General features: G+C 67.4%; 58 protein-coding genes (1 of these 58 cut by a window edge). 24 read left to right on the top strand and 34 right to left on the bottom strand.

Annotation, left to right across the window (positions count from 1 at the left end; translation table 11 throughout):
- The 13 genes from gspF to Q0P60_RS16695 form a co-directional block, all read right to left on the bottom strand.
- Positions 1-71 carry the 5' portion of a type II secretion system inner membrane protein GspF gene (gspF, locus tag Q0P60_RS16755; protein ID WP_294996074.1) on the bottom strand. 1,129 nt of this gene lie to the left of the window's left edge, so 71 of the gene's 1,200 nt are visible here — the first part of the coding sequence; its start codon is at positions 69-71; the stop codon falls past the left edge of the window.
- A gap of 7 nt (positions 72-78) precedes the next feature.
- Positions 79-1,512, bottom strand: coding sequence for a type II secretion system ATPase GspE (gene gspE, locus Q0P60_RS16750; protein WP_294996071.1), 1,434 nt, complete (start codon positions 1,510-1,512; stop codon positions 79-81).
- A complete protein-coding gene (gene gspD / locus Q0P60_RS16745) occupies positions 1,509-3,890 on the bottom strand; it encodes a type II secretion system secretin GspD (protein WP_294996068.1) in 2,382 nt (793 codons plus the stop codon). The genes gspE and gspD overlap by 4 nt, the downstream gene beginning before the upstream one ends.
- A complete protein-coding gene (gspM, locus tag Q0P60_RS16740; RefSeq protein WP_294996063.1) occupies positions 3,887-4,414 on the bottom strand; it encodes a type II secretion system protein GspM in 528 nt (175 codons plus the stop codon). Before gspM ends, gspD begins: the two co-directional genes overlap by 4 nt.
- Positions 4,411-5,574, bottom strand: a complete 1,164-nt coding sequence (gene gspL / locus Q0P60_RS16735; RefSeq protein WP_294996061.1) for a type II secretion system protein GspL — start codon at positions 5,572-5,574, stop codon at positions 4,411-4,413. Before gspL ends, gspM begins: the two co-directional genes overlap by 4 nt.
- Positions 5,571-6,476: a type II secretion system minor pseudopilin GspK gene (gene gspK / locus Q0P60_RS16730; RefSeq protein WP_294996058.1), complete on the bottom strand. Its 906-nt coding sequence runs from the start codon at positions 6,474-6,476 to the stop codon at positions 5,571-5,573. The genes gspL and gspK overlap by 4 nt, the downstream gene beginning before the upstream one ends.
- Before the next feature lie 9 nt (positions 6,477-6,485).
- Positions 6,486-6,923 (bottom strand): type II secretion system major pseudopilin GspG, encoded by a 438-nt coding sequence (gspG, locus tag Q0P60_RS16725; protein ID WP_294996055.1) that lies wholly within the window; start codon positions 6,921-6,923, stop codon positions 6,486-6,488.
- A gap of 57 nt (positions 6,924-6,980) precedes the next feature.
- Positions 6,981-7,541 (bottom strand): hypothetical protein, encoded by a 561-nt coding sequence (locus tag Q0P60_RS16720; protein WP_294996052.1) that lies wholly within the window; start codon positions 7,539-7,541, stop codon positions 6,981-6,983.
- 144 nt (positions 7,542-7,685) lie between these two features.
- On the bottom strand, positions 7,686-8,237 hold the full coding sequence (locus Q0P60_RS16715) for a transposase (protein ID WP_294996049.1): 552 nt from the start codon (positions 8,235-8,237) through the stop codon (positions 7,686-7,688).
- Between the two features lie 58 nt (positions 8,238-8,295).
- Positions 8,296-9,276, bottom strand: a complete 981-nt coding sequence (locus tag Q0P60_RS16710) for a DUF4880 domain-containing protein (protein ID WP_294996046.1) — start codon at positions 9,274-9,276, stop codon at positions 8,296-8,298.
- 69 nt (positions 9,277-9,345) lie between these two features.
- The gene (locus tag Q0P60_RS16705; protein ID WP_019337777.1) at positions 9,346-9,876 is read right to left on the bottom strand and encodes a sigma-70 family RNA polymerase sigma factor; all 531 of its coding nucleotides are present in this window, start codon (positions 9,874-9,876) and stop codon (positions 9,346-9,348) included.
- 16 nt (positions 9,877-9,892) lie between these two features.
- Positions 9,893-10,573, bottom strand: a complete 681-nt coding sequence (locus tag Q0P60_RS16700) for an STN domain-containing protein (protein ID WP_345780342.1) — start codon at positions 10,571-10,573, stop codon at positions 9,893-9,895.
- Between the two features lie 180 nt (positions 10,574-10,753).
- Positions 10,754-11,218 (bottom strand): Lrp/AsnC family transcriptional regulator, encoded by a 465-nt coding sequence (locus Q0P60_RS16695; protein ID WP_294996037.1) that lies wholly within the window; start codon positions 11,216-11,218, stop codon positions 10,754-10,756.
- A 125-nt stretch (positions 11,219-11,343) separates the two neighbouring features.
- On the opposite strand from Q0P60_RS16695, the gene Q0P60_RS16690 reads away from it, so the two are divergent.
- The 4 genes from Q0P60_RS16690 (at position 11,344) to Q0P60_RS16675 (ending at position 14,553) form a co-directional block, all read left to right on the top strand.
- Positions 11,344-12,078, top strand: coding sequence for an AzlC family ABC transporter permease (locus Q0P60_RS16690; protein WP_294996034.1), 735 nt, complete (start codon positions 11,344-11,346; stop codon positions 12,076-12,078).
- Complete coding sequence (locus tag Q0P60_RS16685) at positions 12,075-12,389, top strand: AzlD family protein (RefSeq protein WP_294996031.1); 315 nt, start codon at positions 12,075-12,077, stop codon at positions 12,387-12,389. The genes Q0P60_RS16690 and Q0P60_RS16685 overlap by 4 nt, the downstream gene beginning before the upstream one ends.
- A gap of 209 nt (positions 12,390-12,598) precedes the next feature.
- Positions 12,599-13,027 (top strand): PAS sensor domain-containing protein, encoded by a 429-nt coding sequence (locus Q0P60_RS16680; protein ID WP_032128130.1) that lies wholly within the window; start codon positions 12,599-12,601, stop codon positions 13,025-13,027.
- Positions 13,024-14,553 (top strand): sulfite reductase flavoprotein subunit alpha, encoded by a 1,530-nt coding sequence (locus Q0P60_RS16675; RefSeq protein ID WP_294996026.1) that lies wholly within the window; start codon positions 13,024-13,026, stop codon positions 14,551-14,553. The genes Q0P60_RS16680 and Q0P60_RS16675 overlap by 4 nt, the downstream gene beginning before the upstream one ends.
- 137 nt (positions 14,554-14,690) lie before the next feature.
- On the opposite strand, the gene Q0P60_RS16670 is transcribed toward Q0P60_RS16675, so the two are convergent.
- The 19 genes from Q0P60_RS16670 to moaA form a co-directional block, all read right to left on the bottom strand.
- Positions 14,691-15,359 (bottom strand): ATP-binding cassette domain-containing protein, encoded by a 669-nt coding sequence (locus Q0P60_RS16670; RefSeq protein ID WP_294996023.1) that lies wholly within the window; start codon positions 15,357-15,359, stop codon positions 14,691-14,693.
- Positions 15,349-16,032: a molybdate ABC transporter permease subunit gene (gene modB, locus Q0P60_RS16665; protein WP_006371078.1), complete on the bottom strand. Its 684-nt coding sequence runs from the start codon at positions 16,030-16,032 to the stop codon at positions 15,349-15,351. The genes Q0P60_RS16670 and modB overlap by 11 nt, the downstream gene beginning before the upstream one ends.
- Positions 16,033-16,035: 3 nt before the next feature.
- Entirely contained in the window at positions 16,036-16,779 is a 744-nt protein-coding gene (gene modA / locus Q0P60_RS16660; RefSeq protein WP_294996016.1) for a molybdate ABC transporter substrate-binding protein, read from the bottom strand.
- Between the two features lie 19 nt (positions 16,780-16,798).
- A complete protein-coding gene (locus tag Q0P60_RS16655; protein WP_294996013.1) occupies positions 16,799-17,575 on the bottom strand; it encodes a helix-turn-helix domain-containing protein in 777 nt (258 codons plus the stop codon).
- A gap of 11 nt (positions 17,576-17,586) precedes the next feature.
- Entirely contained in the window at positions 17,587-18,801 is a 1,215-nt protein-coding gene (locus Q0P60_RS16650; protein WP_294996010.1) for a coproporphyrinogen III oxidase, read from the bottom strand.
- A gap of 194 nt (positions 18,802-18,995) precedes the next feature.
- Positions 18,996-20,327: a nitrate/nitrite transporter gene (locus Q0P60_RS16645; protein WP_294996007.1), complete on the bottom strand. Its 1,332-nt coding sequence runs from the start codon at positions 20,325-20,327 to the stop codon at positions 18,996-18,998.
- A 23-nt stretch (positions 20,328-20,350) separates the two neighbouring features.
- On the bottom strand, positions 20,351-21,250 hold the full coding sequence (locus Q0P60_RS16640; RefSeq protein ID WP_294996005.1) for a peptidylprolyl isomerase: 900 nt from the start codon (positions 21,248-21,250) through the stop codon (positions 20,351-20,353).
- A gap of 3 nt (positions 21,251-21,253) precedes the next feature.
- Positions 21,254-21,961: a respiratory nitrate reductase subunit gamma gene (narI, locus tag Q0P60_RS16635; protein WP_294996003.1), complete on the bottom strand. Its 708-nt coding sequence runs from the start codon at positions 21,959-21,961 to the stop codon at positions 21,254-21,256.
- Positions 21,958-22,638: a nitrate reductase molybdenum cofactor assembly chaperone gene (narJ, locus tag Q0P60_RS16630; protein WP_294996000.1), complete on the bottom strand. Its 681-nt coding sequence runs from the start codon at positions 22,636-22,638 to the stop codon at positions 21,958-21,960. Before narJ ends, narI begins: the two co-directional genes overlap by 4 nt.
- Positions 22,638-24,182 carry a nitrate reductase subunit beta gene (narH, locus tag Q0P60_RS16625; protein ID WP_065723460.1) on the bottom strand — a complete coding sequence of 515 codons (1,545 nt, stop codon included), beginning with the start codon at positions 24,180-24,182 and terminating at the stop codon, positions 22,638-22,640. The genes narJ and narH overlap by 1 nt, the downstream gene beginning before the upstream one ends.
- Entirely contained in the window at positions 24,182-28,027 is a 3,846-nt protein-coding gene (locus Q0P60_RS16620; protein ID WP_294995996.1) for a nitrate reductase subunit alpha, read from the bottom strand. The genes narH and Q0P60_RS16620 overlap by 1 nt, the downstream gene beginning before the upstream one ends.
- Before the next feature lie 72 nt (positions 28,028-28,099).
- Positions 28,100-29,518 carry a NarK family nitrate/nitrite MFS transporter gene (locus Q0P60_RS16615; RefSeq protein WP_294995994.1) on the bottom strand — a complete coding sequence of 473 codons (1,419 nt, stop codon included), beginning with the start codon at positions 29,516-29,518 and terminating at the stop codon, positions 28,100-28,102.
- Positions 29,519-29,663: 145 nt separating this feature from the next.
- Positions 29,664-30,026, bottom strand: coding sequence for a hypothetical protein (locus Q0P60_RS16610; protein WP_294995991.1), 363 nt, complete (start codon positions 30,024-30,026; stop codon positions 29,664-29,666).
- Entirely contained in the window at positions 30,023-30,565 is a 543-nt protein-coding gene (locus Q0P60_RS16605; protein ID WP_294995988.1) for a molybdenum cofactor guanylyltransferase, read from the bottom strand. The genes Q0P60_RS16610 and Q0P60_RS16605 overlap by 4 nt, the downstream gene beginning before the upstream one ends.
- Positions 30,566-30,601: 36 nt before the next feature.
- Positions 30,602-31,102, bottom strand: coding sequence for a molybdenum cofactor biosynthesis protein MoaE (locus tag Q0P60_RS16600; protein ID WP_294995986.1), 501 nt, complete (start codon positions 31,100-31,102; stop codon positions 30,602-30,604).
- A 3-nt stretch (positions 31,103-31,105) separates the two neighbouring features.
- On the bottom strand, positions 31,106-31,366 hold the full coding sequence (locus Q0P60_RS16595) for a MoaD/ThiS family protein (protein WP_294995983.1): 261 nt from the start codon (positions 31,364-31,366) through the stop codon (positions 31,106-31,108).
- Positions 31,366-32,619, bottom strand: coding sequence for a gephyrin-like molybdotransferase Glp (glp, locus tag Q0P60_RS16590; protein ID WP_294995980.1), 1,254 nt, complete (start codon positions 32,617-32,619; stop codon positions 31,366-31,368). The genes Q0P60_RS16595 and glp overlap by 1 nt, the downstream gene beginning before the upstream one ends.
- Positions 32,616-33,614, bottom strand: a complete 999-nt coding sequence (moaCB, locus tag Q0P60_RS16585) for a bifunctional molybdenum cofactor biosynthesis protein MoaC/MoaB (RefSeq protein ID WP_294996117.1) — start codon at positions 33,612-33,614, stop codon at positions 32,616-32,618. The genes glp and moaCB overlap by 4 nt, the downstream gene beginning before the upstream one ends.
- Positions 33,615-33,622: 8 nt before the next feature.
- The gene (moaA, locus tag Q0P60_RS16580) at positions 33,623-34,603 is read right to left on the bottom strand and encodes a GTP 3',8-cyclase MoaA (protein ID WP_294995977.1); all 981 of its coding nucleotides are present in this window, start codon (positions 34,601-34,603) and stop codon (positions 33,623-33,625) included.
- A gap of 194 nt (positions 34,604-34,797) precedes the next feature.
- Here moaA and Q0P60_RS16575 point away from each other — a divergent pair, with 194 nt between their 5' ends.
- On the top strand, positions 34,798-35,202 hold the full coding sequence (locus Q0P60_RS16575) for a ribonucleotide reductase subunit alpha (RefSeq protein WP_345780341.1): 405 nt from the start codon (positions 34,798-34,800) through the stop codon (positions 35,200-35,202).
- On the opposite strand, the gene Q0P60_RS16570 is transcribed toward Q0P60_RS16575, so the two are convergent.
- Positions 35,196-35,525 carry a hypothetical protein gene (locus Q0P60_RS16570; protein WP_294995972.1) on the bottom strand — a complete coding sequence of 110 codons (330 nt, stop codon included), beginning with the start codon at positions 35,523-35,525 and terminating at the stop codon, positions 35,196-35,198. The genes Q0P60_RS16575 and Q0P60_RS16570 overlap by 7 nt on opposite strands.
- Before the next feature lie 153 nt (positions 35,526-35,678).
- Between Q0P60_RS16570 and Q0P60_RS16565 the strand changes: the two genes are divergently transcribed.
- The 13 genes from Q0P60_RS16565 to Q0P60_RS16505 all read left to right on the top strand — a co-directional run bounded on the left by Q0P60_RS16565 (position 35,679) and on the right by Q0P60_RS16505 (position 46,431).
- Positions 35,679-36,608: an aspartyl protease family protein gene (locus tag Q0P60_RS16565; RefSeq protein ID WP_294995971.1), complete on the top strand. Its 930-nt coding sequence runs from the start codon at positions 35,679-35,681 to the stop codon at positions 36,606-36,608.
- Between the two features lie 189 nt (positions 36,609-36,797).
- The gene (locus Q0P60_RS16560) at positions 36,798-37,127 is read left to right on the top strand and encodes a metalloregulator ArsR/SmtB family transcription factor (protein WP_294995968.1); all 330 of its coding nucleotides are present in this window, start codon (positions 36,798-36,800) and stop codon (positions 37,125-37,127) included.
- 15 nt (positions 37,128-37,142) lie between these two features.
- Positions 37,143-37,646: an arsenate reductase ArsC gene (locus tag Q0P60_RS16555; protein ID WP_294995965.1), complete on the top strand. Its 504-nt coding sequence runs from the start codon at positions 37,143-37,145 to the stop codon at positions 37,644-37,646.
- A 14-nt stretch (positions 37,647-37,660) separates the two neighbouring features.
- Complete coding sequence (arsB, locus tag Q0P60_RS16550) at positions 37,661-38,692, top strand: ACR3 family arsenite efflux transporter (protein WP_294995962.1); 1,032 nt, start codon at positions 37,661-37,663, stop codon at positions 38,690-38,692.
- Positions 38,693-38,867: 175 nt separating this feature from the next.
- The gene (locus Q0P60_RS16545; protein WP_294995959.1) at positions 38,868-39,686 is read left to right on the top strand and encodes an alpha/beta hydrolase; all 819 of its coding nucleotides are present in this window, start codon (positions 38,868-38,870) and stop codon (positions 39,684-39,686) included.
- 113 nt (positions 39,687-39,799) lie between these two features.
- Positions 39,800-40,147, top strand: a complete 348-nt coding sequence (locus Q0P60_RS16540; protein ID WP_294995956.1) for an RcnB family protein — start codon at positions 39,800-39,802, stop codon at positions 40,145-40,147.
- Between the two features lie 178 nt (positions 40,148-40,325).
- Entirely contained in the window at positions 40,326-40,826 is a 501-nt protein-coding gene (locus Q0P60_RS16535; protein WP_294995953.1) for a hypothetical protein, read from the top strand.
- Between the two features lie 37 nt (positions 40,827-40,863).
- Entirely contained in the window at positions 40,864-41,391 is a 528-nt protein-coding gene (locus Q0P60_RS16530) for a nuclear transport factor 2 family protein (protein WP_294995950.1), read from the top strand.
- A 73-nt stretch (positions 41,392-41,464) separates the two neighbouring features.
- Complete coding sequence (locus Q0P60_RS16525) at positions 41,465-42,091, top strand: hypothetical protein (RefSeq protein WP_294995948.1); 627 nt, start codon at positions 41,465-41,467, stop codon at positions 42,089-42,091.
- 77 nt (positions 42,092-42,168) lie between these two features.
- The gene (locus Q0P60_RS16520; RefSeq protein WP_294995945.1) at positions 42,169-42,843 is read left to right on the top strand and encodes a response regulator transcription factor; all 675 of its coding nucleotides are present in this window, start codon (positions 42,169-42,171) and stop codon (positions 42,841-42,843) included.
- A 65-nt stretch (positions 42,844-42,908) separates the two neighbouring features.
- Positions 42,909-44,096, top strand: coding sequence for a HAMP domain-containing sensor histidine kinase (locus Q0P60_RS16515; RefSeq protein ID WP_294996114.1), 1,188 nt, complete (start codon positions 42,909-42,911; stop codon positions 44,094-44,096).
- A gap of 48 nt (positions 44,097-44,144) precedes the next feature.
- Positions 44,145-44,531 (top strand): diacylglycerol kinase, encoded by a 387-nt coding sequence (locus Q0P60_RS16510; protein WP_294995942.1) that lies wholly within the window; start codon positions 44,145-44,147, stop codon positions 44,529-44,531.
- A gap of 73 nt (positions 44,532-44,604) precedes the next feature.
- Positions 44,605-46,431, top strand: a complete 1,827-nt coding sequence (locus Q0P60_RS16505) for a phosphoethanolamine--lipid A transferase (protein WP_294995939.1) — start codon at positions 44,605-44,607, stop codon at positions 46,429-46,431.
- A gap of 84 nt (positions 46,432-46,515) precedes the next feature.
- Here Q0P60_RS16505 and Q0P60_RS16500 read toward each other — a convergent pair whose 3' ends face one another.
- Entirely contained in the window at positions 46,516-47,433 is a 918-nt protein-coding gene (locus tag Q0P60_RS16500; protein ID WP_294995937.1) for a M14 family metallocarboxypeptidase, read from the bottom strand.
- A gap of 145 nt (positions 47,434-47,578) precedes the next feature.
- On the opposite strand from Q0P60_RS16500, the gene Q0P60_RS16495 reads away from it, so the two are divergent.
- From Q0P60_RS16495 to Q0P60_RS16470, 6 genes are all read left to right on the top strand, one after another.
- Entirely contained in the window at positions 47,579-48,232 is a 654-nt protein-coding gene (locus Q0P60_RS16495) for a DUF3348 family protein (RefSeq protein ID WP_294995934.1), read from the top strand.
- A gap of 10 nt (positions 48,233-48,242) precedes the next feature.
- The gene (locus Q0P60_RS16490) at positions 48,243-50,507 is read left to right on the top strand and encodes a DUF802 domain-containing protein (RefSeq protein ID WP_294995931.1); all 2,265 of its coding nucleotides are present in this window, start codon (positions 48,243-48,245) and stop codon (positions 50,505-50,507) included.
- Complete coding sequence (locus tag Q0P60_RS16485) at positions 50,504-51,142, top strand: OmpA family protein (protein ID WP_294995929.1); 639 nt, start codon at positions 50,504-50,506, stop codon at positions 51,140-51,142. Before Q0P60_RS16490 ends, Q0P60_RS16485 begins: the two co-directional genes overlap by 4 nt.
- The gene (locus Q0P60_RS16480) at positions 51,132-51,509 is read left to right on the top strand and encodes a DUF2894 domain-containing protein (protein ID WP_294995927.1); all 378 of its coding nucleotides are present in this window, start codon (positions 51,132-51,134) and stop codon (positions 51,507-51,509) included. Before Q0P60_RS16485 ends, Q0P60_RS16480 begins: the two co-directional genes overlap by 11 nt.
- Before the next feature lie 255 nt (positions 51,510-51,764).
- Positions 51,765-54,083: a TonB-dependent receptor gene (locus Q0P60_RS16475; RefSeq protein WP_294995924.1), complete on the top strand. Its 2,319-nt coding sequence runs from the start codon at positions 51,765-51,767 to the stop codon at positions 54,081-54,083.
- 21 nt (positions 54,084-54,104) lie between these two features.
- Positions 54,105-55,565 (top strand): esterase-like activity of phytase family protein, encoded by a 1,461-nt coding sequence (locus Q0P60_RS16470; protein ID WP_294995921.1) that lies wholly within the window; start codon positions 54,105-54,107, stop codon positions 55,563-55,565.
- Positions 55,566-55,831 lie beyond the last annotated feature (266 nt).

The raw sequence follows: 55,831 nt of genomic DNA, 5'->3' as shown, positions 1-55,831 counted from the left end.
CTGTCGGCATCCAGCTGGCCCTTCTCGATACGGCCCTGCGCGTTGGCGGCCTGGTAGTCGAACAATGCCATCGTCGCCTCACGCGTCGCCGGTGACGCGCAGGATCTCTTCCAGCGTGGTCACCCCGCTGTCGACCCAACGCTGGCCGTCCTCGCGCAGGTTGCGCATGCCCGCTCGCCGCGCGGCCTCGCGCAGCGCTGGCTCACCCTGCCCCTCGTGGATCAGCGCACGCACACGGTCATCGACCACGAACAGCTCGTGGATGCCGGTGCGCCCCCGATAGCCGCTGTTCGCACACGCGGCACAGCCGACGGCACGCCACACGGTACGGCCGTCCTCGCCTACCTCCGCGCGCCGGCACTGGGTGCACAACCGCCGCACCAGCCGCTGCGCCAACACCCCCCGCAACGAAGACGCCAGCAGGAACGGCTCCACGCCCATGTCGGCGAGGCGGGTTACCGCCGAGATCGCATCATTGGTATGCAGGGACGCCAGCACCCCGTGCCCGGTCAGCGACGACTGCACCGCGATCTGCGCGGTTTCCAGATCGCGGATTTCGCCGATCATGATGGTGTCCGGATCCTGGCGCAGGATCGCGCGAAGCGCGGTGCCGAAGCTCATGCCGATGCGCGCGTTGACCTGGATCTGGCCGATGCCGGCGAAATCGTACTCGACCGGATCTTCCACGGTCAGGATGTTGCTGGTGCTGCTGTCGAGCTGGCCCAGTGCGGCGTACAGCGAGGTGGTCTTGCCACTGCCGGTCGGGCCGGTCACCAGCACGATGCCATGCGGCTGCCGGATCAATCCGGTGAAGGTCGCCAGGGTGTCATCGGCCATGCCCAGGCGTTGCAGCTGCAGGCGCCCGGCGTCCTTTTCCAGCAGTCGCAGCACGGCCCGTTCGCCATGCCCGGTCGGCACGGTGGAGACACGGATGTCCAGTGGACGGCCACCGACCCGGATCGCGATGCGTCCATCCTGTGGCAGGCGCTTCTCGGCGATGTCCAGGTGCGCCATGATCTTGATGCGCGACACCAGCGCCGCGTGCAGGGCACGCCGCGGCTGCACCATGTCACGCAGCGTGCCGTCGACCCGGTAGCGCACCACCGAGTGGGTTTCGAACGGCTCGATGTGCAGGTCGCTGGCACCATCACGCGCGGCCTGTGCCAGCAGGGCATTGATCATGCGGATCACCGGCGCGTCATCCTGCGCATCGAGCAGATCGGTGACCTCCGGCATGTCCTGCATCAGCCGGTCCAGGTCCACCTCGCTTTCAGCGGCGCCGACCACGGCGGCGGCGTCACCACCGTCACGATACTGCTCGCCCAGGCGCTGCTGCCAGGCCGCGGCATCCAGCGCGTGGAACGGCAACGGGCCGTGCCGGCGGCGCAGCTCGGCCACCGCCCAGGCCGCGGTATCCGCCGTGCCCAGCAGCACGGGCTGGCCACCGGCCTCGGCCAGCATCACGCCGTGGCTGCGCACCCAGGCATACGGCAGGAGCGCGTTCGCGCTCACGGCCCGATCACCAGTTCCGGCGTGTAGCCGAGCCCACGCAGCTGCTGCAGCGCCGGATCGAGTTTCGCCGGATCGCGTGGCAGGCGCACGCGCAGGCGCTGGCCGTTCCCGCCCGGCGTGGCCTCGGCATAGGCCTGCAGGCCCAGTGCCCGCACCTGCGCCACGCCCTGGCCGGCGCGCGCCGGATCCAGGCCCTGCGCGAACTGCACCAGCTGCGCGTCTTCGTCAGCGGCCGGGTACAGCGCCGCCAGGCTGCTGTTCTGCAGCGGCTGGCCCTGGCCATCGCGGGCGTTGCCCTGGCCCAGCACGGACAGGTCCTGGGGGGGCAGCTGCGGCGCCGACAGGGCCGGCAACGCCCAGCTCTGTACCGGCTGCGCACCGGCCTGCGCGTTGCGCATGTAGTCGTAGCGATCACGGGTCAGGCGCTGGCCAGCGGCCGGATCGCGCACCACGTGCGGGCGCAGGAACACCATCAGGTTGGTCTTGGCGCGCTTGCGCGTATCGCTGCGGAACAGTGCACCCAGCACCGGCAGCTTGCCCAGCCCCGGCACTGCGTCGCGCCCATGGCTGACGCTGTCCTCCAGCAGCCCGCCGAGCACCATGATCTGGCCATCGTCGAGCAGCACGCTGGTATCCAGCGCACGCTTGTTGGTGATGATGCCGGCCGTGCTGTTCGCGCTCTGCGCGTCGATGCTGCTGACCTCCTGGTAGATATCCAGCTTGACCGTGCCGCCTTCGGAGATCTGTGGCCGCACGCGCAGCTTCAGGCCCACGTCCTCGCGCACGATGGTCTGGAACGGGTTGTTGCTGCCGCCGCCGCCGTCGGTCACGTAGCGGCCGCTGACGAAGGGCACGGTCTGCCCGACCATGATGCTGGCCGCCTCGTTGTCCAGCGTCATCAGGTTCGGCGTGGACAGGATGTTGGCGCCACCCTTGCTCTGCAGCGCATTGGCCAGCGCCTTCATGTTGAGGATCTGGCCGACCCCCGGCAGGTTGATGGTGCCGTCGATCACGCCGATCTTCAGGCCATCCTTGGGCAGCACGTCGAGCGTGGTGCGCGCGGCGGTGTTCAAGCCGCTGCCACCGCTGGTGCCACCAAAATGGGTGCCACCGAAGGTGCGGCCATTGCCCAGCATCCACTGCACGCCCAGTTCCGCCGCGTCGGTCTGGTTGACCTCCACGATCAGGCTTTCCACCAGCACCTGTGCACGGCGCTGGTCGAGCTGGTCGATCACCCGCCGCAGGTTGCGGTAGACCGGCTCGGGCGCCGAGATCAGCAGCGTGTTGGTGGCAACATCGGCCTGCACCGAAATACCGTTCTGGCTGAAGCCGGTGCTGCCGGCATCGATCGGGTCGCGGCGGTTCGGATCGAGCCGCTGTGATTCAAGCGCATTGCCGCCGGCCTTGGCCTGTTGCGGCTGCGACGGCTGCGGCGTCGTCGGGTGGTTGCTGGCACCGGGCAGCGGCGTGATGCCTTCGTTGCTGCCCATTGCCTGCGCATCGCTCTGCCCGGCGACCACGCCGCGCAGCACCCCGGCCAGCTGGTTGGCCTGGGCGTTGCGAAGATAGACCACGTGCAGATTGCCGGACTCGTCCTGGGCACGGTCCAGCTTCTCCACCAGCTGCCGCGCCAACCGGGTACGGCCGGGGCTACTGGAGCGCAGCAGCACGCTGTTGCTGCGCGGGTCCGCCATCACCACCACCTTCTGGCTGGGCTCGGCGCCCTGTGCATCGAGCAACGGCGCGACCATCGCCGCCACATCCACGGCGATGCCCTGCTGCAGCTTGACCACATCGGTATCCATGCCGGCCGGCGTGTCCACGCTGGCAATCACCCGCGCGATGCGCTCCAGGTTGTCGGCGTAGTCGGTGATCACCAGGGTGTTGTTGCCCGGATTGGCGGTGATCGGGTTGTCGGGGCTGATCATCGGCCGCAGCACCGCCACCAGTGCGGCGGCGTTCTCGTAGCGCAGCGCGAAGGTGCGCGTCGCCACCTCACCACCGGCGCCACCGGTGCCGACCCGCCCGCCCAGCAGCTTGGCATCGGCCTGCGGCACCACACGGCTGACACCGCCGTTCTCCACCACTGCGAAGCCACGCATGCGCAGCGCCCCCAACAGCAGCTGGTAAGCCTGGGTGCGACTGACCGGGCCATCGGAGACCACCGTCATTTTGCCGGTCACCCGCGGGTCAACCAGGAACTGTCGGCCAGTGAAGCGCGCGGCCATGCGCAGCACGCCACCGATATCGGTATCCACCAGATTCAACTGCACCGGCTCATCGCGGGTCTCCTGCGCCAGCGCCGGCGCCGGAACATGGGCGATGCCGACGAGCAGGGCCAGCGCGCTGCTGCAGGCGAGGCTGCGCATCGCCTTCATGGATGGCCACCCGCAGAGAGTGCCACTTCGATGTTTCCGGAAATCCGTGCCGCCGGCATGTTCGCATCCCCTGTGCGTGTCAGTTGCAGCTGCTGTAGCTCGATGGCCGGATCAGCCAGCAACGGCAGCAGCCAGTTCCACAACGCGTCGGCGGGCACCGCCTGTACCTGCAGGTGCCAGTGTCCGTCGCGCGCTTCGATATGCAGCCCCTTGGCAAGGCCGGCGGAGCGGATCTGCTCGCGCAGGCCGGCCAGCGTGGGGCGTTGCCCCTGCGCCTGCTGCCGGCGCTCGCGCGCACGCAGCAGTGGCGCCAATGCCTGCGCCTGCGCCTGCAGCCGCGGCAGTTCGGCCTGCCAGTAGGTGCGCTGCTTCAACAGCGGCTCCAGCCAGAACGACCACAGGCTGGCGACCAGCAGCGCTGCGACCATCGCCCGCAGCATCAGCCGGTCGCGCGGCGGCAGGCGCTGCCATCGCCGCTGCAGGCCCGCTGCGCCCGCGCCCAGGCGCAGCGCGGCGGCGGTCACTGCCCACCTCCGCTCACGCGCAGGCGACCACCCGCTTCGCGCACCAGCAGCAGGCCCTGCGCCTGCGCCGCCTGCTGCCACTGCTCCAACCGCTGCGCGTCATCGACCACGGCCTGCGCTTCGGCATCCAGCTCCAGCTCCAGCTGGCCGGATTGATAGCGCAGGCCGCGCACCTGTCCGCCCAGCTCCGGGACCGCCTGCAGCGTGCTGGCGACTTGTCGCTGCAGGGGTGGCAACGGCGGTGCCGATGGCGGAACGGACAGCGCGCGCCGCGCCTGCAGCACCGGGTCGACCACGTCGGTGATCTCCGGAAAGTGCGCGCTGAACTGGCGTGCCATGTCCTGCTGCAACGCCTCGCCCTCGCTGCGCCAGCGCGAGACCTGCAGCTGCAGCCCGAGCGCGGCCAGCAGCACGGCCGCCAGCGCCAGCCCGATCGCCAGCCGCGGCGCCTGCCGTCCGCCGCCAGGCAGCGGCAGCGACCAGCCGGGGAGCGGGCCACTGGCCTGCAGTTCGTGTGCCAACACAGATGCTGGCATGCTTTGCGGCCATGCCGATGGCACGCTGCCGACCCATTGCACGGCCTCAACGCCTGCCTGCTGCAGCCGCGCCGCCAGCGCCTGCATCACCGCGCCTGAGTCACGACCGCCGCACCACTGCACCAGGCCGCGGTCACGCCCGCTGCGCACCAGCAGGTGCTCACCACTGGCCTGCAGCGTCGCCTGCCCGCTCTGCCAGGGCAGCAGCAATGGCGTCGGGTACAGCGCCTGCAGTCGCAGACCACATGACGCAAGCAGCTGCTGCGCCTGCACGATCACCTGCAGGCCGAGCCACGCCACCGGCACGCTGCCGTCGGCCGCCTGGCTGCCATGCGCCAGTGCCACCTCCTGCAGGTCGTCCAGCAGCATCGCTTCCACTTCCCCCTGCAATGCCGCCTGCAGCCGACGACCCGACAGCGGTGGCAGCTGCAGTTCCAGCAGGATCAGGTCATGCGGATCGAGGCTGGCCAGCACCTCGGCCTGGGCATAGCGCTGCCCGAGCAGGGCCAGCGGCGCGCGCCCCTGGGCCTGGGCAATCCCTTTCTGCAGCTGGGCCCATTCGACCTCGCTGTCCGCACCCAGGCGCTCCAGCGCCGGCAGGCGCACCCTCAGCTGCACGCTCATGCACCGATCCTCGTCCACACACGTTGCACACGCACGCCGTCGTCGCGGTACTCGCGCCAGATCAGCGCGCGGAAGTCGACCACACTCTCATCGGCCTGCACCTGGCCGACGGCGAGGAACCACTCGCTATGGATGCCAAGGGGTACCAGTTCCATCTGCGCGTCGCTCAGTTGAAGGCGATTGGCGATGTCACCGCGATTGAGCAACCAGTGGCCCCCATCGCGCTCACTGAGCAGCGCCTGCATGCGCCCAGGCTCGACACTGGGCATGACCGCCTGCAGCACGCTGGAATCACTGGTGTTGGCGTTGACCAGGGTCTGCGCCGGCAGCACCACGGTGCGCCGTGCCAGCGCCTGCACGGCGACGGGGTCGGCACCGGCGAACGCCTGCTCGATCAGGGACTCGCGTGGCAGCGGCGCCTGCGCCTGGATGTCGCCATCGCGCAGGCGTGCCTGGATATGATCCGCTGCGGATGCGCAAGCGCCCTGCCCCAGCCCCTGCCCGGCACACAACGCGATGAACGCGCGCCGCGCTTCCGGATCGGGCCTGCCATGCGCCAGCAGGTTGCGTAGATTGAACATTGACTGTGCATCAACCAGCTGCAACTGCACCGGCAGCGGCACCTGCGAGCGCAACGGCCGCGCCCAGCGCCCGCTGCGAACAGTGGTCAGCTGCTCCTGCACATCCTCGCGCAGCTGCTGGGCCGCGCGCTCCAGCGTGGCGTCCACCGCCATCCGCACCTGGGCGCGCAGCTGCTCGCCCCGCAGCGCGCGCAACTGCGCAGACTGGCGGGTCAGCAGGGCGGTGGCGATCACCGCTACCAGCGCCACCACCAGCATCGCCACGATCACTGCCATGCCGCGCTGGCGGGCCAACGCCACCGAACGCATCCGGGTTGCCATCGGCTCGCCTCACAGTTGCCAGGAACCGATGTCCGCGTTCCCGGCGTCGCCACCGGGCTTGCTGTCCGCGCCCAGCGAGAACACATCGATGTCGCCGTGGGTGCCGGGAACCTGGTACTGGTACGGATGGCCCCACGGATCGTTCGGAAGGCGGTCCAGATAGGGCGAGACCGGCATCGCGCCACTACCCTGTGGCGGCTTCACCAGTGCCTGCAGGCCCTGCTCGGCGCTCGGGTAGCGCCCGTTGTCCAGCTTGAACAGCTTCAACGCCTGCATCAGCGCCGCGATGTCCTGCCGCGCCGCGACCACGCGCGCCTGGTCGGGACGGTCCATCAACCGCGGTACGATCAGCGCGGCGAGAATGCCGATGATCACCACCACCACCATGATCTCGATCAGGCTGAAACCCTGCTGCCGAGTCCTGCGACCACCCACCTGCCTTGCCATTGTTCCGCCCTCGTCATCCTGGAAGAGACCGCTGCGCCATGGTCAGCGGTGCATGTGTCAGTACGATAAACATCCGCCTGCTATTCGCTGTGCCTGCGCCTGCAGCGGTGCCACACGCGTGGCCGCAACGCACGCTGCATCCAGCAGGTGCGCAGGAATACCCCGCAACGTTGCTTCGATGCAGCCTTGCAGCAGTGGATGCGAGCAGGCCTGGAGCAGGCGCACGCACTGCATCGGTGACCAGGCCTTGCCGTGGTCGAGGCCAATGAACTGCCGATAGGCCTGGTGGTAGCGCAGGTCGTCGTGCACGCGCTGCGCACTGCGCAGGTCACGCAGCACCACCAGCAGCGCCGCACGTTGCAGCTGGCGCGGGTCGCCGGCGTCGAACGGCAACAGGGTCATGGCGGCCTCAGGCCAGGGCCGCAGCTGCGGGTCAAGCGCCCTGCGCACTGCCAGCAGCGGATGCGATGAGCTGTCCAGTGCTGCCCAGCGCCCTGCATCCGCCCAGGCATCGCTGGACAGTACCCACACCCATGAATGCCCATAGCGCTGCACGTTCAGGGGCGCGTGCCGGGCCTGCTCCAGTGACTGGCTCAGGTGGCGATCGAGCTCCAGCATGCTGATCCTGCGACTGTCTGCCATCGGCGCCGCCTGTGCTCCGTGACGCGCGGTGCGTCGTACTCTGGAGAAGACGTCGGCAAGGCTGGCGAAACGACAATGCGAATGCATCTCTGTGCACTGCGTGGCGCTTCATCCCTACTGTCACTGCAGCGTCATGCACCTGCAGGCTTCACGTTCCAGCCGCGGCACGTCTCCGCCGCAGCGCCGCGCCAGCACCGCCACGTCACTGCGCTGGGCGAACGCCGCGAGTGCGTCGGTCATGCCTGCGTCATCCAGCCACGACGCCATCGCCACGCGCAGTGCCGGCAGCTGCCAGCCGTCCATCAGGCCATGCGTGCCGGCCACGAACCAGTGCCACAGTCGATGATGCTGCACCTGCTCGTGCAGCTGAACGAGGCTGTCGATGCCATGCATGCCCATCAGCAGCAGCGCGCGTGCCAGTGCCGCAGGTGGCAGTGCCCCGGCCTCGGCCAGGGGCAGTACCTGCTGCTGCAGGCGCAGCAGCATCGCCAGTGGATGCGACTGCGGGTCGAATTCCAGCAGCACGGCCTGCTGCTGCCACTGTGCGTCGGAGACCACGCACACCCAGGGCGACCCATAACGATGCACCATCAACGGCCGTCGCTGCGTGGTTTCCAGCAGCGCCGACAGATTGCGGCGCAGATCCAGCACACCGATGGTCTCGTTGCGCATCCTTGGCTTCTCCTTGCTTGCAACAGCCCTGCGCGGCGCGCACGGCCAGCGTCTTCATCTAACCAAGGACGGCAATGCCACCCGGAAAGCGACGCAGATCCAGCGACAGGGTCAGCCGCAGCTGCTCCAGCGCTGCGTCCGGATCATCGATGCGGAAGCGACCGCTGACCGGGGCGCGCGCCAATGCCGATTCGCCCAGCAGCACTTTGCCGCGGCGATAGCGGTTGATCTCCTCCACCACCTCGTGCAAGGGAGCACGGCGGAACACCAGCATGCCCTCGGTCCAGGCACTCACTTCCGAGGCGACCGCTTCGGCCACCACGCCGCTGAGACGTTCGTCGTAGCCGGTCTGCTGGCCGGCCTGCAGCTGCAGCCGCCCCTGCGGGTGCTCGATGCGGGCACTGCCGTGCAGGCAGGTCACCCGCACCTGGCCGTTGGTATTGCGGACGTCCAGGCGCACCGCACCTTCATCGGCGACCACGCAGCCCGGCCCGGCAAACAACGCCAGGCGCAGGCCGGCCAGGGTTTCGATCGCCGCCTGGCCCTGCACCAGTTCGAACCCTTCGCCCTGCGCATCAGCGCGACGGCGCAGGCTGCTCTGCGTATCCAGTTCGATCTTCAACTGCGGCACCGGTGCAATCTGCAACCGCTCGCCGGTGCCGGTGTGGAAATCGGCCGCCATCGCCGTCACCGACGGCCACAGCCCCAGCGGGGGGCGCAGTGCCGCCACCACCGCCAGGCTGGCGGGCGCGGCAATCGCAGCCCCCAGGAAGGCGCGGCGGCTCCAGCGCTGCACCGGTGATGGCGCGATGGGCTGGCGCGCGTCGCGCGGCAGCTGTTCGCCGGCCACGCGCACCTGCTCCCATTGCCGACGCGCACGGCCGAACGCTTCACGATGGCGCGGATCAGCCTCGCACCACGCGCGGAACCTGCGTCCATCGGCGGCGGTGGCTTCGCCCGAGGTCAGCCGCACCACCCACGCGTGGGCCTGACGCTCGACGGCATCCAGCGGGCGTTGCGGGCGATCGTCAGGATCCATGGGAGCTCATGCCGGACCCGCACGCTGCGGGGTTCTGCTCGGCGTCAAAGTGTAGACGGATGCCGCCGCTCAGAACCGCACCTGGCGCCCCTGGCCGCTGCGTTCGGCCAGGTAGTCCTGGGCCGCCTTCAGTTCACGCTGTACCAGCCGCAGCGACACCCCCAGGTGATCGGCGACATCCCGCTGCTGCAGGCCGTCGACGCGGATCGCCAGCAGGATGCGACGGCGGCGCTCCGGCATGCGCTGCAGCAGCCCGACCATGTCTTCCAGTGCGAAATCCAGTTCCGCAGCCTGCGCCGGGCCCGGTGCCGGGTCGGCCATGTCCATCAGCGTGTCCACCTCTTCCAGGCTCAGCAGGCGGTGGTCGGCACGCTGGCGGTCGATCACGGTGTTCATCGCCATGCGCAGCAGATAGGCCGCGGGGTTCTGCACCGCGTCCAGGCGGTCGCGGCGCGCGCTCAGCCGCATCCAGGTGTCCTGCAGCGCATCGCCCGCCAGCTCCTCCGAGCCCAGCTTGCGGACCAGGCGACGCTTCAGCTCGTCGTAGGCGCCCAGCAGATGGTCCATCAGGTCAACTGCCCCAGCCGTACCGTTGCTCATGTTCGAATCCTTGAAGTCATGGAAGGGGCGGGCGCCGGCCACAGTCGTGGTCGTTGCCGGAAGGACGGATCTGCAGGGTGACCGGCTGCGGAAGCGCTGCCGCAGCGGCCTCCAGCTGCAGTGCCTGCAGGGCCTGCAGCAGGCGCGCATCGCGGCCGGCACTGCCACTGCCGGACACCAGTTCGGGAGCCTGTACCTGGCCGTCGCCGCCGACGCGGAAACGCAACGTCGCGGCATAGCGGCCGGGTGCAATCGCAGGGTCGTCACAGAACGCTTCGCGCAGCCGCTGCTGCAGGCCGCCATAGCGACGCCGGCGCTCGGCCTCGGGTAGGTCGGCGCCGCCACCGGTTTCGGCCAGAGCATGCGTGCTCCGGCGCAGCACCACCCGCTGCGCACCGGTCAGCTCGGCCTCGATGCCGGTGTCCTGCAGCAGCATCTGCAGTGCAGGCAGCGGCGGCAGGCTGGCCTGCAGCGCATGGCTGCTGCGGCCGGCGGCAAGATCGCCCGGGTACATCACCGACCACCCGCTGATGACGCTGAAGCGCTCGACCGCCTGTTCCAGCGGTTGCGCCGGAATGTCGTAGGCATGAATGCCGTCCTGCGCGGCAGCGGCAAAGGACAGCAGCAGCCATGCGGCGATGGCCACTTTCCAAGTTCTGACTGCATGGTGTCCATTCAGCCCCCTGACGTAGAACACATGACCCTCGGCAGCGACAGCAGCTGCACTGGACACGCGGTACGACCGGAGGTCCGGTCCGCACGCACCCAGCAAGCGGGCTCAAACCGTACCGGTGCGACATGTCATTGCGATGACCGCCGGTGGCCTCGGCTGTTGCCTCTGCGGGAGCCGGGTGCAACCCGGCCGCCCCCCCCTCCCTCAAAGCGGCAACTGGGTGGTCTGCTTGATCCGCTGCATCGGGATCTCGGTCTTGGTGTTCTGCACCCCGGCAATCCGGTTCAGGTGCTGCATCTGGAACTGCCGGTAGGCATCCAGGTCCGCAACGGCGACCCGCAGCAGGAAATCACAGTCGCCCGCCATCAGATGGCATTCAAGGACTTCCGGGAAAGACTTGATGCTGTTGATGAAGTGATTGGTGGTGTCCTCGTCCTGGCCACGCAACCAGACCCGCACGAACACGGTGAAGCCACGGCCGACTTTCGCCTCATTCAGCAGCGCCACGTAGCGATCGATGTAGCCGCCGTCCTCCAGCAACCGCACCCGGCGCAGGCAGGCCGACGGCGATAGCCCCACCTGGCGGGCCAGCTCGAGATTCTGCAGGCGGCCGTCACGCTGCAGGGCGTCGAGGATACGGCGATCGAGGTTGTCGAGCTGGTACTGCATGGAATTCCATCCCTTTCGCTTATTGCCGCAGGAAATATCAATCTTCCCGAACTGAATGGCATCAACGCAACCCGATTTCGTGTTCGGCCCGCTAGCATGGGCCACCCCCACCTCGTCACCGCTCGATGGACGCCCGCACCACCCTCCCCCTGCCTGACGCCGCCTGCGATACCGCGCCGCGCGCCGAGTTCCTGCGCGGCCTGCGTGCCGCCGTGCCGGTCATGATCGGCTTCATCCCGTTCGCCCTGGTCCTTGGCGCCCAGGCCGCCCAGAAGGGCCTGAGCGCGTTGGAAGTGCCGTTGATGACCGGCCTCAACTTTGCCGGCGGCTCGGAGTTCGCCGCCGTCGAACTGTGGACCTCGCCGCCCCATATCGCGCTGATCGTGGCGATTACCGCACTGGTCAACAGCCGCCATCTGCTGATGGGTGCCAGCCTGGCCCCGCTGCTGCAGCACCTGCCACGCCGCCGCGTGCTGCCGGCACTGTTCTTCATGTGCGACGAAAGCTGGGCACTGGGCGTCGCCGATGCGCGTCGCCGTGCGCTCGGATTCAGCCTGGCCTACTACCTGGGTGTCTCGGCAGGCCTGTACACGGTCTGGGTGGCCTGTACCGCCCTCGGCGCGATCGTCGGCCCGATGCTGGGCGACATCCACGCCTATGGCTTCGACATGGCGTTCCCGGCCGTGTTCCTGGTGCTGCTGCGTGGCATGTGGCAAGGCGTGAAGGCAGCACGGCCGTGGCTGGTCAGCCTGGTGGTCGCTGCTGCCACCTACCTGCTGATTCCCGGCGCATGGTACGTGGCCAGTGGCGCGCTGGCCGGCCTGGCGGCCGCCTGGCTGCTGGCGGAGGACGCGGCATGATCTTCAACGGATTGATCCACTGGACCTCGGTGCTGACCATCGTGCTGATGGCCGCCGCGACCTACCTGACCCGTATCGTCGGCTTCCTCGCGCTGCGCAACCGCACCCTGAGCAAGCGCGCGGTGACGGTGATGGAGGCCGCGCCGGGCTGCGTGCTGATCTCGGTGATCGCCCCCGACTTCGTCGCCGACAAGCCCGCCGATCTCGCCGCGCTGGCCATCACCCTGCTCGCGGCCACCCGCCTATCGATGCTGCCGACGGTGCTGATCGGCGTGGTTTCGGCCGGGCTGCTGCGCTACCTGCTGGGCTGAACCCGGCAAACCCACTGTAGAGCCGAGCCCACGCTCGGCTGCGGTGGCACTGCTCGGCCGCGCGGACGCGGCAAACCTGCCTGCGACACCCGGTCGCAGGCGATCCCGTCAGCCGCTTGATCAATGTCAAACCGCCCGCCGCCGCGCGGGCGTATTTCTATGCAGGACCCGAACACGCCGGCGTTACCGGCATCCACAAGGACCCTGCGATGAGCTACACCCCCGACAACGCCCAGCTGCTGAACGCCATGCAGAACGTCATGGTGATCTCCACCACTGACCTGCAGGGCAATATCACCTACGCCAACGACCTGTTCTGCACGCTCACCGGATTCGCCCGCGAGGAGCTGATCGGCCAACCCCACAGCATCGTGCGCCACCCGGACGTGCCCAAGGCCGTCTACAAGGACATGTGGGACACCATCAAGGCCGGCAAGACCTGGACCGGTATCGTGCCGAATCTCGGCAAGGGCGGCGTGCTCTACGTGGTCGACACCACGGTGCAGCCGCTGTTCGATGCCGAGGGCAACATCACCTCGTACATCAGCATCCGCCGCGTGGTGAACGACCTGATGCAGAACTACGACCTGGTCGAGTTCAGCAAGGAAAAGTTCGACGACTTCTACGAGGCGGCGTGAACGCCCTCCCGGCCCGCCTGCCCATCAGCCGCCTGCTGGTGGGCTTCGCCTCCGAGTCGGGCAATGCCCGCGCCCTGGCCCAGCGCCTGGGCGCGGACCTGCAGCCGCATGGGCCGCAGATCCTTCCGTTCAATGACATCGACGTGGCCAGCCTCGGCCACGGCGACGTACTGCTGGCAATCTCCAGTTCGTTCGGCGACGGCGAGCCACCGGCCAACGGCGAGCAGTTCTTCGAAACGCTGCGCCAGACCCCGACGCTGTCCGGCCTGCGCTACGCCGTGTTCGGCCTCGGTGACACCGGCTATCCCAGCTTCTGTGGCTTCACCAAGGCGTTGGATGCGGCGCTGAGCGAGCGCCATGCACAGCCGCTGCTGCAGCGCGTGGATGCCGACCTGGGGTACGAGCAGTTCTTCCAGCAATGGCAGCCGGTGCTCGGCCAGGTGCTGCAAGGCGACAACACCGCCGGCCTCGACCTGCGCCTGCAGGTGACCGCCTACGGCGAAGACAATGCCTTTTCCGCACCGATCCTTGAACGCCGGCGCTTGAACGGCAGCGACCCGGCCGCCTGGCACCTGCAGCTGGGTATCGCGGGCAGCGGCATGGCCTACCGCGCGGGCGACACCCTGCACGTGGTACCGGAAAACGACCCGGCACTGCTGCAGGCACTGGCGCGCTGGTACGGCGACAGTACCGCCGTTGCCAGCCTGTGCGACCGCGAACTGCGCCTGCTCAGCAAGAGCGTGCTGCGCGAACTGGCCAGGCTGGGTGGCAGCGAAACGCTGAAGGGCCTGCTCAAGGTCAGCCAGAAGCGCGAGCTGGAGGCCTACCTGCATGGCCTGGACCTGCTGGATGTACTGCAGGACCACGCCACCCCTGACAGCGTCCCGCTGCCACGCCTGCGCGAGCTGCTGTCGCCGCGCCTGCCCCGCGCATATTCCATCGCATCGCACCCGGGTGATGACACACTGAGCCTGTGCGTGCGCGAGGTGCGCTACCCCCTGCGCGGCCGCGAACGCTCCGGCACGGCGACCGGAAGCCTGCTGCATGGCAGTGGCCACGCCCGCGTGTACTGCCGTTCCAATCCCGGCTTCCATCTGCCGGATGCTGGACAGCCCCCGCTGTTGCTGGTCGGTACCGGTACCGGCATCGCGCCGTTGATGGGCCTGATCCAGGAACTGCAGGCCAGGGCCTGCGGGCACGAGGCGCACCTGGTGTTCGGCGAGAAGCATCGCGCGCATGATTTCCTGTACCAGGAGCAGCTGCAGGACTGGCAGGCGCGGGGCGTACTGGCTGGCCTGCATACCGCGTTCTCGCGCGATGGCGCCGACAAGGTCTATGTGCAGCACGTGCTGCGGCAACGCAGCCACGAGGTACGCGACGTACTTGCGCGCGGCGGACATCTCTACCTGTGCGGCAACAAGAGCCACCTGGAGGGTGCGGTACGCGAGGCCATCGACCTGATCGCCGGCGAGGGCCACTGGGAGGCGCTGCGCAGCGAAGGCCGTATCCACTGCGAGTTGTATTGATCCGTTGATCCTGTAGAGCCGAGCCGATGCTCGGCTGTTGTTGGCAGCAACGCGGAAGGCAGCCGAGCGTGGGCTCGGCTCTACAAGGTTCCGCGGCAAGGCCTCACATCGGCGCGCCCACGATCACGCCGGCACCCTCAATCGCCGACGATGCGTCCGTCCACCACGCGTGCCACCTGCTGGCCGAACACGGCCACATCCTGCGGATCATGGCTGATCAGCAGCAACGGAATACCCGTCTTGTCCAGCACCGCTTCCAGCTCCTGGCGCAGGTGCTGCCTCAGGTCATGGTCCAGGGCGGAGAACGGTTCATCCAGCAGCAACGCCTGCGGCTGGGTCACCAATGCCCTGGCCAGGGCGGTGCGCTGGCGCTGGCCACCGGAAACCTGCGACGGCAGCAGATCGCCCACCGTATCGATGCGGAACGCGTGCAGCCACTGCTCCACCGCGTCGAAGCGCTGGCCGGGGCGTGGATTCAACCAGCCCTTGTGCAGCCCGAACGCCACATTCTGGCGCACGCTCAGGTGCGGGAACAGCGCGTAGTCCTGGAACACGTAGCCCAGCCGCCGTCGCTGTGGCGGCAGGTCGACGCCGCGCAGCGCATCGAACAGGGTCTGCCCTTGCAGGCGCACATGGCCCTGCCCCGGCCGCAGCAATCCGGCCACCGCTTTCAAGGTCAGGCTCTTGCCTGCGCCGGACGGACCGAACAGCACCACCTGCCGCTGCGTGCACTGCAACGATACGTCCAGCACGAAATCCTGGCCGGCTGCCTGCAACCGGCGCTGTACCTGCAGGTCAAGCCACATCGCGCAGCTCCCTGCGGCGTCCACCCACCAGCCGTGCCGCGAGCAGCAGGATCACGATGCAGACCACCGAGGTCAGGATCACCAGCGCGTTGGCCTTGCCGTCCTGGCCGGCCTGCACCGCCTCGTAGATGGCGATCGACAGCGTCTGCGTGCGGCCCGGGATGCTGCCGGCCACCATCAGGGTGGCACCGAACTCGCCCATCGCGCGCGCGAACGCCAGCAACAGGCCGGCGAGAATGCCACGCCAGGCCAGCGGCAAGGTGATGCGGAAGAACACTGCGGCCTCGGAAACGCCGAGCGTGCGCGCGGCCTGCTCCAGCTGCCCGTCCACTTCCTCGAACGCCGCCCGCGCCGGCTTGAACACCAGCGGCAGCGAGGCAACGGCCGCGGCAATCACCGCGGCCTGCCAGGTGAACACCAGGTTGATACCGAACCACGACTGCAGCCACGCGCCGATCGGGCCGTTGCGGCCAATCAGCACCAGCAGGTAATAGCCCAGCACGGTGGGCGGCAGCACCATCGGCAGGGTCAACAGGGAATCGAGCAGTTCACGGCCCGGGAAGCGCCGCCGCGCCAGCAGCGCGCCCAGCGCGACCCCCAGCACCAGGTTGATCGCGGTGGCCCAGCCGGCCACCTTCAGCGACAGCCCCAGTGCGCTCCAGTCCAGGTCCATGCCTCAGGGCTTGCCGAACCCGTGCCTGGCCAGGATCGCCTGGCCCTGTGCCGAACGCACGAAGGCGGTGAAGCGCTTGGCCTCCGCCGGCTGCGTGCTGGCCCGGGTCACCGCCAGCGGATAGGCGATGCGCCCCGATACCGGGACGGCGAAGGCACGGCGAACCCGGTCAGGCATGGCCTGCGCATCGGTGGCGTAGACAAAACCTGCATCCACCTCGCCACGCGCCACGTAATCCAGCGACTGGCGCACGTTCTGCGTGGTGATGGTCTTGCCCTGCACCGACGGCCACAGACCTGCCGCTTCCAGCGCACCCTTGGCATAGCGCCCCACCGGCACACTGTCCGGGTTGCCCAGCGCAATGCGTTGCACGCCAGCACCGGCCAGCTCCTTCAACGCACGCGGTGCGGCCGTGGATTGCGGTGGCACCACCACCCACAACGCATTCACCGCGAACACCTCACGGCTGCCGGCGGCCAGCAGGCCCTGCTGCTGGGCCTGGTCCATCGTGGTTTCATCGGCGGACGCGAATACGTCCACCGGTGCGCCGCGGCTGATCTGCTGCAGCAGCACGCCAGACGCCGCGAAGTTGAAATCAACCCGGGTACCGGGATGTGCCTTCTCATAGGCCGTCCCCAGTTCGCGGAAGCTCTCGGTCAGGCTCGAGGCCGCCGACACCGTCAGCTCGCCAGCCCAGGCCGGCAGCGCAACCAGTACTCCCAGCAACAACAGTCCTGCTCGCTTCATCATCGGCTCCCGGCCAGGTTCAGTTCGGATCGGATTCATCGGCCACCGCCAGCGCCGCCAGGCGCTCGGGCTGCAGCAACAGGATCTCGCGCTGCTTCACGACGATGATCCCATCATCGCTCAACCGGCGCAGCACACGGCTGGCGGTCTCCGGCGCCATCCGCAGGTAGTTGGCGATCTCGGTGCGCGCCATGGTCAGGTTGAAGCGCGTGGCGGAGAAGCCACGCCGCGCATAGCGTTCGGACATGTCCAGCAGGAACGCGGCCATGCGCTCCTCGGTGCGATGGTTCGCCGCCAGCGTGGCGACCTTGCCGATCTCCGCGCTGAGCAGGCTGAACAGCTTGGCCTGCAGGCCCGGCATGCGCGTGGCCAGCAGGCTCAGCTTGGGGAACGAGATCCGGCACAGGTGCACGGTGTCCAATGCCACCGCATTGCAGGGAAAGCGCGCACCATGGATCGCGTTCAGGCCGATCACTTCACCCGGCAGGCTGAAGCCCAGCACTTGCTCGTTGCCCTGGCTGTCATCGACGAAGGTCTTGACCATGCCCGCGCGCACCGCGGCGATCGAATCGAACGATTCGCCGGCGCGGAAAATGTAGTCGCCGGCATGGAACGGGCCGACATGGTCGACCAGCACATGCAGCTCCCCCAGCGCGGTCTTGTCATAGCCCTGCGAGATGCAGGCGTCGGAGAACGCACAGGTGCTGCAGAAGCGCAGCGCGTCGCCGTCATCGGCGGCGGCGGGGTTCGGCGTGGCCCGGCCGAGGCGGCCCTGGGAAGGCGGGTTCGATGACATCGGGGCAACACTCAAGCGATGGCGGCCGCCGGCCGGAAGCATGCGGCCATCATACGCCACAGCAGACGCCCTTCTTCGGCCAGCCGCAGCACACGCCCGTCCCAGCGCGCCCAGCCTTGTGCGAGCAACGGTGCCAGCGCTGGCAGCTGCCCGGCAAAGCACGCCTCAAACGGTTCATCATTGCGCCACTCGAAGGCGGCGGCATCCAGTGCATGGTCGCAGGCGATGCTTTGCGCCACTTCAGCCGCCAGCCGCTCGTCCTCGGAAAGGATCAGCCCGGCGGACACGCCGATGTGGCCGGCCTGCAGGCGTGCGCGCCATTCGCCCAGTTCGTCCTGCAACCGGTAGAACACTTCGCCTATCTGGCTGCAGGCGGCCAGGCCGAGCCCGATGAAATCGCTGCGGTCACGGCGCGGTACGCCGGCCAGATCGCAATGGCGCTGGCCGTCACCGGGCCCATGCGGGTTTGGCAGGTCCCCGCGCTGATAGTGATCGCCACCGATCGGTTCGTAGCCCGCCGCCCCCAGCAGGCGCCATGCCTGCAGCCAGTTCGCAGCGGAGGGATGCTGCGGCAGCGCGCACGGTGCCGGCAGCAGGATCCGCTCCGGCGCCTCGGCCAGCACTTCATGCAGGCGCTCGATGAAGCCGCCGTCTTCGTTGGCCGGCACCCGCAGCTGGTAGTAGCGCGCGGTGAACCCAACCTGCCGCGCCTGCGCCAGCAGGGTCGGCCCTGCCGCATCCGCGCGGTCGATCACATTGAGCCGGGTGCAGCCCACCGCGCGCAGCTGCGCGGGTGACCGCGTGCTGCCTGCATCCAATCGAACCTCCACCTGCGGGCGGGCCACGGTGCGCAGGTGCTGCGGCACCGCATCCAGGAGCTGGCCGAGCTGTGGCGGCGGCAGGGTCTCGGCCAACCCCAGCTGCAGCACCATTGCCACCACCTCGCGGTCCTCGGCCAACGCATCGGCCTGCAGCCTCAGGGCCAGCATCAGGGTCTCCAGATAGGCCTGCGCTGGCACGTCGCGGCCACCACGGCCCGCCTGGAACCCCAGGGTCAGGCCGCGCGGAATCAGGTGCTCGTTGCTGGCGCGCAACGCGGCGCGCCAACCGCTTTCTCCGAAGCCGGTACTGAACTGGTCCGCCGGCGGAAACAGCACATGCCGGGGTTGCCGCAGCAATGCTGCCTGCAGCGCAGTGTCTTCACTCTCGTCGGCGTGATGGCTCATGGCACACATCTTCGGGCGTTCCTCTTCGCGTGGCCCTGATTGAAATCAAGCGTGGCGCATCTGCGGCGTCATGCCGGCCAGCGGCCGGCACTACCCTTTCACCCGCTACCCGGTAGTGCCGGCCGCTGGCCGGCAGCCCCCACCACCAACCGCGCACCGTCCCGGTAGTGCCGGCCGCTGGCCGGCAACCCCGTTCACCTGCCACGCACACGCTCGGCGGCAGCCGCATCGATGGCCTCCGGCAGGTCGGTCTCACGATCGATCTGCGGGAAGTGGCGGCGCTCCATGCGGCGGATGGCGAAATGCATCCAGACCAACGCGGCGGCCACCAGCACGAACAGCAGCATGAAGCAGCTGCTCCAGATGCCGACCGCATCATTCAGCGCGCCGAACACGATGGGCAGGATGAAGCCACCCAGGCCGCCGATCATGCCGACCACGCCGCCCACCGCACCGACGTGCTTCGGGTAGTACACTGGGATGTGCTTGTACACCGCCGCCTTGCCCAGCGACATGAAGAAGCCCAGCACGAACACCAGCACCGTGAACAGCACCACACCGATCGCCAGGTGGAAATGGATCGGTCCGTGGATGCCCTTCACCACGTACTCGGTGTCTGGATAGGCCAGCAGGAACGTACAGATGGCCGAAACGCCGAAGGTCCAGTACATCACCCGGCGCGCACCCATCCGGTCCGACATCCAGCCACCGACCACGCGGAACAGACTGGCCGGGATCGAGTAGCACGCGGCCAGCATGCCGGCGGTACCCACGTCCATGCCGTAGGCACCCACCAGGTAGTGCGGCAGCCACAGCGCCAGCGCGACGAAACCCCCGAATACGAAGAAGTAGTACAGCGAGAACCGCCATACCTGCAGATTCTTCAGCGGCGCCATCTGCTCGGCGAACGGCACCGGGTTCACGCCTTCGCGGCGACGCTGCTCCAGCGACGGGTCTTCCTTGCTGAACAGGAAAAACAGCACCGCAGTGACGGCCAGCGCGACCGCCCAGACCTTGGCGACCATGGTCCAGCCGGCGGCCACCATCACCAACGGTGCCAGCAGCTTGGTCACCGCCGAGCCGATGTTGCCGGCGCCGAAGATACCCAACGCGGTGCCCTGCCTGCTGGCCGGAAACCACTTCGACACGTAGGCCACGCCCACCGAGAAGTTGCCGCCGGCGATGCCCACGCACAGCGCAGCGATCAGGAACTGGGTGTAGGTCTGTGCATAGGTCAGCATCCAGGTGGCGACGGCGCCACACAGCATCACCAGCACCATCACCTTGCGGCCACCGAACTGGTCGGACCAGATGCCGAGGAACACGCGGCTGACCGATCCGGTCAGTACCGGCGTGGCGATCAGCAGGCCGAACTGGGTGTCGTTCAGCCCGAGCTGCTCGCTGATCTGGATGCCGATGATCGAGAAGATCATCCACACCGCGAAGCATACAGTGAAGGCGAAGGTGCTCAGCCACAGCGCACGCTGCTGCTGCCCGGCACTGGCGGGGGCAAGGGCCTGGTTCATGGGATTTCCTCGTTCAAGATGGGTCAGCCGATTTCGGCTTCGGCTTCGATCTGGTCCAGTCCACGCACCGGATAGCGTTCCTGCAGCTGCAGCAGGTAGGCCTGCACTTCGCGCTGCCGCACCTGCAGTTCCAGGTAGTCACGCAGCTGCGGCAGCACGGTTTCGAACGGCTGCGGCTGGCCCTCCTCGCGGGCGTCGATGCAGACCACGTGATAGCCCCAGCGTGATTCCACCGGGAACCCGGCCAGCCCCTCGCGCAGGCGGAACACCTGGCGGTCGAACTCCGGCGTGGTCTGCCCGCGCTGCAGCCAACCGAGGTCACCGCCCTCACTGGCGGAGGGACAGCGCGAATGGCGCAGGGCGAAATCGGCGAACAAGTGCGGCGATTCCCTCAGCAGTCCGACCAGCCGCTCGCCTTCGGTGCGCGCGGCGAAGCGTCCGGCCACGTCGTCGGCTGGCGCGGCCAGCAGGATATGGCGCAGGCGCACCCGGTCGGGCGAGCGGAACCGCTCCGGGTTCTGCTCGAAGTAACGGCGGCAGTCCTCGTCGGTCGGCACGCGGTCCTCGATCGCGTCCTCCAGCAATTGCTGGATCAGCACTTCCTCGTCGCTCAGCTGGCTGCCCTGCGGCACCTGCAGACCCAGCCGCTGCGCCTCAAGCCGCAGCAGCTCACGCACCACCAGCGCCCGGGCCGCCTCGGCACGCGACTGCTCCGGGCGCATCGCCCGGTGGTGCTGCATCTCACGGGCGATATCGGCCTCGCTGATCGCGGTCTCGTCCACGAACAGCCGGCACGGTGCCGGCTGGCCGAGCGAACGTGGCCCCTGCACTGCCGCGTCATGGTGATGCGCATGCGCCTCGGCCGGTACCGGCGCGGCGGAGTCGATCACGGTGATCGGCAGGAATTTCGGCAGGTTGCCCATGGCTTACTCCCGCGGACCGTAGCGCAGCGTGGCCTGGCGGCGGCGCACCACCTGGTAGGGCCGCCACAGGTAGCTGATCGGAATGCTCCACACGTGCACCAGGCGGGTGAACGGCGCGATCAGGAACAGGGTCAGGCCCAGGAAGATGTGCATCTTGTAGACCCAGCTGACGCCCTCGATGTAGTCGGCGGCACCGGCGCGGAAGGTCACGATGTGCTGCGCCCATTCGGCCAGCTGCACCATCACGCCACCATCCAGGTGACCCGACGAGATCCGGATGCTGTACAGGCCCAGGCACAGCTGGGCGAACAGCAGCACCAACACCAGGGTGTCAGCGAAGCTGCCGGTGGCCCGAACACGCGCATTGAACAGGCGGCGTACCAGCAGGATGCTGATGCCGATGAAGCACAGTGCGCCGAACACACCACCGACCACCATCGCCAGCATCTGCTTCTGCGACGAGGTGATGAAGTGCTCGTACACCGCGTGCGGAGTCAGCAGGCCGACCAAGTGGCCACCAAGGATGGCCAGGATACCGATGTGGAAGCAGTTGCTGCCGATCCGCATGCCCTTGTCCGACAGCATCTGGCTGGAGCCGGTGCGCCAGGTGTACATGGCCTTGTCATAGCGGGCCCAGCTGCCGATCAGCAGCACCGCCACGGCGATGTACGGGTAGTACTGGAAGACGAATTGATGCAGGGAGTAACTCATGGCTGGACCTCTCGATGCGAAGGACGGGCCGGCGAACGCACGGGCGGCTTGCAGTCTTCGGCAGGGGCTTCGGCGCCGAAGCGCACCGCCTCCTCCTCCCACAAGCGGTCCATGGCCTCGGCGGTATCGTCGCGGACTTCTTCGCTGGCACGCTGGCGCAGCGCCTGCAGATCGGCCTTGCCGTCACCGGCTTCGACCAGGATCTCGAACAGCACCCGGTGCGGCAGCTCACGCTCGGCCGCACGCGCCGCCAGCATCCCGGCGATGTGGCCGATGTGATGCAGCCACTCGCGGGCCTCGCTGCCGGGGCGATGGGCCAGGAACTCCAGCAGCAACGGCAGGTAATCCGGCAGCTCGCGTGCATCCAGTTCGAAGCCGTTGCGGCGGTAGGTTTCGACCAGATCGACCATGGCCTGGCCACGGTCGCGCGACTCACCATGGATGTGCTCGAACAGCAGCAGGCTCATCGAGCGGCCGCGGTCGAAACTGGCCAGCCATGCCGCCTGCGCATCCAGCGCATCGGTCTGCAGCAGCTGCTGCACGAAGCTGCGCAGCTGCTGGCGACGGGCCACGCTCAGCACCGGGTCGTCGCAGGCGGCGAGCAGTTCCTCGCCGTGCTGCCACAGTTCTTCACGGGGATAGTCCAGCAGCACCCCGACCAGCTTGAGCACGCTCATCACACCACCTCCTTGCGCCGGTGGTTCGGTCCGTTGTCCACCACGAAGGTGGTGCTCTTGCGCTGGCCGAACAGGTCGGCCGGGCTGTCGCCGTTGCAGCCGTTGCCGAAGGTGAAGCCGCAGCCGCCGCGTTCACCGAAGGCATCGTTGGCGTACTCGCGGTGGCCGGTCGGTATCACGAAACGGTCCTCGTAGTTGGCGATGGCGAGGTAGCGATACATCTCCTCCACCTGGGCGATGCTCAGCCCGGTCTGTTCCAGCACCGCGGTATCCTCCACGCCATCCACGTTCTTGGCCCGGCGCCAGGCACGCATGGCCATCAGCCGCTCCAGCGCGCGCACCACCGGCGCCTCGTCACCCGCCGTCAGCAGGTTGGCCAGGTAGCGCATCGGAATACGCAGCGAGGCCACGTCCGGCAGCTCGCCGCTCATGCCGACCCGGCCACGCTCGGCCGCGGACTGGATCGGCGACAGCGGCGGCACGTACCAGACCATGGGCAGCGTGCGGTACTCCGGGTGCAGCGGCAGGGCCAGCTTCCAGTCGATCGCCAGCTTGTACACCGGCGACTGCTTCGCCGCATCCAGCCAGCTGTCCGGAATGCCCTCCTTGCGCGCGGCGGCGATCACCGCCGGATCGTTCGGGTCCAGGAAGATGTCCAGGTGCGCCTGATACAGGTCCTTCTCGGCGGCCACCGAAGCGGCCTCGGCAATGCGATCGGCGTCGTACAGCATCACGCCCAGGTAGCGGATGCGGCCCACGCAGGTTTCCGAGCACACGGTCGGTTCACCCATCTCGATGCGTGGGTAACAGAAGATGCACTTCTCCGACTTGCCGCTCTTCCAGTTGTAGTAGATCTTCTTGTACGGGCAGGCCGATACGCACATGCGCCAGCCCCGGCACTTGTCCTGGTCGATCAGCACGATGCCGTCTTCCTCGCGCTTGTAGATGGCGCCCGATGGGCAGGCCGATACGCACGCCGGGTTCAGGCAGTGCTCGCACAGGCGCGGCAGGTACATCATGAAGGTCTTCTCGAAGGCACCGTAGATCTCCTTCTGCACCTGGTCGAAGTTGTAGTCGCGCGAGCGCTTGCTGAACTCCGAACCCAGGATCTCCTCCCAGTTCGGGCCCCACTCGATCTTCTGCATGCGTTCGCCACTGATCAGCGAGCGCGGCCGCGCGGTGGGCTGGTGCTGGCTGTCCTTGGCGGTGTGCAGGTTCTGGTAGTCGAAGTCGAACGGCTCGTAGTAGTCGTCGATCTGCGGCAGGTCCGGGTTGGCGAAGATCTTCGCCAGCATGCGCCAGCGGCCACCGGCGCGGGGCACCAGTTTGCCGGCGCGGGTGCGCACCCAGCCGCCGTTCCACTTGTCCTGGTTCTCCCATTCCTTGGGATAACCGATGCCCGGCTTGGTTTCCACGTTGTTGAACCAGGCGTACTCGACGCCCTCGCGTGACGTCCAGACGTTCTTGCAGGTGATCGAGCAGGTATGGCAGCCGATGCACTTGTCCAGGTTAAGCACCATCGCGATCTGTGCACGGACCTTCATCACACCACCTCCTTGGCGGCAGCCGGTATTGCCTCGCCCGTCGCTACTGCGCGTCCTGCGCTCGCGACACTCGAACGTCCCTGTTCATCGGTCGCTCCTGCGCGTCCTGCGCTCGCGACACTCGAACGTCCCTGTTCATCGTCAAGCCAATCGATCTTGTCCATCTTGCGCACGATCACGAATTCATCGCGGTTGGTGCCGCAGGTGCCGTAGTAGTTGAAGCCGTAGGCCAGCTGCGCGTAGCCGCCGATCATGTGAGTGGGCTTGAGCACGATGCGGGTTACCGAATTGTGGATACCGCCGCGGGTGCCTGAAATTTCCGAGCCCGGCACGTTGATGATGCGTTCCTGGGCGTGGTACATCATCGCCATGCCCGGCATCACGCGCTGGCTGACCACCGCACGCGCGGCAATCGCGCCGTTGACGTTGAACAGTTCGATCCAGTCGTTGTCGACGATACCGGCGCTGCGCGCGTCGTCCTCGCTGATCCATACGATCGGGCCACCGCGCGACAGCGTCTGCATGATCAGGTTGTCGCTGTAGGTGCTGTGGATGCCCCACTTCTGGTGTGGTGTGATCCAGTTCAGCACGATCTCCTTGTTGCCGTTCGGGCGCTGGTTCAGCAGCGGCTCCACCGTGCGCGTGTTGACCGGTGGCCGGTAGCCCATGAAGGCCTCGCCGAAGTCGATCATCCACTCATGGTCCTGGTAGAACTGCTGGCGTCCGGTCACCGTGCGCCACGGAATCAGCTCGTGCACGTTGGTATAGCCGGCGTTGTAGCTGACATTGTCGTCTTCCAGGCCCGACCAGATCGGCGAGGAGATGATCTTGCGCGGCTGCGCCTGGATGTCACGGAAGCGGATCGCCTCGTGCTCCTTGCCTACCGCCAGATGGGTGTGCTCGCGGCCGGTGAAGGTGCCCAGCGATTCCCAGGCCTTCACTGCCACATGGCCATTGGTTTCCGGTGCCAGGTGCAGGATCACCTCGGCCGCATCGATCGCGGTCGAGATCGCCGGACGGCCCTGGCTGACCCCCTCATCGTGCACGGTGTGGTTGAGCTTGCCGAGGAAGTCGACCTCGTGCCGGGTGTCCCAGCTCATGCCCTTGCCACCGTTGCCGAGCGTGTCCAGCAACGGGCCGAGCGAAGTGAACTTGCGGTACAGGTTCGGGTAATCGCGCTCCACCACCGTCATCGACGGCATGCTCTGGCCCGGAATAGCCTCGCACTCGCCCTTCTTCCAGTCAGCCACGCCGAATGGCATGCCCAGTTCGTTGGGGGTGTCATGCAGGGTCGGCACCAGCACCAGATCCTTCTCCACGCCCAGTACGCCCGGCGCCATCTCGCTCACGGTACGGGCAACCTCCTTGAAGATCTCCCAGTCGCTGCGCGACTCCCAGGCCGGATCCACCGCCTTCGACAGCGGGTGGATGAACGGGTGCATGTCGGACGTGTTGAGATCGTCCTTCTCATACCAGGTGGCCGTCGGCAGCACGATGTCCGAGTACAGCGCGGTGGTGCACATGCGGAAGTCGAGCGTCACCAGCAGGTCGAGCTTGCCTTCCGGAGCCTCATCACGCCACTTCACTTCCTCGGGCTTGATCGCGCCCATCTCGCCCAGGTCCTTGCCCTGCAGCCCATGGCGCGTGCCCAGCAGGTGCCGAAGCATGTATTCGTGGCCCTTGCCCGACGAACCCAGCAGGTTCGAGCGCCAGATGAACATCATCCGCGGGTGGTTCTGCTGTGCATCCGGGTCGGCGAAGGCGAAATCCAGCGAGCCATCCTTGAACTTGCCCAGCGCGTAGTCGGCCGGCGCCACGCCGGCCGCTTCGGCCTCGCGCACCAGCTGCAGCGGGTTGCGGTCCAGCTGCGGTGCGCAGGGCAGCCAGCCCATGCGCACTGCGCGCAGGTTCAGGTCAGCCAGGCTGCCGCTGTACTTGCTGGCATCGGCCAGCGGCGACAGCAGCTCGTCCACCTGCAGCTTCTCGTAGCGCCACTGCCCGGTGTTGAAGTAGAAGAACGAGGTTCCGTTCATGTGGCGCGGCGGGCGGCTCCAGTCCAGGCCGAACGCCAGCGGCTGCCAGCCGGTCTGCGGGCGCAGCTTTTCCTGCCCGACGTAATGGGCCCAGCCGCCGCCGGTCTGGCCCACGCAGCCACACATGATCAGCATGTTGATCAGGCCGCGGTAGTTCATGTCGTTGTGGAACCAGTGGTTCATGCCGGCGCCGACGATGATCATCGAACGGCCATGGGTCTTGTCGGCGGTACGCGCGAACTCGCGCGCGATCTCGATGACTTCCGCACGCGACACGCCGGTGATGCGTTCCTGCCAGGCGGGCGTGCCCGGCACCATGTCATCGAAGCTGCTGGCGACGTTGCCACCGCCAAAGCCACGGTCCACGCCGTACTGGGCCAGCAGCAGGTCGTAGACCGTGGCGACCAGGGTCTGGCCGCCGTCGGCCAGGGCCAGCCGGCGCACCGGAATGTTGCGTTCGAGGACGTCGTCGGCGGGGGCGGCGGTCCAGCCGTCGGTTTCGATGCCGCCGAAGTACGGGAAGCTCACCGCTTCGATGCCCTCATGGGCCTCGGCCAGGCTCAGGCGCAGGCGTGTATCGGTGCCGTTGCTTTCCTTCTCTTCGATGTTCCACTTGCCCTTCTCGCCCCAGCGGAAGCCGATCGAGCCGTTGGGCACCACGATCTGGCCGCTGCGCTCGTCATAGGCCAGGGTCTTCCAGTCCGGGTTGTTGGCTTCGCCCAGGCCACCCAGCTCACTGGCGCGCAGGAAGCGGCCCGGCACCAGGCGACCATCGTCACGGCGTTCCAGGCGCACCAGCATCGGCATGTCCGAGTACTGGCGGCAGTAGTCCTGGAAGTACTGCGAGGGCGTATCGACGTGGAACTCGCGCAGGATCACGTGGCCGAACGCAAACGCCAGCGCGGCATCGGTGCCCTGCTTGGGATGCAGCCAGTGGTCGGTGAGCTTGGCCAGCTCGGAATAGTCGGGGCAGATCGCCACCGTCTTGGTCCCGTTGTAGCGCGCCTCGGTGAAGAAGTGCGCGTCCGGGGTGCGCGTCTGCGGTACGTTCGAGCCCCAGGCGATGATGTAGCGGCTGTTGTACCAGTCGGCCGATTCGGGCACGTCGGTCTGCTCGCCCCAGATCTGCGGCGAGGCCGGTGGCAGATCGCAGTACCAGTCATAGAAGGACAGACAGGCGCCGCCCAGTAGCGACAGGTAGCGCGCACCGGCGGCGTAGGACACCATCGACATCGCCGGAATCGGCGAGAAGCCGACCACGCGGTCGGGGCCGTACTGCTTCACCGTGTACAGGTTGGAGGCGGCGATGATCTCGTTGGCCTCTTCCCACTGCAGGCGCACGAAGCCGCCCATGCCGCGCCGGCTCTTGTACGAGCGCGCCTTGTCCTTGTCCTCGACGATGCTGGCCCAGGCGTCCACCGGGGCCTTGCTCCTGCGTGCCTCGCGCCACAGGCGCAGCAGCGTGCCGCGGATCAGCGGGTACTTCAGGCGGTTGGCGCTGTACAGGTACCAGGAATAGCTGGCGCCACGCGGGCAGCCACGCGGTTCGTGGTTGGGCAGGTCCGGGCGCGTGCGGGGGTAGTCGGTCTGCTGGGTTTCCCAGGTGACCAGGCCATTCTTGACGTAGATCTTCCAGCTGCAGGAGCCGGTGCAGTTCACGCCATGGGTGGAGCGTACGATCTTGTCGTACTGCCAGCGTGAGCGGTAACTGTTTTCCCAGTCACGGCCTTCGCTCTTGGCGAATCCGTGGCCATCGGCAAAGGTCTGGGGGTCACGCTTGAAGAACTGCAAGCGATCAAGGAAATAACTCATCGGGGATCTCCCTTTGCGGACATTGGCATCGTGGCTGTGTGTGTCGTCTGGCTGCGGTGCGTTTTCATGTCGTCAGCAGGGTGTCTCGGCACCGCGCCGGTAGTACCACCACCAGGTCACGGCCAGGCAGGTGACGTAGAACACAACGAATCCGTACAGCGCCATGTCGGGGCTGCCGGTCAAGGTGATGGAAGAGCCGTAGCTCTTGGGAATGAAGAAGCCGCCGTAGGCACCGATCGCGCCGGAGAAACCGACCACGGCGGCCGACTCGATGCTGGCCTGGTGCATGGCCGCGGCCTTGCCCTCGGCATTCTGGTTGGCTGACCAGCGCTCATGCAGGGTGCGGAAGATCACCGGGATCATGCGGAACGTGGTGCCGTTGCCGATGCCGCTGAGCACGAACAGCGCCATGAAGCTGAGCAGGAAGCCGTGGAAGTTGCCGCCCTGGCCGTGGCTGGGCAGGAAGTGCAGCACGCCGAACACGGCTGCGATCATCAGCGCGAACACCCAGAAGGTCAGCCGCGCGCCGCCCCAGCGATCGGCCAGGCTGCCGCCGACCGAGCGCATCAGTGCACCCAGCAGCGGACCGATGAAGGCATAGGCCAGCGGGTTCACGTCCGGGAACTGGCTCTTCACCAGCATCGGGAAGCCGGCAGAGAAGCCGATGTAGGATCCGAACGTACCGATGTACAACCAGCACATCAGCCAGTTGTGCTTGCGGCGGAAGATCACCGCCTGTTCGGAGAACGAGGAACGGGCGCTGGTCAGGTCGTTCATGCCGAACCAGGCCGCAACGGCACACAGCGCGATCGCGGGCACCCAGATGAAACCGGCGTTCTGCAGGAACAGCGGCGCTCCGCCTTCCAGCGTAGGCTGCGGCGCCCCACCCAGCGCTCCGAACACGCCCACGGTGATCACCAGCGGGATCACCGCCTGTGCCACCGACACGCCCACGTTGCCCAGGCCGGCGTTCAGGCCCAGCGCCAGGCCCTGCTTCTGCTTCGGGTAGAAGAAGGAAATGTTGGACATCGACGAGGAGAAGTTCGCGCCGCCGAAGCCACACAGGATGGCAATGGCGACGAACACCCAGTACGGCGTGGCCGGGTCCTGCACCGCGAAACCGAGCCAGATCGTCGGCGCCAGCAGCGAGGCCGTGGACAGCGCGGTCCAGCGGCGACCACCGAAGATCGGGATCACGAAGGAATAGAAGATGCGCAGCGTGGCGCCAGACAGGCTGGGCAGTGCCACCAGCCAGAACAGCTGGTCGGTGCTGAATGCGAAGCCGATCTTCGGCAGGCTGATCGACACCGCCGAGAACAGTACCCAGACCGAGAACGCCAGCAGCAGCGACGGGATCGAGATGACCAGATTGCGGGTGGCGACCCGCTTGCCGGTGCGCTCCCAGTAGCCGGGGTCTTCCGGCGTCCAGTCACTGATCAGGCGACCAGCACGGGCAGAGCTGCGGACAACAGGATCGCTACCAACGGTCATACATGGCTCCAAGGCTGTGGAATGACGTGGGTACTGCGTTTCAAGTTGTGACCCGTCGTCATGCAGCCATTAGGCCGCGCAGCAACAGCGACGGGGTTGATCTGGATCAATCAGGGGCCGGTTTCCCGCCTGCCCCTGACATTTGTCAAACCGCGGGTTCGGAGCGGCGGGCGGGCCCGCGCTGGCGCACGCTGTCGCGCACGTCCACATCGAACTGCAGCTGCAGCAGGCCGCCCTCTTCCAGGGCAAGCTCGAAAGAAAGGCCATCGCGGCACGGCAACCGTGCGGAAAGCGACAGCACGGCGTCCCGCGGCAGAACCAGGCGGCAGAACGTGCCGCCGTCAAGCAGTACCGGCTGCTCACCGCCATGCAGCGAGACGGCCAGGCCCCACCCTTCAGCGCCACCGAAACGGGTCATGTTCTCGACCGACTCACCGGCCAGCAGGCGCGCCAGTTCAGCCTCGTCCAGGCGAAGCCGTACCGATTGATCCTGCAACTGCACTTTCATGACGCAACATCCTCCCATTGTTCGGGGGTATTGCAGTTGACCAGGCAGGCTTCGTCAACCGAAGCCAGCGCCATGCTGTTCACGCCAAGGCGACGCTGCAACGCCTGCAGCGAGCGCGGACCCTGCGGGTCGTCCAGCATCGATCCCAGCACGCTGCGACTAGCATCGTCCATCTCCAGCAGCATGGGCAGGGGGTGGGCGGAAAAGATCGTGCACGGACCGCGATGGCCGTCACGCAATTGCTGCAGCAATCGGGCCGGCAGCAGTGGCGTATCCACCGGCACCACCCACGCCGGGCCATCCGGCATGCGCATCGCCACGCTGTAGAGCCCGCCAAGAGGGCCGCAACGTGCCACCTGATCGGGGATGCCAGCAAAGGCGGGATAGTCACCACTCACCCAGACCCGCTCCGCCCCGGCCTGCAACAGCAGGCCCTGCATGTGCTCCAGCAGGGTGCGCCCGTGCCACGGCAACAGCGCCTTGTCGCGGCCCATGCGGCTGGACAGGCCACCGGCCAGCACGATGCCGGCAATGCTCATCGCAGTAGAGCCACGCCATGCGTGGCTGCAGCGGACTCAATGGGAGTGGTCGTGCGCGTGGTCACGCGCATGCGCCGGCTCGCTGTCCGCATGGCAGAGGCTGCAGCCCTCGCTCCACTCGCTGTCGCCATCCTGGTAGTGCTCCTGCTTCCAGATCGGGCACTGGTGCTTCACCACCTCGATCAACTGCCGACAGGCCCGGAACGCCTCGTCGCGGTGCGGGCTGCCCGCAGCCACCACCACCGCCACATCGCCAATGCCGAGCCGGCCCTTCGCATGGGCCACATACAGCTTCAGCCTTGGCCCGAACCTGGCCTCCACCTCTGCCGCCAGACGCTTGAATTCGTTCAACACCAACGGCTCGAACAGATCGTAGGTGATCCCGGTCACCGGCCGGCCGACGTTGACGTCGCGTACCTTGCCGATGAATACGTCGATGCCACCGAAGCCCGCATCAGACACCGCAGCGATGCCCTCGGCCGGATCGATCGCCGCCTGCGCGCGGTCCACCACCTTGGCGATGATCTTCTCGCTCATGGTTCAGCCCCCGCTTACCGGCGGCAGGATCGCCACCCGGCCATCGTCGGGCAGCGCTTCGTAGTCACGCAGCACGCGTTGCTGGTCGGCAAATGCCGAGTAGTCCAGCAGGCCGGCACGGAAACCCGGCCAACGCGTCGGCAGCAGCTCGCGCAACGCCTGGCGCAGGTCGGCCACGGTGCCACCGGCCACCTCCACCGCGATCTCGCGGCTGGCATCCAGATCGGAAAACGCACCAAACAACTGAAGATTCACCTGTTTCATCATGACTCCTGGCTCGCCAGCTGCACCGGGTCATGGTGACCCCAGCCCTGCACGCGCACGTAGCTGCCGGCAGCGGCCAGGTCACCCTCGGCCTCCAGCACCACCCAGGCGTTGGCCTGCAGCATGGACATCAAGCGGAACGATTCCTGCCCGGACAGCACGCGCGCGCTCAGGCGCCCCTGGCCATCCATCTCCACCCGCGCACGCGCGTGGAAGCGCAGGCCCGGCGGCTTGCGCACGTCGGCCTGCAGCGGCAGCTGCAACACGGTTTCCGGTGCCAGCCCGAGCAGGCGCCGCAGCACCGGCTCGACGAAGAAGCGCTGGCCCACGGCGGCCGAGACCGGGTTGCCCGGAAGGCCGAAGTACAGCGCGCCATTGGGCAGCACCGCGAACAGCAGCGGCTTGCCCGGGCGGATCGCCACCTTGTGGAACACGATGCGCGCACCGCGGTCACGCAGCGCATCGGGAACGAAATCGTAGCGCCCGGCCGACACCGCGCCGGTGCTGAGCAGCAGCTGTGCGCCGGCGGCCAGCGCTTCATCCAGCACCGCATTGAACGCGGCCACGTCGTCGCCCACCGTGCCCTGCCACACCACCTCGGCACCGGCGGCCTGCAGGCGACCGACCAGGTACGGCCGGTTGCTGTCGCGGATCTGGCCGGATTCCAGCGTCTGCGCCGCTTCGGTCACCAGCTCCTTGCCGGTGGCGATCACCGCCGCCTTTGGCCGCGCCACCACGGCCACCTCGCCCACGCCGAGGGCATGCAGCAGGGTGCGCGCATTGATATCCAGCACCTGCCCGGCGCACAGCACGCGTTCGCCCTCGCCCACGTCCTGGCCGCGCAGGCGAACGTTCTGGCCCGGCTTGACCGTGCCCTTCAGGGCGATCCGGGTCGGGCGGCCGTCCTCGCTGGCGAGGATCTCCACGCTCTCGACCGGCACCACCGTATCCAGCCCAGCCGGCATGCGCGCACCGGTCATGATTTCCCAGGCGCCTTCGCCGCCCTCGGCACCCGCATCGCCGGCCGCCTGCCAGCCCTGCACCACGAATCCGGCACCCGCCTCGAACGTCACGCCTTCGGCGCGCAGCGCGAAGCCGTCCATCGCCGAGTTGTCGAACGGCGGCAGCGCTTGCCCACTGTGGATGTCAGTGGCCAGGGTACGGCCAGCGGCCTCATGCAGTGGCAGGCGCTCGGCCGGCAGCGGCGTGGCCGCGTCCAGCAGATGCTGCAGGGCCTGGCTGTAGGCGATCATGCGTGGCCCCCGCCATCGACCATCGCCAGGGCGTGGCCCAGCACTGGCGCCAGGATCTCCAGGCATTGCGCCGCGGCCTTCGGGCTGCCGGGCAGCGCGAACACCAGCATGCCGCCCAGCTGCACCACTTCGGCGCGGCTCAACCAGGCCATCGGCGTGTGCTGCGCGCTCAACGCGCGCACCATCTGCGCCAGGCCGGGCACCGGTCGCGCGTTCAGGGAACGCAGCGCCTCCGGGGTCAGGTCACGCGGACCCAGCCCGGTACCGCCGGTGCACAGGCACAGCCGCACGCCTTCGGCGGACAGCGCCTGCAGGCGTCCGGCCAACGGCTCGATACCATCGGGAAGCACCTCGGCCGCCACCACCTCGCCGCCCAGCGTGTTCAGCCCGGCCACCAGCGTCGGGCCGGACACATCGTCGTAGACACCGTCACTGGCACGGTCGCTCAGCGTGATCACCGCACAGGCTGCGCGCTCGAGACCCTTCGGCGCACGCGGCTTGAATCGCGCGTGCTCCGCCTCGTCCATGCCGTCCGGGTGCAGCCATACACCCCGCTTGCCACCCTCCTTGAACAGCAGGCGGATGCCTTCGATGCGCAGCGCCGGCTCCACCGGCTTGCTCAGGTCGTACAGGGTCAGCAGCGCGGCGTTGACGCCGGCCAGCGCCTCCATCTCCACACCGGTGCGTGCCTCGCTGGCGCACTCGCACCACACGCGGATCGCCTGCCGCTCCGGCACCGGCGCGCAGAACACCTGCACCAGTTCCAGCGGCAGCGGGTGGCACAGCGGCATCAGCATCGAGGCCATCTTGGCGCCCTGCAGGCCGGCAATCTCGGCCATCACCAGCGCATCGCCCTTGGGCAGGCGGCGCTCGACGATCAGCGGATAGGCCACCGGACCGGCGTGCAGTTCGCCTACCGCCACCGCACGGCGGCGGGTGATGCGCTTGCTGCGGACATCGGCCATATGGAAGGCCGCATTCAATTCCCCACTCATCGTGCTGCTCATCCTCCGATCGAGGCCAGGTGCGGGGTCAGCCCGGTCTGGCCCTGGTGCAATCCATGCCCGGCCGCTTTCAGGCCAAGCTGTGTGGTGATCCGCGCCAGCAGCGCGTCGTGGTCCTCATCGCGCTGCAGCAGCGGGCGCAGCGGCACACCGAAGTCGCCGAACAGGCACAGCCGCAGATCGCCCTTGGCGGTGACCCGCAGGCGGTTGCAACCCTTGCAGAAGTCACGCGCGTACGGGGCGATGATGCCGATGCTGCCGCGATGGTCCGGATGCCCGAACTCGCGGGCCGGGCCCGCATCGATTGCGCGCGGGCGCTCATGCCAGCCGGCTGCCAGCAACTGCTCGATCACCACGTCGGCGCGCAGGTGGTGGCGCTGGAAATAGGCTTCGTTGTCGCCGGTGCGCATCAGTTCGATGAAGCGCACGCTGAATGGGCGGTCGCGCAGGTACTCCATCCACTGCGACAGCTCGTCGTCGTTCAGGCCGCGCAACAGCACCGCGTTGAGCTTGATCGCCGGCAGCCCCAAGGCCTGCGCCAGGGCCAGGCCCTGCTCGATCTCGGCAAGGCGATCGTGCCCGGTGATGGCCCTGAAGCGCTCGCGGCGCAGGCTGTCCATGCTCACGTTCAGCGCGGTCAGGCCAGCCCGGTGCCAGCCCGGCAGCCGCCGCGGCAGCAGGGTGCCATTGGTGGTGATGGCCACCTTGCGGATACCCGGCACCGCCGCCACGGTCGCGATGATCTCGTCCAGGTCCTTGCGCAGGCTCGGCTCGCCGCCGGTCAGCCGGATCTTGCTCATGCCCAGCACAGCAAAGGCGCGCACCAGTCGTGCAATCTCATCCACCTGCAGGAAGCGCGGGCGGCCCTCGGCCTGGTAACCGTCGGGCAGGCAGTAGCTGCAACGGAAGTTGCAGGCTTCGGTCAACGACAGGCGCAGGTACGGAAAGCTGCGACCGAAACCGTCGGCGAGTTGGCTCATGGCTGGTCCACCTTGTTGCTCCACCGTCTTGCCTGTGCCCGGAACGGTCCGGAAACCCTCGCCTGCTGGAATGAGTGCCAGAGTACGCGGCGTGCAGTTCCAGCGGCATGACTTAAATCAATCGCCATCGGCCCCGCGCCGCAGCCGTTGTGGCAGCATGCGGCTTTCCGTGCAGTGGGCGTGTGACAACCCTCATGATGATGAACGATTTCCAGCAGCTGCTGCACGCCGCAGGCCAGCAGGCTGAACCGCAACGCTTGCTGTTCGTATTCGTGCGCGCGGAGCTGCCCGAATCGCCGACCGACGACCAGCGCGACCGGCATGACCGCCGCGAAGGGGGCACCCTGTCGCCGGTGCTGTGCGTGGACAAGCTGCCCGGCGAGGTGCCGGGCTTCCAGGCGCTGCTGGCCGAGTCCACCACTACCGGCATCGACTGGGACCTGGTGTTCGTGGCGGCGATGGACGGCCGCGCCGGCATCGCGCCGAACAGCGATGAAGCCGCACGCCCGCTGAGGCTGATGGTCAATGCCATCCATGAGGGGCAGATCGGGCGCTTTGCCGCCTTCGACCGCAGCGGCGAGCCTGTTCAGTTCTATTGAGCCACCCGCTGCAGGGTCAGGAAGAAGATCACCAGCACGGTGTTCAGCCCCCAGGCCACGGTCAGGCCGCGCGCGGCCACGCCCAGATCCGGGGTGCGCGCGGCAGGCGCCGCCCGCCAGACCGCCGGGATGATCCAACCGGTATACAGCAGCAGGACCGCGAACACCCCCAGCAGCAGCGTGGTGCGCTGGTTGGCCAGGGCCCAGAGGGCCACGGCCCACAGCAGGTTGCTGGGAATGACGCCTTGCAGCCAGAACACACGCCAGAGGCGTGAACGGGCCGGGGCGTCAGGCGCCGGGTGCAGCGAGGCCGTGGCGTTCATGAGTCTCCCTTCAAGTTAGGAAACGTGCCGGCCAAGCCTGCGCCTGGTGGCCAGCAACGTCAACTCGCGCAACAGTTCACAGTCCGTGCGTGCAAACGCAACCGCCGCCGCCCCGCCGGCATCAGATGTTGCTGGACACCATGGAACATCATCATGACGCACGCGCCGCACTCCCCTGACGCCCCAACAAGGCCGCTCAGGCCCGGCCTCCTGGCCCTCACCCTGGCGCTGCCCACCGCCCTGTACGGGTCGCCGGCAACAGAGGCCGCCTGCTCGCTCGCCACACGCCCGGGCCAGCCCCTGGTCGATGTTCCATTCGATGTCGTCGACGGCCGCATCCATGTGCAGGTACGGGTCAACGATTCCGGCCCCTACCGGTTCGCCGTCGATACCGGCGCCAGCGGTCTGGCCCGCGCAGATGCACGCCTGGTGCGCCGGCTGGCGCTGCCGGCTGGCGCGCCCACCGCCAATTCGGACGGCGTGCAGACCGCGGCGACGGAGACCGCACGCATTGCCGCGCTGGCGCTCGGTACCGTACGACGCAGCGAGGTGACTGCGCTCACCCGCGACTACAACACGCGGGCATCAGCGGCGGCAGCATTCGACGGGATCCTGGCGCGCGGGTTCTTCGCTGATGGCCTGCTGGTGATCGACTATCCGCAACGGCGCCTGCAGTTCCGTCGCGACATCCAGCTCCTGCCCGCGCAGCCGGGCACGCTGTCCTACACACGTGCCTTCCGCATTCCGGTGACGATCGGCACCGTTGCCACTGAAGCGCAACTGGACACCGGTGCCAACGTCGCAATGGTGCTCCCCACGGCACTCTACCGGCAGGCCTCGGCGGGTGCGGTGCGCGACGGCGAGCGGCTGACCCTCGGCCACGGCCAGCTCGAAGCGGGCCGCGCATGGCTGGCCGAACCGGTGGTGGTGAGTGGACTCACCCTGCGCGGGCTCGAGGTGCGGGTGTCCGATCGGTATCCGGAGGCCGTGCTGGGTGCGCATGCACTGCAGGATGCGGTCCTGCTCATCGACCAGCGCAGCCAGCGCATCGCGATCTGCCCACGCGCACACCGGCCCGGCTGACGGCACCGACTGGCCCAACCTGAAGGCCCTACGCCACCCAATATCGGGCCGCACGCGTTTCCCAGCCCGGATGCTGCAGCAGGCGCCCAGCCGCCACCGGCCGGTGATCAGGCTGGGGAAGCAAGTCTTCTAGCAGATGGGGCGACGAAGGCGTTGCGGCCGACTCATTATTTCGATTATTCTATAAATATGGAAACGTTAAACGTGATCGCTGCCCTCACTGCGCTCGGCCATGCCACCCGTCTGGCGGCTTTCCGCCTGCTGGTCGAGGCCGGCCCAGCCGGTCGCATGGCCGGCGACATCGCCACAGTCCTCCAGGTCGCACCCGCCACCCTCAGCTTCCACCTGAAGGAGCTGGTACAGGCAGGCCTGGTCGAGAACGAGAACCAGGGTCGCCACGTCTGCTACCGCGCGGACTTCAGCGCAATGACCGGCCTGATCCAGTACCTGACCCACAATTGCTGCGCCGGCTCGCCCGGAGAGCAGTGCACACCGCCACGCAATCCCTGCAGTTGCTGAAACGGAAACGCCGCCATGTCCCGCTCCATCCTGTTCCTCTGCACCGGCAACAGCGCCCGCAGTGTGATGGCCGAGGCCATCCTGCGCGCATGGGGCGGCGAGCGCTTCATGGCCTTCAGTGCCGGCAGCCGCCCGACCGGCCAGGTCAATCCGTTCGCGCTTGCCCAGCTGCGCGCCGAAGGCATCCTCGTCGCTGGACTGCGCAGCAAATCCTGGGACGAGTTTGCTGATGCCGCCCCCATGGATCTGGTGATTACTGTCTGCGATGCGGCGGCAGCGGAAGCCTGTCCGGTGGTGTTCGGTGACTTCATCCGCAGCCACTGGGGCTTGCCGGATCCGGCCGGGGTCGAAGGCAGCGATGCGGACAAGGCGGCGGCCTTCGCTCACGCCTATGCCATCGTGAAGGTACGCGTGCGTGCCTTGCTGGCGCTGCCCGAACAGCTTTGGCAAGACCGCCGGATGCTCCAGCAGGCGCTGGATCGGATCGGTCATCTGCTTCCACCAGCGGCCACGCCATGAGCGCAGTGGCACCCATGGGGCCGTTCGAGCGCCACCTGACCCTCTGGGTCGCCTTGTGCATCATCGTCGGCACGCTGCTCGGTCACTTTCTGCCAGACGCCTTCAGCAGGCTGGCCGCGGCCGAAGCGGCCAAGGTCAACCTGCCCGTAGCGGTGCTGATCTGGTTGATGATCATTCCCATGCTGCTGAGAGTGGATTTCAGTGCCATGCGCCAGCTCGGGCGGCACTGGAAAGGCATCGGGGTGACGCTGTTCATCAACTGGGCCGTGAAGCCGTTCTCGATGGCACTGCTGGGCTGGTTCTTCCTGCGCCACACCTTTGCAGGCTGGCTGCCCGGAGGCCAGATCGACAGCTACATCGCCGGCCTGATCCTGCTGGCCGCCGCGCCCTGCACCGCCATGGTGTTCGTATGGAGCAACCTGTGCCGCGGCGATGCCAACTTCACGCTGAGTCAGGTGGCACTGAACGACGCGATCATGGTGGTGGCCTATGCGCCGATAGTGGCGCTGCTGTTGGGACTGTCAGCCATCACCGTACCGTGGGAAACGTTGCTGCTCTCGGTCGTCCTGTACATCGTGGCGCCGGTGCTGGTGGCCGCGTTGCTGCGCCGCTGGATCCTGTCACGCCATGGTCAGCCCGGGCTGCAGGCGGCGTTGCGCCGGCTGGGGCCATTGTCACTTTCGGCGCTGCTGCTGACGCTGGTGCTGCTGTTCGGGTTCCAGGGCCAGCAGATCGTGCAGCAGCCGCTGGTGATTGCGTTGATCGCGCTCCCGATCCTGATCCAGGTCTATTTCACCTCCGGCCTGGCGTACCTGCTCAATCGGCGCCTGGGTGTGGCGCATTGCGTGGCCGGGCCTTCGGCATTGATCGGCGCGAGCAACTTCTTCGAACTGGCGGTCGCGACGGCCGTGGGCCTGTTCGGCGTCCACTCCGGAGCGGCGCTGGCGACCGTGGTGGGGGTGCTGATTGAAGTACCCGTGATGCTTTCGGTAGTGAAGATCGTGAACCGGTCACGCGAGTGGTATGAGGCGCGCGAGCACGCTTGAGGCTGCAATGCCGGACGCGGCTGCCGGGCCGCCCCGTGACTTCCCACACGCATGAATGGTGTACTACTTCACGACATTACCAGCACGACCTGTCGCCAGGTCGGCAGGCGGGCCTCGTCCCCATGCCTGATTCATCCAGGATGGCGGGCGCGCCTCCATGATCCGGAGATGTCGAATGAAACGCAACCGAATGAAGCTGGGCGCGTTGGCGGCACTGTTCCTGGCCACGGGCGGCGTATCGGCGGGGGAGATCACAGTGGATCGCGGCGCCTACCCGCTCCAGGCACAGGAATCAGGTGGCGGCGCGGTCACCGTGGTCTTTGAGTCAGGGTTCGGCCAGGGTGCCGGCGCCTGGAAGGATGTGATCGCCGGGCTGGGAGATGACTACCACAGCGTCGCGTACGCACGCGCCGGCCTCGGAAAGTCCGGCAGCAATGCCCAGCCCAAGCGCATCGACGAACACCTGGCGGATCTTGCTGCCGTCGTCGATACACTCGCGCCGGGACGCAAGGTTGTGCTGGTCCGCCACTCATATGGCGGACTGCTCGCCACCGAGTTCGCGCGGCGTCATCCCGATCGCCTGCAGGGCCTGGTGTTGGTCGATCCGGCCACGATGGGACAGCGGCACGCCTTCAGGCAGGCCGATGCCGCACGTATCCAGGCAGACGACACCTCGCTGCGCGCCATGCTGTCACCTGCAATGGTCGCCGACTATGCCATCCTCATTGAGCAGCTTGATGCGCCCGGTGCGCAGACGCCGCAGACGATGCCGGATGTACCGGTCGCGCTGCTCACCGCCACGCAGATCGCCAGCGAACCGCTGTTCTTCGAAGAAACCACACAGGGCAAGGCCCTGTGGAAGATCCAGCACGCCCCGCTCTTCTCCGGATTCACCCGTGGCTCGCACCGCTACCTGGATACCGGCCACAACCTCCATCGCGAGGATCCCGCGGCGGTCATATCGGCCATCCAATCGGTCTCGGCTCGCCCTTAGTCGCCAGCGCGCTGGACTTCGATACATGCGAACGGCGCTGGAGCGCGTTCACACCGCTTGATCCATACTCCGCAGCGCGATGCCGCATGCGGCGGCAAGGCCCGGAGGTTGCGATGAACACCGCACGCTTGTTCGCCATTGCATTGACCGCGGCTACCGCGCTGGCCGCGGCACCCGCCTTCGCCGATCCGCCGCACCATGCGCGCGGCGACGGACCACCGCCGCACACCGGTGGCCCGCACAACGGTGATGCGCCGCCGCCGGGCTGGCAGAAGAAGGCCTGGCGTCGCGGCGAGCGCCTGCCTTGGGCGGAAGTGGACCGCCGCTACTGGGTGGACGACTATGCGCGCTATCACCTGCGCGAACCGGGCCGCGACCGGCGTTGGGTGCGCCAGTACGATAGCGAGTACCTGTTGGTGGAGATCGCCACCGGGCTGATCATCGACGCGCTGCATCGCTGAGCTCTGCACACGCCTCCGTGCAGGGGAGCGTCATCTCAATCGCAGGATCGTGTCCTGGAGCGCCTGCGGTCGTGCCCCGCTGCAACGCACGTGTCAACATTCCTGCACGGCGCCTTCAGCGTCAACACAGCGGCGCCATCGAAGGCTGTCTGTTGTGTCATCCCGGATACGTGATAGCGTGCGCCGTCAGTCTCTCCAGGAGGTGCAGGATGCGCAGCGGATTCCGACGTCTCGATCCAGTGCGTACAGCAGCGTGAAGCTCGCTGTTGCGCTGGTGTTGTGCGTGCCGCTCAGCGCCTGCGGCCTGGTGATGGACAGTGCGTTCGACACCACGCAGGAGGCGATCGACGCCGACATGGTGGACAAGGGATGGATTCCCGACTGGGTGCCCCACGCGGCAACCCACCTGCGCGAGGTGCATGATCTTGATTCAAACACCAGCGCGCTCGCGTTCACCAAACCGCGCACACTGCCACTGAAGTTGCCTGCGGATTGCCGGGCGATCGCATCCGGCGACAGCGATCCCGTTGCCTTCAATCGCAACTGGTGGCCTGGCGAGGCAACGCTCAACGGGTCGTACAGGGTCCTTCGCTGCACGCCGCAGTCCGGAAAATCGGTTTTCGTGGCGGTGAGCAGGAGCGAAGACCGCGTGCTTTTCTGGCGCACGTACCCGCGTTGATGCGCCTGCGCAGCCCCTTTTCCATCAGGAATCCTCGATGTCCCTCGCACCCGCTCGCTTCACTGCTCTCACCCTGCTGCTTGCAGCCTGTCTGCCTGCCCACGCCGCCCGGAATGCTGCCGCCGACACCCAGGCCATCGAACAGGTCATCGAGTCCTTCCGCACCTCGCTGATCAACAAGGACAAGCCGACCTACATGAGCCTGTTCTTTTCGGACAAGGCGGAAGACATCGGCTGGCAGGTGGTTTCCGAGGACGTGCGCCTGCAGGACATCCGCAGGACCAAGCCCGATGCGATCAAGGCACGACAGATTCCGGCCAACAACTTCATCGCGCTGATCGACGGAGCCGTTGCCTCGCCGAAGACGAAGGAGGAGAAATTCTCCAACACCAGCATCCAGACCGACGGTGATGTCGCCTCGGTGTCGTTTGACTACAGCTTCCACGACGATGGCGTGATCACCAACTGGGGAACGGAAATGTGGCAGCTGGTCCGGACCGAGCGCGGCTGGAAGATCTTCTCGGTGGTCTACTCGATGCGCGACGCGCGCAGCCCAAAGGAATGACGATCCGCTGGCCTGCCAGGCGGGCGTTTCTGGCAGACTCACGCCTGTTGCTGCTCCCGACCTGCCAGACCCCATGACCCGGATTGCCGACCTCAACGCCGACCAGCTCGCCCATCACGCGCTCAACATCTTCATCGCCCAGGGCCGCCACGTCGAAGGTGCGCGGGTGATCCACCATGCACTGCGGCTGGACCCTGACCATCCCGGCGCGCTGCGCTGCCTCAGTGATTTCCTTGCCCACCCGGGCACCGAACCGTTCGCGGCGGCGACGCTGGAGCATGCATTGTCGGGCGCAGTCCCGCTCAGCGATGAAGCACGCGCGACGCTCGACAACCTGCGCTTCCTCGACATCTGGTCGTGGGGTTTTTCCAGGCACCGTTCGGGCGAAACCAACCTGGGTGGCGAGGCTTTCCAGAACCGCCAGGACTTTGAATTCGATGGTCCATCCTATGCGGCCTTCCTCAATACGGTCACCGAGCCGGCCGGATCACTGCAGGCCGCCTTCCAGGCAGCGCACCGCATCTGCGGGCTGATGTCGGGCCTGCTGCGTCACCCGCAGAAGGACAACCCCGCCTTCGAGGATGTACTGGGCCCCGACGAGCTGGTCGAAACCGATGCCTACCGGCAATGGCTGGCCACGCCAACCGATGATCTGGATGCCCTCGACCAGGCCATCCAGGCGCAGCGCCAGGCCAGCTGAACGCCAACGCCCCTTTCTGGATTCCATCGATCAGGGCCGCTGCCCCGGGATCCGGCCAACGCGCAAGGACGCATCTCATGACCCGTCTGCTCATCATCGAAGACAACCCGGAGCTGGTTGCCAACCTGTACGCGTTCTTTGAACCCTTGGGTTACGTGCTGGATGATGCGCGCGACGGCGTCAGCGGCCTGCACCGGGCCACCCGGAACGACTACGACGCCATCCTGCTGGACCTGATGCTACCGCGACTGGACGGAATGACGCTGTGCCAGAAGCTGCGACAGGAGTTCCAGAACCCGATTCCGATCCTGATGTTGACCGCGCGTGACCCGGTGGACGACCGGGTACAGGGCCTGGCCCTCGGTGCGGATGACTACCTGGTCAAGCCGTTCTCGCTCAAAGAGCTTGATGCACGCATCAAGGCGCTGGTGCGGAGAGCTCAAGGGCGCCAGGTCGACAGCGTGCTGGCATGGGAAGACCTACGGGTCGATACCCGTTCCCCACAGGCCTGGCGGCAGGGACAGCGGATCAGCCTGACGCCCACCTCGCACAAGCTGCTGATGTGCCTGGTGCGTGCCGCGCCAGCCGTGGTCCGCAAGCAGGAAATGGAGTACCTGATCTGGGGTGACGAGCCGCCCGACAGTGGCGCACTGCGCACGCATATCCACGAGCTTCGCCTGCAGGTGGACCGCAATTTCGATGCGGCACTGATCACCACCGTGCACAGCGTCGGCTGGCGCATGCAGCCGTGACATCGCGGCCCGGCCGTGGCCAGCTGACATTGCGCCATCGCATCACGATTTCGTTCGTGCTGCTGATGGCCGGCGCCATGGGTTTCATCATCCTGGCCGAGCAGGTCGACTACGATCAGGTGCGGGCCGCTGTCGTGGCACGCACCCAGGACAGCGAGGTGCGCCGGCTGCAGGCAGCGCTCGCCCACGACCGGCTGCCAGAAGTGGCGGACGGCAGCCGGCTGTATGACAGCCGCTCCGTACCCACCGTCCTGCGCCAATATGGTCCCGGCTACCACGGCGAGGAGGCGCCCAACGAATGGCATCTGCGCGTATTCGACAGTGCCGGTCAACGCTACTACCTGCTGCATGACGCAGCCCACTACGCCTATCTTGAACACCTGATCGACGCGTTTGCCGCGCTGGTCATCACGATTTGCGTGCTCTGCGCGTTCCTGATCGGGCGCAGAACGGCCACGCATGTCATCGCCCCGATTACGCGGCTGGCCAATGCCATCGAGGACAACCAGAAACCCTTCCCCTACCAGGACGCACGCGATGAGATCGGCGTGCTGGCGCGCGCCTTCGCCCGGCACAGCGACGAGCTCGAGCGGTTCCTGCACCGCGAACAGTGCTTCAGCGGCGATGCCAGCCACGAACTGCGCACCCCGCTGGCCATCATCGCCGGCGCCGCGGAGACGCTCGCCTGCCAGTTGCCCGTCGACAGCCACCTAGCGCCCAGCGCGCAGCGCATCCTGCGCACTACCCAGGAAATGCAACGCCAGCTGTCCTGCCTGCTACTGCTCTCGCGTGCGCCGGAGCGCCTTCCGCGCGTCGAGGTCGCCCTGCAACCGTTGATCGAGTCGTGCATCGGGCGCTGCCAGCCGTGGCTTGCCGGGAAGCCGGTGCGAATCACCGTTGACGCTCCCCGGGATGTGGTGCTGCAGACCAACGCGGACCTTGCGCTCAGCGTGATCTGGAACCTGCTGCGCAATGCCTGCCAGTACACCGAGCGGGGTGACATAAGGATCACCCTGCGCGATGCCTCGCTGGTCATTGCCGATACCGGCCCCGGCCTGCCTTCCAGCATCGACCCGCAGCAGTTCCAGCGTTTCCAGCCCGCCAGCGCGCTGAGCGGCGAAGGGCTGGGACTGTCGATCGTGCAGCGCATCGTCGAACACCTGGACTGGAAGATGACGGTGGACACCTCTGGGCAGGGATGCCGGTTCACCCTGCAGTGGCCCGACGGCAACGGCCATCTGACGGTTTCCTGACGTATGCCTGCCCATGCTGAGGATTGACCAACTTCCGGCGGACAGGGCATGCAGTACCCCAAGGACAGCGGCAAGTACCCGCACGGGAAGACCGGCCTGCGCCGCATCTTCCACACGATGCTCCATTCGCGCGATGGATTCATTGCCACCTTCCGCGGCGAGGCCGCCTTCCGCCAGTTGTTGCTGCTGCATGCGATGCTGATTCTGGCCGCGTTCGTGCTGGACATCAGCACGGTCGAACGCGCGCTGGTACTGGCCGTCTGCTTCATCAGCCTGCTGGTGGAGCTGTTGAACTCGGCGATCGAAGCGGTGGTCGATCGCATCTCGCTGGAACAGCATCCGCTTTCGAAGAATGCCAAGGACATGGGCAGTGCCGCCCAGACCACCGCACTGCTGATGGTCGGTACCGTGTGGGGCGTGATCCTGCTGGGCTGAGCGGCCAATGCTGACAACTTCCTGATAAAGGCATTTCGATACTGCGCGCACTCCTGTTCAGCGGAATCTGCCCGTGCGTCAATGCCTCCGTTTCCTGCGGCCTCATCCAATCGTTCTGGTATGGGCCGCCGCCCTGTTCTTCACCACCTTCGGAAACATTGCGCTCTGGAGGACGCTATGGGGCCTGCTGGACATCAACAGCCTGCACCGCCTGCTGTTCCTCGCCAGCCTGCCGGTGGTGCTGTTCTGCCTGTTCAACCTGCTGCTCACCCCTCTGCTGGCACTGCCGCTCCTGCGCAAGCCACTACTGGCTCTGCTTCTGGTCACCAGCGCCGCTTGCAGCTACTTCATGCTGCACTACAACGTACTGATCGACCGCGGCATGGTGCAGAACGTGTTCGAGACCAACCAGGCCGAACTGACCGCCTATCTTTCGCTGCCACTGCTGCTCACCTTGCTGGCCCTGGGCGTGCTACCCGCCACGGGCCTGCTCCTGCTGCGCACCGGGGACGGGGTGGGCTCGGTACGCGCCCTGCTGGTGTGGCCGGCCAACGCATTGCTGGCCCTGATCGTGCTGCTTGCGATCGGCTTTGCGTTCTTCAAGGACTACTCGTCGCTGCTGCGCAACAACCGCTACATCCGCGACCAGGTACTGCCGTTGAATGTCCTGCGCCATACCCATGGCTATCTGAAGAGCCTGCATGGCGCCAGCCAACAGCCGCTGCGGGCGATCGCCGAGGACGCCCATCGCGCCCCCGGCCCGCGCCCGAAGCTGGTCATCATGGTGGTCGGCGAGACGGCGCGTGCACAGAATTTCCAGCTCAATGGCTACCCGCGCGCGACCAATCCGCGACTTTCCCAAAAGGAAGGCGTCATCAGCTTCGGCGAGGTGTCCTCCTGCGGAACGGCAACGGCGATCTCGGTGCCATGCATGTTCTCGCAGATGACGCGCAGCCAGTATGACGACGTTCGTGCTGCGACCGAGGAGAACGTACTCGACGTCCTGCAGCGCAGCGGCGTCGGCATACTCTGGCGCAACAACAACAATGGCGGCTGCAAGGGCGTCTGCGAGCGCGTGCCTACCGAGGACATGCCCTCACTCAAGGTTGCTGGCCAATGCGTCAACGCTGACGGAACCTGCTACGACGACGTGCTGCTTCATCAACTGGACGCGCGCATCGACACCCTCGAGGGCGATGCCCTGATCGTGCTGCACCAGCTCGGCAGCCACGGCCCCACCTACTACCAACGCTATCCCGCCGAGTCGCGGGTCTTCAGCCCGACCTGTGACAGCAACCAGATCCAGCACTGCAGCAACGAGGCGCTGGTCAACACCTACGACAACACCCTGGTGCATACCGACCAGATGCTTGCCAGGGCCATCGACCTGTTGCAAAGCTATTCGGACCGGCGCGATGTTGCCCTGGTCTATGTCTCCGATCATGGAGAGTCGCTCGGCGAGCACGGCATGTACCTGCATGGCACACCCTATTTCATCGCGCCCCGGGAGCAGACCCTGGTGCCGATGGTGATGTGGTTTTCTGCGGAATTCAGCCGCAACGCAGGCCTGGACCTGGAATGCCTGCGCGGCCGTGCGCTGGGCACGGCTCACAACCACGATAACGTCTTCCATTCGTTGCTGGGCCTGTTCGGCGTCAGCACCACGGCGTACCAGCGGGATCTGGACCTGCTTGCAGGTTGCCGTGCAAGCGCCGCGCCGAAGGCAATGGCGCAACCCGGCGCCCACCCGCCGGTTGCGGCAATGCCCGCGAGGACGCCCCGCTGCTGGGCCAGGCTTGGCTATGCCAGAGCTCCACAGTCGCGCGGACGCGGTGCGCTTGGCTGCTGGCAGGGCATCGCTTTCCGCTGGATGCGAGGCGCTGGCGGACGCGAGGGGTGATGCCGTTGATGCATCCGGCGGCCACGGCCAAGGTCCGGCAGCAGCACCGGACCTACCGGCGGCGTGTGCGCCGCTGCAGCCGTTTCAGTTCGCCAGCGCGAAATCCAGCCCCGCGCACACCGCCGCCACCTGGGCGTCGTTGCATTCCTGCGGGTTGGTGCGCGGGCTGTCCGGATAGACCTCGGTGGTGGTGGCAAAGCGCGCGTCGGTGAAACCGGCGCAGGCGCCGATCGAGCGCGATTCGCCCCAGACCACGCCCGGCGACTGCAGCGGCAGGCCGACCAGGTTGCCCTCGGCATCGGCCGGTGCGATATGGGTCACCGGGGCCACGGCGGCAATCAGCGCCTTCTGGAACTCGGCCTGCGGATCTTCGCTGTTGCCGATCACGTAGAAGCCATCCGGAATGCTGTCCAGCTCGAACGACTTGCCATCGCGGGCGCAGCGCGCGGGATCGAACTCGTGCAGGTCGCTGTCGGTGGTCTCGTGCAGGTCCAGGTGGACCAGCAGGTTCGGCCTGCGCTCGGCGACCCAGCGCATCAGCGCGGCGGCCTCCTCGATCTGCCCACCGTCACGGAAGCTGCGGTTGGGGTCGATCGCATCCGGGTTCCAGCGCTGGATGCGCTCATAACCCCACGGGCTGACGCACGGCGCCACGATCAGGTTCAGCCTGCCCAGATAGCGCTCGGCCTGCTGTTCAAGGAACTGCAGGGCGCCGTGCACGCCACTGGTCTCGTAGCCATGCACGCCCCCGGTGATCAACGCGGTGGGCAGCGCCGGGTTCCAGTCATGATTGACCACCGCGAACAACGGGTAATGGTCCGGCGGGTAGTCGAGCTGGCCGTACTGGATCACGTCGAAGCTGTCGTCCAGTCGCTCCAGCGCGGCCACCACATCATCGTGGTAGCTGCGCTGGCGCTGCTGGCGAGCCCGCCACTGTGCGCGTTCCGCGTCGCCCCAGGGCTGTCCGGGGGTGCCGATCGGGTAGAACTGCGCAACAGTCATGGGAACTCCAGGGGTCGTACGGGATGGGTGCAGCCGGTCATTCTAAGCCTTGTCCGGCCTGCGGGTCCCCCCACCCCTGCCCCGCCTTCATCCAGCCGGGGTCATCTGGTTGTAAAATCAACGGTTTTTGGCCCCTCACCCCTTGATGGCGAAAGCAGCGCAGCCGGTCCTGGGTGGACCGGAATTCCTCCGCCTGCTCGCCCGTCTCAGCGACGGCGCGATGCCGGCCAGCAGTCCCGCCCTGACCGATCGCCTCGGCCAGTGGGTGGACTGGAGCCGTGCCGTGGCGCTGTCCGCGGCCCTGGCCGGGCGCCTGCCCGAGCCGGGCGAGGCCGCCGAAACGGCAGCGGAAGTGCTGGCCGACTGCGCCCAGGCACAGGCCAGCCTGTTGGCCTCGATCAGCGAGGACGCCGAAGCCGAGCGCCTGCTTGACCTGGCCGAAGCGGCCGCCGCCCCCAACTTCGCCTCGCTGCGCCAGCGCTACCGGGTGCTGCAGCAGGCCATCCAGACCGCCACTGGCCGCCTGCGCGGCCGCCTGCGCGACCAGCTGGTGCAGGCTTCGCCGGAACTGGCGCGGCTGGCCGAGGTCGACGCGGTGATGGAGCAGACCCTGACCCCGCGCGAGCACAGCCTGCTGGCCACGGCGCCGGCGGTGCTGGGCACCCGCTTTGAACGCGTGCACGGCCAACCCGGCTGGCGCGCCGCCTTCCGCCACGATATGCGCACGCTGCTGCTCGCCGAACTGCGGCTGCGCTTCCACCCGATCGAAGGGCTGCAAGACGCCCTGCGCTCCCACTGACCGGAACACCATGTCCAGAACTGCTTTCCATGTCGTTGTCTTCCTTGTCGGCCTGCTGGCCGTGTGCTGGATCGGCATTGGCTATGTTTCGGTGCATCCGCTGGGTGCAGCGGTGGCCGCGATCATCGCCGCGTGCTACATCGCCGGCGGCGTGGAGTTGTACCGCTACCGCCAGGCCAGCAACGGCCTGCGCACCGCGGTGGCGGACCTGTCCGCCGCCGCCGACGGACTTTCGCCGTGGCTGCAGCGCGTTCCGCTGGGGCTGCGCAATGCCGTGCGCCTGCGCGTGGAAGGCGAGCGCACTGCGCTGCCGGCACCGGTACTGACCCCGTACCTGGTCGGCCTGCTGGTGCTGCTGGGCATGCTCGGCACGCTGCTGGGCATGATGGACACCCTGCGCGGCACCGGCCTGGCCCTGCAGAGTGCGACCGACATGGCGGCCATCCGCGGGTCACTGGCCTCGCCGGTGCAGGGCCTGGCAGTAGCGTTCGGCACCTCGATCGCGGGCGTGGCCAGCTCGGCCATGCTCGGCCTGCTGGCCGCGCTGCTGCGCCGCGACCGCCTGCAAACCGTACAGCAGCTGGACCGGGCGATTGCCGGCGACCTGCATCCGTACTCGCAGGCCTGGCAACGCAGCGAGTCGTTGCGCCTGCTGCAGGCGCAGTCCGCCGCGCTGCCAGCGCTGGTCGACCGCCTGCAGGCCATGACCCAGGCCTTCGAGCAGCACAGCGCGGCCGCCAACGAGCGCCTGCTGGCCGGACAAGCCGAGTTCCTGACCCAGAGCCAGGCCCTGCAGGAACGCCTGGCGGTCTCGCTGCAGCAGTCGCTGCGCGAGGGCGCCGAGGCCAGCGCCGCCGCGATCGGTGGCGCGCTGCAGCCGATGGCGGAAACCACGCTGGCCGGCCTGGCGCACCACGGTGAAGCCCTGCATGCCCGTGTCGAGCAGGCCGTGCAGCAGCAGCTGTCCGGCCTGAACGCTGGTTTCGAACGCAGCCGTATCGCCACCGAAGCCAGCTGGTCGCAGGTGGTGAGCGAGCAGGCCCAGGCCCAGCAGGCACTGGTCAATGATCTGCGCCAGCATCTGCAGGCCTTCAGCGATGGCCAGCACACCCAGGCCGAAGCGCTGGTTGCACGCATTGGCGAGCGCCTGCAGGCCGACGCCAACAGCACCGCCGATGCCTGGCGGACCGCCGCCGAGCAGCAGCACGGCCTGAACGGTGCGCTGGTCGAGCACCAGCAGCAGGCACTGCAGGCCGCCAGCGAGCATCTGGACGTACGCGCGCAGGCGCTGCTGCAGGCGCTGGACGCGCGCCACGCCGCCAGCCAGTCGCTGCTGCACGAACACGAGCAGCAGCGCTTGCAGGATTGGCAGGCCGCACAGGCCGCCAGCGTGGCCGCGCATGCGGAACTGCAGTCCAACCTGGACCGCCGCGAACAGCAGCGCCAGGCGCGCTGGGATGCGGCCTGTGCCGATCTGCAGCAGGCCCACGCCACGCTGCAGGCGCAGCTGCAGGCCGCTGACGAACAGCGCCTGCAGCGTTGGAGCGACGCACTGCAGGATGTCTCCACCGACCTGGCCGCACGCCTGCAGGCCAACGGTGAACGCCTGGCGGCACAGCAACAGCAGGTCTGCGACACGCTGGCTGTGACCGCACAGCAGATCGGCGAGAACGGCCGGGCCCAGGCCAATGCCACCCTGGCGGAGGTCTCCACCCTGCTGCAGACCGCCGCCGCCGCGCCGAAGGCCGCCGCCGATGTGATCAACGAACTGCGCAGTACGCTGTCCGAAAGCCTGGTACGCGACAACGCCATGCTGGAAGAGCGCGGTCGCCTGCTGGCCACCGTGCAGACTCTGCTGGAGGCGATCAACCACGCCTCGCACGAGCAGCGCACGGCGGTGGACGCGCTGGTCGGCGGCTCGGCCGAGCTGCTGGAACGCGTCGGCAACCGCTTCACCGACCATATCGCCGCCGAGACCGGCAAGCTGGATGGCATTGCCGCCGCGCTCAGTGGCAGCGCCGGAGACGTCGGCCAGTTGGCCGGCAGCTTCGGTGAGGCCGTCGCGCAGTTCGGCAGCGCCTCCACCGAGCTGTCCGGCCGTCTGCAACAGATCGGCGGCGCGCTGGATGCCTCGCTGGCCCGCAGCGACGAGCAGCTGGCCTACTACGTGGCGCAGGCACGCGAGGTGGTCGACCTCAGCCTGCTGTCACAGAAGCAGGTCATGGAAGAGCTGCAGCAGCTTGCCGCGCGCCGTGGCAAGGCCGGCAGCGCATGAGCGACGAACTGGAGGTTGACGGCGGATCGCACGCCCCGATCTGGGCCGCCTTCGGCGACCTGATGTCGGTCCTGCTGGGCGCGTTCGTGCTGATCCTGGTCGGAGTGGTGGCCGTGCAGCTGGAGCTGTCGCAGCGGCTGGACCAGGAAGTGAAGCAGCGCCAGGCCGAAGCCAAGCGCCTGCAGACCCTGGAGCAGGCGCTGGCCGGCCCGCTGGCCGCCGGCCGTGTGACCCTGGTCGATGGCCGTATCGGCATCAGCGGCAGCGTGCTGTTCGCACTGAGCTCGGACCAGCTGCAGCCGGAAGGCCAGGAGCTGCTGCGCAGCCTGGCCGCGCCGCTGGCCGCGTACCTGGGCACGCGCGAAGAGATCCTGATGGTCAGTGGCTTCACCGATGACGCACCGGTGCGTGAAGGCAACCGCCGCTTCGCCGACAACTGGGAGCTGTCCGCGCAGCGTTCGTTGACCGTGACCCGCACCCTGATCGCCGATGGTGTACCCGCCGATGCCGTGTTCGCCGCCGCGTTCGGCAGTGAGCAGCCGGTCAGCTCCAATGCCAGCGAAGACGGCCGCGCACGCAACCGCCGCGTGGAAATCGCGCCGATTCCCAGGCCCAAGGCCCCCGATGCCAAGTAAGCCGCCCGCACCGGATGGCCTGCGCGCGCTGGTCCGTGATCTCGATGCGGGATCGCGTTCGCTGCCGCATTACCCGCAGGTGCCGATGCTGCAGCAGGTGCAGCGCGAGTGGTCGGAACTGCGCAGCGAACTGCAGGTGCGCCGCTCGCTGCGGGCCGAAGCGCCTGCCGATGGCGGCCCGTTGAACTCGGCGGTGCTGGTGCAGCGCATGCTGGATACCCTGCAGGCCACCAGCCCCGGCTACCTGCGCCACTTCATCGATTACGTCGACACCCTGTCCTGGCTGCAGGCACTGCAGGACAGCGCCGCCACTGCCGCCGCCCCGGCGAAGCCGAAGCGCGTACGCAAGCCGCGCACTGGCGCCTAAGGCGTTCGATGGTAGTGCCGGCCGCTGGCCGGCAATGGATTGATGGCCGCAGTTTCGTTGACCTGCCGGCCAGCGGCCGACACTACCCGCCTCACAACAACTGAACATGTCACCAGACAGTCATCTGTCTAGCGCACCATTTTCACGTTGACCCACGGCGCCCGCGGCGCCCGCGGTCGCATCGGCTGTATCCCTTTCGATTCCCATGAGCACCGCGCCTGCGCGGTGGCTCGTGCCTGCCTGAGTGTCCGTAACATGACGAAGACCTTGTTGGCCGCCGCGCTGTCGATCGCGCTTGCTCCTGCGGCCTGGGCGCAGGACGCTGCCCCGACCTCCAGCGGCGCGTCCGCCACCAACCTCGACGCGGTATCCGTGATCGGCAGCGGCGAAGCGCGCCAGGTGCAGCGCATCACCCGCGAAAACCTCGACATCCTGCCGCCCGGAACCAGCCTGCAGAAGACCCTGAACCTGCTGCCGGGCGTCAATGCACAGTCCGCCGATGCACTGGGCACCAACGAACAGTCGATGACGCTCAGCCTGCGCGGCTTCAACTCCACCCGCCTCGGCTACACGCTGGACGGCGTGCCACTGGGTGATGGCGCGTACAACAACTACAACGGCCTGACCATCAACCGTGCGCTGATCAGCGAGAACATGGCCGGTGCCGAACTGGCGGTCGGCATCGGCAGCCTCGGTACTCCGTCCACCAGCAACCTCGGCGGCACCCTTTCCTATACCTCGGACCGCCCGGCACAGGAGCTCGGCGGCCGCGTGGTGCAGACCTTCGGCAGCGACGCCAACCGCCGCACCTTCGTGCGCGTGGACAGCGGCGAGTACAACGGCTTCTCCGGCTACATCTCCGGCATGCATGCCGTCTCGGACCTGTGGAACGACCAGAGCGCCTACAACACGTCCACCACCAAGCAGTTCAATGCCAAGGGCGTGTGGAACTTCGGGCGCGGCCAGATCACCGGCTTCATCGATACCTCGCGCACCACCCAGGCCGACTACTTCTACCTGTCCAAGGACCAGATGGCACGCGGCCTGGGCTGGGACTGGGGCGGCTACGCGCCGGACTGGAACAAGGCGGTCGCCAAGGCCTACTGCAATACCGCCAGCTTCAACGCCAAGAAGTGCGACAGCAGCGGCCCCGACAAGGACGCCGACGGTGCGTTCACCGCCGGCCAGATCCTGCGTGACGACAACCTCTACTACCTGGCCGGCGACTTCTTCCTGGCCGATGGCTTCAGCCTGCGCGCCCTGGCCTATCACCACGACGACCGTGGCGAGGGCCACAACTGGAACAGTGGCGCGTGGTCGAACAAGGGCACCGCGCAGGAAATCCCGATCATCTTCCGCAACACCATCTATACCATCGACCGCGACGGCGGCACCCTGTCGTTCGACTGGGAGCTGGGCGCACATCGCATCGAAGGCGGCGTCTGGTACGAACGCAATACCAGCAGCGCCGAGCGCTACCAGACCGCGGTGGACGGCCCGCGCGACCTGAGCGGCATGAACACCCTGCCCTCCGACGTCGGCGTGTTCGCCCAGCGCACGCGCTGGAAAACCCACCAGTTCTTCCTGAAAGACACCTGGCGCCTGCTCGATGATCGCCTGACCCTGGAGTTCGGCGCCAAGAGCCCGCACGCCACCTCCGATGCGCAGGCGTTGCCGGGCGACGCCAAGGCGCCGATCCTGGCGACCTCGAACAACCAGTTCGCCACCGGCTCGCTGAAGGCCAGCAAGAACCTGCTGCCCAGCATCGGCGCCAACTTCCGCCTGGCCGAGCATCACGAGATCTTCGCCAGCTACGCCGAGAACATCGCCATGTTCCAGGGCGGCTTCAAGCTGGGACCGCAGGCGGTGAGCCAGGCCACCTGGAACAGCCAGGGCAACCTGAAGCCGGAGCAGTCCCGCTCGCTGGAAGCCGGCTACCGCTTCGTCACCGATACCCTGCAGGCCTCGGTCGCCGCCTACAGCGTGCGCTTCGACAACCGCCTGCTGCAGTACAACCCCTGCGATTCGCGGCAGCCGGTCGGTCCCACCTGCGGCAACCGCTTCTACAACGTGGGCGGCGTCGACAGCCGCGGTGCCGAGCTGACCGTGCTGTGGACCCCGAACCAGCACTTCAGCTGGTATACCTCGGCCTCGCTCAACCGCTCGACCTACGCGTCCAACTACATGCAGGCCGGGGTCGAGCAGCAGATCAAGGGCAAGATCCAGACCGACACGCCCAAGCAGCTGCTGGCTACCGAGATCACCTGGCGTGACAACGGCTGGTTCGCCAGCCTGCGTGGCAAGTACACCGGCGAGCGTTTCTATACCTACACCAATGACCAGGGCTTCGGTGGCTTCACCGTGTTCGATCTGGCCGGCGGCTACGACTTCGGCCAGGTCGGCTTCGCCAAGGGCATGCGACTGTCGTTCAACGTGACCAACCTGACCAACAAGCGTTACGCCAGCAACCTCGATTCAAGCGTGTTCGCTCCCAGCGACCCGGCCGGCAAGCTGTACGTGTTCCATGCGTCGGCACCGCGCCAGGTATTCGGTACGATCGACCTCCGCTTCTGATCGCCTGCCCGGAGTCCGCCGATGCTCGCCACCGCCCTGCTGCTGGCCACCCTTTCCAGCAGCGGATACACCCTTCCGCATGAGGCCAAGGGTGCGCCGCCACGCACCCTGCAGCTGGGCGGCCATACCTACGTGGACAAGGGTCTGGTCGCGGCCGGGCGGCTGCCGGCGGGCACCCTGGACTTCCTTGGCGACACGCTGGGCTCGTTCTCGTCGCTGGCGGTGCAGCCCGGCTCCTGGAAACGCACCCGCAACGGCTACGAAGGCGTGCTGTGGACCCTGCCCGACCGCGGTCGCAACGATCCCGAAGCCGGCCTGTTCTACGACTACGCTGGACGCGTGGAGCGCATGCAGCTGCGCATCGACCTCACGCCGGGCAAGCCCGGCGCGCTCGGCACGCTGACGATGGTGCCGGGCAAAGGCGTGGTCCTGAAGGACTTCAACGATCAGCCGTTCACCGGCGCCGATCCCGGCGACCACACGCTCACCCAGCGCGATGTCGTGCTGCCCTCGCCCGCCAGCGGTGCCGGGGCCGGCAGGGTCTCGCTGGATGCCGAATCCCTGCAGTTCACCGCCGATGGCCACTTCTACGTCGGCGATGAATACACCGCCAACGTCTACTACTTCGATGCACAGGGCCACCTGCAGGGCGTGATCACGCCGCCACCGGCGATCCGTCCGCAGCGCGACGGCCAGCCTGCATTCGGCTCGCTGGCCCCGCCGCAGAGCGGCCGCCGCAACAACCAGGGCGTGGAAGGCATGGGCCTTTCGCCGGATGGCAGTCGCCTGTTCGTCGCCCTGCAGAGTGCAACGCTGCAGGACAGTGCCGAGGGCAACGCCGCCGGCCGCATCAATACCCGCGTACTGGTCTATGACGTGACAGCCTCGCCGACGCCGCAGCAACCGCTCGGACATTACGTGATGGCCCTGCCCGCCTATGCCCACGATGGCAAGGGCACACTGGACCGCACCGCCGCGCAGAGCGAACTGCGCGCACTGGATGCCAGCCGGTTCCTGCTCCTGGCCCGTGATGGCAACGGCCTGGGCAAGGACGGCGACGACCCGATCGTCTACAAATCGGTGCTGCTGGTGGATGTGGCCGGTGCCAGCAACCTTGCCGGCAGCCGCTACGAAACCGGCACGGCCTCGGTGCTGGCCGATGCCGCCGGCACCGCCCTGAAACCGGACATCGTGCCTGCGCGCAGCGACGAACTGTTGAACCTGCTCGACCGCACGCAACTGGCGCGCGCCGGATTGGACCTCGATACCCGGCGCGGCCCGCATGATGGCCTGCTGTCGGAGAAGTGGGAGGCGATGGATGTGCTGCCCGCGCTCGACCCCGAGCATCCGCACGACGTACTGCTGCTGATCGGCAACGACAACGACTTCATCGCCCGCCGTTGCCGCATGCAGGGCCAGTCCTGCGACAGCGCCTACGACAACGACAATCGCATCCTGGTCTACCGCCTCACCCTGCCCTGACCGCAACGGGTAGTGCCGGCCGCTGGCCGGCAACGGTCACCCTCGAAGGCCGACATCACGACCACACCGACCATGCATGCGGATACCCGCCAACCCGGCCGGCAAGACCGGCGCGTACCGGATTCGCCGGGATGCACTGCAACGGGTAGTGCCGGCCGCTGGCCGGCAACCGTCACGCTCGAAGGCCGGCATCACGACCACACCGACCATACATGCGCATACCCGCCAACCCGCCCCGCAAGACCGGCACGCGTCGGATTCGCCGG

The organism is uncultured Stenotrophomonas sp. (genome assembly GCF_945952405.1).
Taxonomy (GTDB): domain Bacteria; phylum Pseudomonadota; class Gammaproteobacteria; order Xanthomonadales; family Xanthomonadaceae; genus Stenotrophomonas.
This window is presented reverse-complemented; position numbering and strand designations above follow the sequence as displayed.

Excerpts from the sequence above, each read along its gene's own strand:
- gspD (WP_294996068.1), bottom strand. The coding sequence starts at position 3,890 with ATGAAGGCGATGCGCAGCCTCGCCTGCAGCAGCGCGCTGGCCCTGCTC.
- gspL (WP_294996061.1), bottom strand. The coding sequence starts at position 5,574 with ATGAGCGTGCAGCTGAGGGTGCGCCTGCCGGCGCTGGAGCGCCTGGGT.
- gspK (WP_294996058.1), bottom strand. The coding sequence starts at position 6,476 with ATGGCAACCCGGATGCGTTCGGTGGCGTTGGCCCGCCAGCGCGGCATG.
- gspG (WP_294996055.1), bottom strand. The coding sequence starts at position 6,923 with ATGGCAAGGCAGGTGGGTGGTCGCAGGACTCGGCAGCAGGGTTTCAGC.
- Q0P60_RS16720 (WP_294996052.1), bottom strand. The coding sequence starts at position 7,541 with ATGCTGGAGCTCGATCGCCACCTGAGCCAGTCACTGGAGCAGGCCCGG.
- Q0P60_RS16715 (WP_294996049.1), bottom strand. The coding sequence starts at position 8,237 with ATGCGCAACGAGACCATCGGTGTGCTGGATCTGCGCCGCAATCTGTCG.
- Q0P60_RS16710 (WP_294996046.1), bottom strand. The coding sequence starts at position 9,276 with ATGGATCCTGACGATCGCCCGCAACGCCCGCTGGATGCCGTCGAGCGT.
- Q0P60_RS16705 (WP_019337777.1), bottom strand. The coding sequence starts at position 9,876 with ATGAGCAACGGTACGGCTGGGGCAGTTGACCTGATGGACCATCTGCTG.
- Q0P60_RS16695 (WP_294996037.1), bottom strand. The coding sequence starts at position 11,218 with ATGCAGTACCAGCTCGACAACCTCGATCGCCGTATCCTCGACGCCCTG.
- Q0P60_RS16690 (WP_294996034.1), top strand. The coding sequence starts at position 11,344 with ATGGACGCCCGCACCACCCTCCCCCTGCCTGACGCCGCCTGCGATACC.
- Q0P60_RS16685 (WP_294996031.1), top strand. The coding sequence starts at position 12,075 with ATGATCTTCAACGGATTGATCCACTGGACCTCGGTGCTGACCATCGTG.
- Q0P60_RS16680 (WP_032128130.1), top strand. The coding sequence starts at position 12,599 with ATGAGCTACACCCCCGACAACGCCCAGCTGCTGAACGCCATGCAGAAC.
- Q0P60_RS16670 (WP_294996023.1), bottom strand. The coding sequence starts at position 15,359 with ATGTGGCTTGACCTGCAGGTACAGCGCCGGTTGCAGGCAGCCGGCCAG.
- modB (WP_006371078.1), bottom strand. The coding sequence starts at position 16,032 with ATGGACCTGGACTGGAGCGCACTGGGGCTGTCGCTGAAGGTGGCCGGC.
- modA (WP_294996016.1), bottom strand. The coding sequence starts at position 16,779 with ATGAAGCGAGCAGGACTGTTGTTGCTGGGAGTACTGGTTGCGCTGCCG.
- Q0P60_RS16655 (WP_294996013.1), bottom strand. The coding sequence starts at position 17,575 with ATGTCATCGAACCCGCCTTCCCAGGGCCGCCTCGGCCGGGCCACGCCG.
- Q0P60_RS16650 (WP_294996010.1), bottom strand. The coding sequence starts at position 18,801 with ATGAGCCATCACGCCGACGAGAGTGAAGACACTGCGCTGCAGGCAGCA.
- Q0P60_RS16645 (WP_294996007.1), bottom strand. The coding sequence starts at position 20,327 with ATGAACCAGGCCCTTGCCCCCGCCAGTGCCGGGCAGCAGCAGCGTGCG.
- Q0P60_RS16640 (WP_294996005.1), bottom strand. The coding sequence starts at position 21,250 with ATGGGCAACCTGCCGAAATTCCTGCCGATCACCGTGATCGACTCCGCC.
- narI (WP_294996003.1), bottom strand. The coding sequence starts at position 21,961 with ATGAGTTACTCCCTGCATCAATTCGTCTTCCAGTACTACCCGTACATC.
- narJ (WP_294996000.1), bottom strand. The coding sequence starts at position 22,638 with ATGAGCGTGCTCAAGCTGGTCGGGGTGCTGCTGGACTATCCCCGTGAA.
- narH (WP_065723460.1), bottom strand. The coding sequence starts at position 24,182 with ATGAAGGTCCGTGCACAGATCGCGATGGTGCTTAACCTGGACAAGTGC.
- Q0P60_RS16620 (WP_294995996.1), bottom strand. The coding sequence starts at position 28,027 with ATGAGTTATTTCCTTGATCGCTTGCAGTTCTTCAAGCGTGACCCCCAG.
- Q0P60_RS16615 (WP_294995994.1), bottom strand. The coding sequence starts at position 29,518 with ATGACCGTTGGTAGCGATCCTGTTGTCCGCAGCTCTGCCCGTGCTGGT.
- Q0P60_RS16610 (WP_294995991.1), bottom strand. The coding sequence starts at position 30,026 with ATGAAAGTGCAGTTGCAGGATCAATCGGTACGGCTTCGCCTGGACGAG.
- Q0P60_RS16605 (WP_294995988.1), bottom strand. The coding sequence starts at position 30,565 with ATGAGCATTGCCGGCATCGTGCTGGCCGGTGGCCTGTCCAGCCGCATG.
- Q0P60_RS16600 (WP_294995986.1), bottom strand. The coding sequence starts at position 31,102 with ATGAGCGAGAAGATCATCGCCAAGGTGGTGGACCGCGCGCAGGCGGCG.
- Q0P60_RS16595 (WP_294995983.1), bottom strand. The coding sequence starts at position 31,366 with ATGAAACAGGTGAATCTTCAGTTGTTTGGTGCGTTTTCCGATCTGGAT.
- glp (WP_294995980.1), bottom strand. The coding sequence starts at position 32,619 with ATGATCGCCTACAGCCAGGCCCTGCAGCATCTGCTGGACGCGGCCACG.
- moaCB (WP_294996117.1), bottom strand. The coding sequence starts at position 33,614 with ATGAGTGGGGAATTGAATGCGGCCTTCCATATGGCCGATGTCCGCAGC.
- moaA (WP_294995977.1), bottom strand. The coding sequence starts at position 34,603 with ATGAGCCAACTCGCCGACGGTTTCGGTCGCAGCTTTCCGTACCTGCGC.
- Q0P60_RS16575 (WP_345780341.1), top strand. The coding sequence starts at position 34,798 with ATGATGATGAACGATTTCCAGCAGCTGCTGCACGCCGCAGGCCAGCAG.
- Q0P60_RS16570 (WP_294995972.1), bottom strand. The coding sequence starts at position 35,525 with ATGAACGCCACGGCCTCGCTGCACCCGGCGCCTGACGCCCCGGCCCGT.
- Q0P60_RS16565 (WP_294995971.1), top strand. The coding sequence starts at position 35,679 with ATGACGCACGCGCCGCACTCCCCTGACGCCCCAACAAGGCCGCTCAGG.
- Q0P60_RS16560 (WP_294995968.1), top strand. The coding sequence starts at position 36,798 with ATGGAAACGTTAAACGTGATCGCTGCCCTCACTGCGCTCGGCCATGCC.
- Q0P60_RS16555 (WP_294995965.1), top strand. The coding sequence starts at position 37,143 with ATGTCCCGCTCCATCCTGTTCCTCTGCACCGGCAACAGCGCCCGCAGT.
- arsB (WP_294995962.1), top strand. The coding sequence starts at position 37,661 with ATGGGGCCGTTCGAGCGCCACCTGACCCTCTGGGTCGCCTTGTGCATC.
- Q0P60_RS16545 (WP_294995959.1), top strand. The coding sequence starts at position 38,868 with ATGAAACGCAACCGAATGAAGCTGGGCGCGTTGGCGGCACTGTTCCTG.
- Q0P60_RS16540 (WP_294995956.1), top strand. The coding sequence starts at position 39,800 with ATGAACACCGCACGCTTGTTCGCCATTGCATTGACCGCGGCTACCGCG.
- Q0P60_RS16530 (WP_294995950.1), top strand. The coding sequence starts at position 40,864 with ATGTCCCTCGCACCCGCTCGCTTCACTGCTCTCACCCTGCTGCTTGCA.
- Q0P60_RS16525 (WP_294995948.1), top strand. The coding sequence starts at position 41,465 with ATGACCCGGATTGCCGACCTCAACGCCGACCAGCTCGCCCATCACGCG.
- Q0P60_RS16520 (WP_294995945.1), top strand. The coding sequence starts at position 42,169 with ATGACCCGTCTGCTCATCATCGAAGACAACCCGGAGCTGGTTGCCAAC.
- Q0P60_RS16515 (WP_294996114.1), top strand. The coding sequence starts at position 42,909 with ATGGCCGGCGCCATGGGTTTCATCATCCTGGCCGAGCAGGTCGACTAC.
- Q0P60_RS16510 (WP_294995942.1), top strand. The coding sequence starts at position 44,145 with ATGCAGTACCCCAAGGACAGCGGCAAGTACCCGCACGGGAAGACCGGC.
- Q0P60_RS16500 (WP_294995937.1), bottom strand. The coding sequence starts at position 47,433 with ATGACTGTTGCGCAGTTCTACCCGATCGGCACCCCCGGACAGCCCTGG.
- Q0P60_RS16495 (WP_294995934.1), top strand. The coding sequence starts at position 47,579 with ATGGCGAAAGCAGCGCAGCCGGTCCTGGGTGGACCGGAATTCCTCCGC.
- Q0P60_RS16490 (WP_294995931.1), top strand. The coding sequence starts at position 48,243 with ATGTCCAGAACTGCTTTCCATGTCGTTGTCTTCCTTGTCGGCCTGCTG.
- Q0P60_RS16485 (WP_294995929.1), top strand. The coding sequence starts at position 50,504 with ATGAGCGACGAACTGGAGGTTGACGGCGGATCGCACGCCCCGATCTGG.
- Q0P60_RS16480 (WP_294995927.1), top strand. The coding sequence starts at position 51,132 with ATGCCAAGTAAGCCGCCCGCACCGGATGGCCTGCGCGCGCTGGTCCGT.
- Q0P60_RS16475 (WP_294995924.1), top strand. The coding sequence starts at position 51,765 with ATGACGAAGACCTTGTTGGCCGCCGCGCTGTCGATCGCGCTTGCTCCT.
- Q0P60_RS16470 (WP_294995921.1), top strand. The coding sequence starts at position 54,105 with ATGCTCGCCACCGCCCTGCTGCTGGCCACCCTTTCCAGCAGCGGATAC.